The sequence below is a fragment of the Aliidiomarina quisquiliarum genome, assembly GCF_023922585.1.
Classification (GTDB): domain Bacteria; phylum Pseudomonadota; class Gammaproteobacteria; order Enterobacterales; family Alteromonadaceae; genus Aliidiomarina; species Aliidiomarina quisquiliarum.
This window is the reverse complement of the sequence record NZ_JAMFTN010000007.1, coordinates 1-57030: the sequence shown is the minus strand read 5'-3', so window position 1 is coordinate 57030 and position 57030 is coordinate 1. Positions and strand designations below refer to the sequence as shown.

The following is a 57030-nucleotide window of genomic DNA, read 5'->3' as shown; positions in this document are numbered from 1 at the left end:
CATCCCAAACGGAACGGCCTCCTATGTAGAGTTAGACAGCGCCCATGCTTAATGCTCGCAAGCGGCGCTCTAACTCTGAAATGGATTTTTGCGTGTAGCTCAACTGAATGGCGTTGCCTTTACGCTCGAAACGAGCCTTCAACTGCCGATAGTGCGCTATACGCATTTGTATCGTTTGATACGACATTGTTTACCCTCGCTTCTCTACTTAACCCGCGCAAATGGACTCGAAAATCCACTTGAGAAGATTAAGTAAAGAAGAAAGGCACACCGAGGCAGCAAGCTGCAAATACCCAAAGGGTAACTCGGTGTGTTTTTTTAGGCTGGTTGCTCGTTAAACAATTTAACGAGCAAGGTATCGTACCCGATACCAATGCGGTCTGCTGCATTGGCAGCGAAGACTGTAGCTGTGTACGAATCACAAGCTACAGCTGCACTAACAGCATTAGTTACTGCATTCGCAGCATTGTGGGCAGCCCATAGGGGCGCGTGGTCCTCCCCACAGGCTGCTACTACAGCGCTAAACGCTGTATCCATAGCAGCAAAAGCTGCTTCGTTAGCTGCCTGAATTACTTCAGGTGCTAACGCAAGTGGATTGTTTAGAAATTGAACAACCCGTTTGTATTGCTCAGATGAGCAATACGGCTTAATTAGGTTGACTACGTTTAACACGTAGTCGCAAACGGCAATCACCGTTTTGTTTTTGTCTAGCGTTCTACCCGCTAGATAAAAAACTTCTAGGCCATCGCCAAGTCTATTTAACTTAGCGATTTCTTCTTTTGTAATTTTCATGTGTAGCTCCTAAACCTCTCCGGTGAGGTGATTTTATTAAAAATAATAAACCCTCAACGGCCGGATTGGAGATACACTAACCCTAACGGGAAGTGAACTCCCCGTTGAGGGTAGAATTTTAAAAGTTATGCCGAAGCCATAAGCGGCTTATAGATACACCCTATAGGGTGTATGAATAAACCCCCTAATGGGATGTATCGACGTGGTTAGCCACTAACATCTTCGATACAAGACGCCTTTTTTCTTCTTGCAATCTATTGATTGCTTGGTGAAGTTAAGCCCCGCGAACAAAACAAGGGACTGACACAATGTGCCCCTTGTCGTTACGCTTTGTTTCGCTGTGGCCTGTTGCTGGTGAAACAACATCCGGGCGTGAGCCCTTCAGTGCTGCCAGAACCATGCCTGAAACAATGTAACGAACGCCCTGTTGAGCTTCAGGTAAACCCTGAACCTCACCAAAGCGTTGTTCGCAGACATCATCAACGATGTCCGTAAAGCTTGATGATACACGGGCGATATTCCCGGTAGCTTCAAACTTACGTCCATCATTCAAAATAATGTCGTGGGGAGTCAAATTGATATAATTCATATCAATTCTCTTGCTGCGTTATGCTCCAAATTTCATACATCGCTAACGATATACTTATATTGGGATTTTAGCAGCAAGCTCCATCTCTAATCCGGGCGAGAATTTAAACAATAAAACCCTCAGCGGCCGGATTGGAGATACACGAAACCCTTACGGGAAGTGAACTCCCCGTTGAGGGTAAAAGTTATGGCGAAATGCCGAAGTCAAAATTGACTGTCATACACGCTAGTTGGGTTACCAGGTGTATCGCTAGTTTTGTATTCCGCTTGCAAGCGGTCGAAGTTGATTAATCATCTTCATTTTAAAAATCGAAGACCAACAAGCATTGCTTGCCAGTAAATTTGAATTAACCCGTTTATGGGCTTTTGAGGTAAGTTTGCGCTTGGAGCGCCTTCTCAACGGCAGGGCCGGAGGAAAAAAGCCTAAGCTCTGGGATAAGAATATAAAACGAGCTTACAAAAATCAAGAGGGTTAACCTTCATTTAGGGTGGGATTTTCAGGTGTAAATCCCCCCTACCCTTTTCTCCGGTGCCTTAAACTATCAGCATTCAAACTGGAGGTTTTATGAGAATACCAAAAAACATCGCGCTCGCAACAGCGCTGGCCGCTCTGATTTCAGGCTGCTCTAGCGCACCAGTCGAGGAAAGACTTGCTCACGTGAAGATTGATTCGCAAGAGGCCCCTTCGTTTCGGGTTAGGCACATCTTTCATTTTGATTTTGACAGCTACACTATCTCTGAAAATGACTATGAGAGCCTAAAAGCGCATGCCAATTACATTTCCACGTCGAACAATAGAGCACTCATACAAGGCTCAGCAGATTCACTTGGCTTAAACGAATACAATTTCGAGCTCGGGCTAAAAAGAGCTGAGGCTTTAAAAAATGCTTTGGTAGATTTAGGTGTAAACCCTGATTTAATTAACGTAACCTCTGTCGGGCCATCCAGCCCAAACGTAAGCGCTCGTAGAGCTGTTATCACCTATTAGCCAAACAAATTGCGGTATCTTGAATGCGCGGTAATGTCAAAAGAATCATTACAACCATCAAGGTGTCGCAATGTCTCATCAATCTACCAGCAAAACCATCACTACATTAAAGGCAAGCAATGAAGACTTTGAGTGGTATCCAACCACTCAAGAAATGATTGCCATTATCAAAGCCGATATGGAAACAGATAACCTCGGCAGTCGGCCTAGTGTAATCGACGTTGGGGCAGGCGACGGTAGAGTGCTCGCCGCCCTTACCGATGGCGATAAATATGCCATCGAAAAGTCCAAGCCGCTGTTGAGTGCTATTAGGCATAACGTTTCTGTCATTGGAACAGACTTTCTTCAGCAGACCCTTATCGATAAATCCGCTGAAATTTTGTTTTGCAACCCTCCATATAAGGAGTTCACTACTTGGTGCGAAAAGATCATTCGAGAAGCAAATGTTTCAGCAAGCATCTACCTCGTGATCCCTCAGCGCTGGAAAGAAAGTGTGAGCATTAAGAATGCACTAGATGCTCGTAACGTCGATGCGACCGTTATTTTCGAAGGTGATTTTCTACAAGGTGACCGAGCAGCGCGGGCAAAAGTCCATATTGTGAAAATAGATATGGATCCATCCAGGCACTACGCCGGAAGAACCTGGCGTGAAATCACACAAAAGCCCAAAAGCGAGCGCCCACGAATTGCTAAAAAGGCTTTTGATGTTTGGTTTGATGAGCACTTTAAAATCTCTGCCACTAAAGACAAAGTGAGCGAATGGGCGCGTAAGGAAGCCGAGGAAGGGAATCTTAAAAGTAAAATAAAAAGCAGCGAAATTATTCAACACAAAGGCCTTATTGAAGGCTTGGTTGAGTTTTATAATCGTGATTTGAGTAAGCTTATGGGAACCTATCAAGCGCTATCTGATTTAGATAGCAACTTACTTAGTGAGCTTGATGTGAATGTAGACGGCGTTAAGAGTGCGTTACGCCAGCGAATCAAAGGGTTAAAGCAACTTTATTGGAGCGAGCTCTTTGAGCGCCTGACGAGCGTTACAGAGCGTTTAACGAGTGATAGTCGTAAATCCTTAGTAGATAAGCTGTTTGCGCAAACGTCTATCGACTTTTCTGTTGATAACGCGCACGCTCTCGCGCTTTGGGTTGTGAAAAATGCGAATCTATATCTTGAAGATCAATTAGTGCTCACATTTCAAAGAATGATTAATGCGGCAAACGTCATTAATTATGTCTCGAATCAGAAGACCTTTTCTGATGAGGACTGGTTTTACGGTCGGAAACCAAAAGATTTGTCTCACTTTAAACTTGATCACCGAGTTGTCTTATCTGGCATCGGAGCTTTAAAAACCAATTGGTTTGATGGTCGAATCGAGGGCCTAGCAACCAACGCCGAAAACTTCCTTAATGATCTAATGACAATCGCTAGCAATATAGGCTTTGCGACTGAGGGAATGCCACGAGCAAACAATTTCGTATGGGATAGCGGCGTCAAAAATGCTTTCCTATTTCGGGATTTAAACACCGGCAAAACCAACACACTGTTTGAGGTGAAAGCATTTAAGAACGGTAATCTACACATAAAGTTTAACCAAGGCTTCATTTGCGGCTTAAACTGTGAGTTTGGTCGTTTGAAGGGGTGGCTGAAGACGCGCGAGCAAGCGGCTGATGAGCTCAACATAGATATTGAAGATACGGCGCAATTTGGAGTCAACCTCCAACTGGCTGTTAACGATATAGTGCCTCGACTTGGCTTCGCCAAGAACGCGCCATAGCTTAAGATGAAACAAGCTGATACAATCTGTACCAGCTTGTTTCATTATGATTCATATCATATCAATTCAATCCATACCATTATGCATTATACTATTGTGTTTCATAATGACACATTTCATAACTTTACATTGCGACTTGTGATAATCTATAGCATAGCAATACAGTACATATCGCTATATACTGTCCTAATTCATATTAGGGTAAACTGAACTAATTCATAATGTTCCAGAGTGATATAAAACAGTCCATCAAGGAGGCATCAATGAGTGGCAACATCATCGTCGTTATGAATCAAAAAGGCGGAGTAGGTAAGTCTACCGTTGCAACTAATATCGCCGTTGAGTCAGCGTTAGCTGGATACAACGCTTGTATTATCGATGCAGACCCCAATCGAAAACAGGGTACAAAGTCGTGGATTCACAAGCGAGTTAATGGCAAATATGACTTCGCACAAATAGAATCTAGAGAATGCTACGGTGATATTTTTGACACAGTGCAAGCTCGAGCTAGAGAGCATGACATCGTAATTGTCGATTGTGGTGGGTTAGACTCGACAGAATCTGCAAGCGCTTGTGCGACTGCGCATCTAGCCTTGGTTCCTATTGAGTGCGATATTTTTGATGAGCAGGGTGAGTTACTAGGTTTTAGTTCTGACCCGATCAGTGAGATGGATAACATGTTAAGTCGCATGAAAGCAGGGAATCGCACACTAAAAACGGCAACTATTCTCAATAAATACCCAACTTCATCATTCGCTAAAAATGGAGTGTTGACACGGAAGTACCTAACTGAGCGCACAAAAAATCTACGTCCGTTAAAGCAAACGCTAAAACATTCAAACGAGTTTAGTAAAGCTGCAGCTTATGGGGCAGGTGTAAGTGAAATGGGGAGCTCACCGTCGGCCGGGCAAGTACAGCTTGTATTTAAAGAAATTGTCGAGCTATTAAACGAGGAGTAGGGGATATGAAAGAGCCTAAGCTACCTTTGAAAAAAGCTGAGCTGCCGAAGCGCACTAAAGCCGTTGAAAAAGTCATTAGCTCTGCCCAGGTGAACACTGGCCAAAGCAGGGCTAAACCAATCAAGCCAGCAAACAATTCGCAGGACAAGCATGATTGGTTACAACATGACCCCGATGAAAAACCAACTGTTGCTCGGGCGCACACAGTTAATTCCAGAAATCTTGCAATTCTGAAGCATCTTGCTTCTGAGCATGGGATTAGCGAGCGCAGTGCAGCTACAGCTATCGTAGCTCAAGGGCTGGCCCTTATGGAGCCTTTGATTTTGGAAGCTGAACGATTGGGAATGACGCCAAAAATAGACCTGCAAGCCGCAATGGGCTTAACAAAGAAGTCCAAGTAAGAAATTGGAGAGTAGGGCGCTAGTCAGTGCCCTGCTTCCCACATCAACCAAACTTCTATTATTGAAATTTCCAGACCAAACTTTAACGATCTCTGCACCCTTTAAACCTAACTTGCACGATCACTCTCTCAGAAGTTAGCCTAACTTATGCTAGTGATTAAGCACATCAAACCAAACCTATGCTAAAAAACCTAGCCGCTAACCTAACCTAGACGAGTTAAATCGTTCATTTTGACCTGACTTTAACGAGAAGTACGCAATTAAACCTAACTTTAACGATCCGTCATTGCTGCATTTTGTCTATACGGCTAACATGAATCCAATGAACAACAAATAGGCTGAAAACATGTCTGATTCGACTAACGAAGACACATACAACTTGCTTTACATTGACTCTGATTTTCTAGCAGAAAACGATGGCTCTAGTTACGTTGCAAGCACTATGCTATCGCGTATCTTTGTTCCGTCACAAAAGGTACCAAAGGAAATTTTACAGCGCTATAGAGATGAGGAAAGTGTGCAGCGACAACTTCTCGCTCAAGAGCCCATTGCTGACATTCGTATATCACCACCATATTGGTCCAAAGGCGCAAATAAGCGAGAGTTTGATACGTTATATGTGGAAATCTTTGGTGCCATTTGCCTTACTGGTGACCGGCATTGCTTGGACTGCATTATCGCGCATGGCGGCCTAATACATAATCCGACCGATAGACAGTTAACTCTCCGGCAGGCCGCTGAACTTTGTGGGTTAGACGTGGATTGGTCTCGCTATAATGACCAATCGCGCATTGATAAGCCTTTACTTAATTCCGGAGTCTACTTTCACGTTCAGGTAAGCACTTTACTCAAAGCTATGGGGTTAGCTCCCGTTAAGAAGAACCGCCAAGCTCTCCTGCCTAAGTTACAAAGGCTTGCTTTAATGCATTTGTTACTGTCATTTGAAAGTGAAGGTATAAAAATCCCAAATCGCGGCAGAATACTTACCTTGGTTGATAAAGAGTATCACTTGCTTTTGAATAAGAATTTAATTCGAAACCAAAATAGTTTATCTGACGATACTTTTACGGACCTCATTATATGCGTGAATGACTTCTATATTTCATCACTTTCAGAAGACGGCCAGATTAGCCGAGAACGCTTTCTGAACGAATACCCTTATCTTATCGGCCAGGGGCAATTCGAAGATTTTGCAAAGTACCTCGATAGCCATACTAGAAACTATCTACATGGAAAGTTTTTAAGTGACCTTATCTACAGCTATTACAATGAAAAGATCGACACATACGGGATGAATATTTATGAGAAAGTCGCTCTTATGATTGAGCAGTCACTTGTAAAAAAGAGTGAGCTGTTAACGCATTTTGAGTTGCTTCTTAAGCCTGATTTGAATCCTAAGAAAAGGATCAAAGGGCAGGATTATCGTTTGATGTGGCTTCCTAAGCTAGAGCGAAAATTATGAGTTCAATTTCTGTATCACTCCGAAATTACAATGAATTTGTGTCTGAGAACCCAATACCAGACTTTATACTAAAAGGCCTTCCAAGAAGAGGGTTAGGAATGCTGATAGCACCGCCGGACAGCGGGAAATCAAACCTATGCTTGGCGATGGCTTACGAAGTCAGTACAGGTATAAACGTCGTAGGCGTAACGCCTCCTGAACAGCCGCCTTCGAGGGTTTTATATTGGCCTGTAGAGGACGGTATTCATCAAGCGTTTGAACGCATACAGGCTCATTTAAGGCACCTTCCAGAAGATACACAGCAACAGATAGAACGAAATTTCTCCTTATACAAATCAATTGGACCTATTTTGAGCGCCAGCAGAAATGCGAATCAAGCTGAAATTATTGCTGCGCGACAATCACTCGATGACTTGATCGAGCATGCTAAAGAGTTTGACCTTCTAATTATTGATACCATACGAGAAGCGATTGGAACGGCGACGGAAGTAGAGGATGACGTGCGGATAAAGGAAGCTTTAAAAGAGTTAGCTCAAGAAGCTAATGTTGCAGTTTTGGCTACACACCATCCGACAAAAAATGTTATTCGAGGCCTGGAGGGTGTTTCCACGGCATCTGGGAGCGGTCTTTCATGCACCATTGCGTATGCCCGCTGTCATTTCTACCTAGAGGCTAAAAGCGACAAAAGAACAGGTGAAATAACACATACGCTAGTTCAGCCAAAAGCTAATTTCCTAGCAACAAGCCATAGAGTTAATCAACGACTGAATTGGTCAAATAGCGGTTTACTACATTCTCCGAACTCCAATTTCATTGGACAGAAAACAGAGCATGAATATTTAGAAGTCGATGTCGATACTTCTTATGAAAATGATTTAGAAGAATCCAACACTGTGCCAAGAGTGAAGCCAGCTGCGCCAAGGAAACAACCAAAGGTTATTGAGGCCACTGAGGACGTTTTAAGTATTGAGAGTAGAGTTCTAGCAGAAGAGGAGCGTAAAAAGCGCTCACCTATATCTGACGAGCTCGTTGAGAAATTCTTAAAGGCAAAAGGGAAGAATAGTGATCGTACAAGTTAGCCTAACTTTGACGAGCGATCGTGTAAGTTTCATTAAGAAACCCAACTGAAATCGTCTAGGTAATGTTAGTGAATCGTCAAAGTTAGGTTTAAAGTAGTCAAAGTTACCTATACCCAACGATCTGATCTTCAAAGATAGGTCAAATACAAGCGCTCTATGATCTTTATGATCTATATGAATAGATGAAGATACTACCGCGCACCCTTGAGGGTTGCTTGGTCTACCCAAAACCCTCGTCAGCCATAATGTGGCTAACGTGCGTTTTGGGTATCAATTTAATAACAGGTGTTCAATATTATTTAACATAATCCACATTATGCGAAGTAAGGTATTGATTTTACAGGGTTTTATATTTTAAAAGGATTCCCACCATTCGTCAAAACTATCAAACCCACCACACCCATTTGAACAGTGTGCTCGCCACGTTAATCTCATTTGTTCTTTATCAGCGGAATAATACTGAAGGCTGCTTGGTTCGATACCAGGGACTCTGACGCGATCGCTTTGCTTCACTAAAGCTCCAGCTTGAAAGAATATGTCGCATTGAGTCTCTACACGAGGTGCATTTACACAATTAAGCAATTTCACGCTCCGTTCGCTACTGTCTATTGAGCTTGCCCCATCGCAACCCGAGGCGCCGAAAAGAATAATAGTTAGCATTACCAGTTTGTATTTCATGATTTGATTCCTTGTTTCAAGCAAATAATAATGGTTGTGCACGTTGAATCATCACCTTTTCTGAGGTGCCGAAATTAGCACATCGCTCTGATGCTTTTTCTAAGGCTCTAGAAAGTAGGTCGAATCCAACAAAGTGTCGGTTATTTTTTAACGCAGCTTCAGCGGATGCGCCGCTACCAAAGAAACCATCAAAAACAATATCACCTTCATTGCTACTTTGCTGAATGAGTATATTTAAAAGTTCTACAGGCTTTTCCGTTGGGTATAGCTCATTACCGCGAAGACCTTTCACTCGAATAATATCCGAGATGGATGCGTTATTAAGTTGGCGATGCTTCCCTGGGCGCTCCACCTTCTCTAAAAACATGATCATTTCATGCTGGCATCGGTAGTGATACCCCATCCCGATAGATACTTTATCCCAGATGATACATTTCCAGAATTTAAAGCCAGCTTCTATTGCTTTGGGCTGTAAGGCGAACGCTGTTTCTTGGTCACAAAGCATATAAGCGTGACTTCCGGGCTTAAGGATTCGAAAACACTCGTTAAGATGCTCTTCCAAGTATTCGTTGCTTACCACAGGAAACCACGTATTGCTGCTTGCCGATGATTGACTGAGCCGTGTGGTTGTACCTTTGGCCCTGTGCTTTTCTAGGCTTTCGTATGCAGGATCGAACACAATGAGATCTACACTAGCAGACTCGACTGTTTTAATGAGCGTATTCGCGTCACCTTGTCGTAAATCGAAATTGGCCATAACTGCTCCTCAAATGAATAGAGCTTCCCATGCTTTTGCAGCCACGCAACTTAATTGGCTTCATTTTGAGCTGGAATTTTCATCCTAAACGAAGCGATATGCGCTTTTTTTCCAGTTAATATAGTCACACTAACCAATGGAGGCTCTATGTTCAGCTCGTTACTACTTAGTTTGGGATTATTCGGAAGTCAGCCTGTCGCGTTGCCAGTCCATGAAGCATTTCGCTCTTCAACAATGCAAGGCCGTGGTTACACTTTGGTGCGATTTGATATGCCCGAGCACGACTACTATTTATACCAAGACAGATTTACTGTCACCAACATTTCTGGACAGCCCTATCGTGTCCAATTTATGAGCCAAGCAGAGATGCACAAAGATGAATTTATCGGTGAAACTTTCATTTTTCGTGATCAAGCCTTTCTGAAAGTCTTTACCCACGAGCCCTTTTCAGTGTCTTTCCAAGGGTGCAAAGAAGCTACGCTATGTTATCCGCCGACAAAAATTGACGTAAATGGTGCTGGATGAACTTATCCACATTTTTTTGGGATAACTCTGTTGATAGGTTGAAGAGTTAAGCGCCTGCTTTGGGTATGAAGCATTGTCTAATTTTTGGCCAGCCAATAATCTTGCGTCATTTGGGAAATCAGTAAGCTGGCTTTATCTCAAACAGACGGAGAAAACCAATGCTTACTTACGAAGCGCGAGTAAAAAAAATAAAAACGGTTGAGGATATCGATACGCAATTGCGTTTAGCCAAAGCCTATTTAATGCGATTGAAGCGCGCAGCCAAGCAGCCTGAGTTAAGCCTTGCGGAGAAACTACAAGCACTTGAAAACGTTAAGCAGGCGGAGATTACCTTGAGAGCCTTCCGCCGCAATTGCTTTGATATTGAAGACGAGATTACTCGCCAAGATTCATTGAAAAATGAAAAGGAAGCCGCATGAGAATTTTTAACGTACTTCGATTTTTTGCATTTGTTGCGATTGGTTTGTTTATTGGCTCCGCTGTGACCTTCGCCTCACCGATGCAGACGTTTGACCAAACGAAATCGGCATTACTTCAGCATGTTTATTTTGACAATCAAAAAACTCTTTACTGCGGGTGTGATTTTCAGCGCAGAGGTCGAAACGGTGGTACTGTCGATCATGATTCGTGCGGTTACCAGCTTGATGGACGACGCGGTGATAGTGAAACCCGTGCTGCCCGGATTGAATTTGAGCATATCGTACCTATCAGCGTCATTACGCGAGGACGCCCTTGCGGGAATCGGTCTGAATGCTCGCGATCCGATGCGCAATATCGGCAAATAAAAGCCGACCCCTTCAATATTTCCCCTGCCATTGGCGAGGTGAATGCGCTTCGCTCTAATTACAGCTTCACCGAGCTTACGCATATCAGTTTCAGCGAAAGCTTTGGAGCCTGTGACTTTAAATTTGATGCCCGCCAGCGATTAGTGGAGCCAGCCGATAGTGTGAAAGGTTTTATTGCACGAACCTACATGTACGTCAGTTGGGCTTACGGAATGCCCCTAAACGAGCATGAGCAGCTTCTATTTGCGAAATGGCACCATGAGCACCCTGTTACCGATTGGGAGCTTACACGGCATAATAGAGTTGCTGCGCTACAGGGATGGAGCAACCCTTACGTGACCGGCGAGAAGTCATGGACCCATATCAAAACAGCGTTTACAGCTGCCACAGGTTTATACGGGGACGGCCGCTACAGTGTGACCCACTCTATCGACGCGAATAATACCGCATCCGACGACCCGGCGTTTGTCGGTAATAGAAACTCTGGAATTTACTTTCCAAGAGGGTGTCATTGGTATGATCGCATCAGCGGTGAAAATCGGGTACCTTTTGATAGTGCACAAGAAGCTGAGGCGGCAGGTTACCGCGCGGCAAGAAACTGTTAAGTTAATTTGCACAGTAGAAAAACGCGCCGACGGCGGATTTTGCTTAATCTTTCTGCACTATCTTAAAACCGTGTCGCATTAGCGACGGTTGCAGTGCTCGATAACAAAATAGCGGCAGCTAGCACTATTCCTGTTCCTAACCCTTTTTTGTAGCGTCAATAGCTTTTGTAGTTATATTGAAGGTCAACTCACAGAACGAAGGGCTTAACCATGAAAACATTAACGATTGAAATTGATAACGAGGCAAATATTCGCTTTACTGGTGAATTAATTGGGTGTGCTTCAAGCTCACCAAATCAGGCGATGGGTAGCTCATACAGCGGCAAAGTAGGTCGATGGACCGAACTGGAGCTCTATAAAACCGAAGGCGGTAAATTTATCTGCCGACAGATCGGGCGTACACAATGGCAAGGAGAGCGCGACCGATTTAGTGGAAAAGTTTGTGAATCGCTGGGTGAGGTGAAGGATTTTTTTGGATACCGCTGGCTCGCTAAAGAGCTGTACAAAAACACAGGTATTGATGCGTCAACAACTGTTGGCAAAGGCTATCAATCATTTTATTTAAGCCCTATAGAAATTGAAGCAGCGCGATATTACGTTACCTTTGGTTGCCCAAAACTTGTTGGCGTACCCGAGTTTAGCGAAATAAATTCAGATCTCGGCGAACCTGTCACATACGTTGACGGAACTGACTTCACTCAAGAGGAGTATGCAAAACTGGAGATGGGCGAAGATTCAGTTGAAAAGCTTAGTGAGCTCATAGCCAAATTGATTCAAGATGATAGTTATGACGGTGAAAGGCTTAAAAATATCTTATTTTAATGCTTTTCTATTACCGACGCCTACTATCTGCTAATTTGCTTATAGCTAGGGCTGAGTGCTTATGCTCACGCAAGTCGTAGCGCTCCGTTGTTGAGGGGGCAGAATGACCCATCAATGTTTGTACTTGTAACAGATCAACATCCAAGGAGAGAAGGGCGGTCGCAAAGCTTGCGCGAAAGTCATGAGGGCTGTATTGGTTGCCAAAACCTGCGGCTATAACCCGTCTTTCGACCATGAGGGCTACACCTCTAGGTGAGATTGGGCTGAGGTCTTTACCAAGAGGTTTGTCTTTGCTTCTTAGTAACTTTCCAGACTTAGAGAGAGCGCAAAATAAGGGGCCTATCTCTTCACCGCGCACTTCGTCTAAATACCTTAAAATTGCATCTTCAACCTCAGAATACATCGGCAAATGCCGCTCTAGTTGCCCCTTCCCAATAACTTTCAACATTTGATGTTGAAAGTTGACGGACTCAGGGAATGATAGCCCTGATACCTCTGAGCGTCTTAAACCACACCCGTACATGATTTGAAAAATTGCTACATCTCGAATGCCTGCTGGAGTTCCGTCGTCACACACTTTAATTATTTGCTTAAAGTCAGAAAGTGTAATGAAATTCTGTGATTTGTTTCGGCTTGGCTTTGGCGGGCTTAGCTGCTCACTTATTTCTGATAGCAATGACCGGGGAGCTCTTTTTTCTGGATCGATGTTCTGTAATCCGATGCTTTTTTTCAGTACACCACGAATTGCAGATAAATGAAGCAAGCCAGTGCGATGAGATTTTCCTTCGGACCCTTTGAATGTTCCGATGTAACGCTGAATATCGGTAAATGATATTTTGCTCCAAGGGATCTGTTTCGGTGTTGCGTTTTTATCGCCAGTTACACTTACAGCGAAAGACGTTAGCGCGGACACCATAGTGCGTAATGACGCTTCGGAGTGAAGCCCATCTAAATATGCATCAACTGGATCTATATAGTTACTCATCAATCAGCTCCATTAATACCTTTAATCAATGTTATAGGAACCAATTGAAAATTAAAAGAACGCAATGCGAAGTAGGGCTGCAACTTTAAAAACTACCCCACCATTCATCAAACTCATTAAACCCACCACACCCGCTTTGACAGGTCGCTCGCCAAGCTATCAGCATAGCGTCCTTTTTTGCACTAGCGTAGTCTAGGCTATTTAGTTTTATGCCGGGAACAAAAACTAAATCACCATGTTTGTTCTTTTCAAGCACATTAGGTTCAAATAATTTGCTGCACGAACTAAATATCCGAGGGTTAGCTGAGCATTCTATTAGCAGCTGCTTAATCTCCTGCGCTTCTTCATTGTAAATTTGGGCGTCGCAACCTGCTAGCGCAATGACAGCCGTAAGTGCGAGTGTAAGTTTTAATGCTTTCATCGTTGCATTCCTTTTTCTTTTTAAAATATCTTTTCGTATTAAACCACTAATACTTTATAGGGCAAGTCAGTATTTGACAATAAAGGGGTTGGTGCGCTCGCAAGGGCTGTGCAAATAAATAGCGGTAATTTAATCTTGGGTTATTGTAGTTGCACTGTATAGCTGCTTTTTCCAGAGAGATCAAAAACAATGCTTTTAGTGGCGACGTTATATCCGCGTGATAGGATAATATACAGTTAATTTATGCTGTATCAAATAAAGAGGTATGAATGTTAATTGTTATGTTGAAATTGCTGCTTCTGCCTTTCATGGCTGTTTTTGAAAGCTTGCTGATGGCTTTAGCTTTAGTCATGGGTTTGCTAAAGCTAAGGCCTAAGTTGGTACTCAAGATAATTAGATGGTCAGAAAAATTGCCCAGTTTTAACTGGTACTTATCGAAATAGGGAGTGTTGATATGAATAGCCAACCAAATTTTACTGATGAAATCAAAGCGCATTGGTGTGTGGTGCCAGGAAGTCTCTTTATTTTATTTAGCGCGTTGTCAGTGGCTTTATCGAGACTAGCATGGGCCTCATATCATAACTTGGGCTTTATAGAAGCAATCGGTCTTTTTTCCCCATGGTTTTCCTCATGGGTGGTTTTATTTGTTATTACGCTCTTTATTTCTGCACATGAGGGCGAGATAGACATGAAATCGAAAGAGCTTTACAGAGCTAGAATGCAGGCTATGTATGGTGACAAGAACTAAGCATAGCTCTTGAAAACCTCTATTTAAAAGCACTCATTATTTCCATTAATACCCATTAAAAGAAGCAATGTGTTTAACTGTAAAAACTAACGGTGTTTTGATTCAGATGTATCGTGTCCTTAGTTAATCTAGTTGAGGACGCGATATGAGTAATGCAGTTTTACAGTTGAAGTCACAGCGACGGAAAACCCTTTCTTTAGTTGCTGCTAAACCATGACGTGTGCAACGCCCTACTTCTCGGTGCGCCAGCATAGTTAGGGGCAAATGTTTGTAGTGTTTGGTTTTGACTTGTTTACATTGTTTTGCTGAATTTCAGGTAGGTACAAGATGAATTATTACACGATAGAGGTTAAAGCGGTTGACTCACCTTTTGTTATCGAGAGAACGCTAACTGGGAAAGAGCAAGCGCGCAGAGTGTTTAGAAGTATGTGCCAAAGCAAAAGTTCTCTTGCCAATTTAAATGCAAGCAAGGCAACTATCCGGTTGCTGGCAAGCTCGGGTATGGTGATGGATGAGCGCCTACTAGAAGCTTAATTGCACCTTGTGAGTGCGACTTGTTCCAACAAGTCGAGAGAGATAGGAGTTTACGTCATTGGTTTAGCAGGACGGGGATAGTTGTTTGCGGCAAGTACAGAGTTGTCGCCGCATCCATGCTGCTATGACATATTTATGGTTGCCGTTAAACACTCGCCATGAGTCGCCAAACCCGCCATTAATCGCTCAGAATGACAAACAATAAAGCCAAATCAACCCATGCAGAAGGCTAACTATGACAAGTTTATGGTGCTGACTATCACTTACAAGCCTTACAAAAAAGGGCGAAGCGTAGCAGGCGTTTATCTTTTTGTTGAAGAGAACTCACAGCTCAGCTTGTTATAGCAACCCAAGCAGTCCACTTTAAGTAGGCTTTTTGGCTGTAAATGCTAGCGCGTTTTGCTTTCTGTGGGATATTGGTGGTGATGTTTTCTATGTATGACCACCATGCTTTAGGGGGCTTTATGGATCATGTGATGTACCGCTCATATTGCTATATGAGTGATCCGACATTAACGCTTTGGTTATCTTGCGGGGAAAAAATATCCATTATCGAGTTGGAGTCTAGCGACCGCCCGTACAGAGACAAAATCTATATTGAATTAGGCGGTGTTAATATAAGCGCCTATGGCCCGTTAGATGCTGATGACCAAGGTTACTTGGAGAGTGAGTCAGGAATTGCTTTATCCCCGTCAGTTTGGCTGGAAATCAATATGGTCATAGAAGCGTTGTTTAAAGGCAACGCCAAGTTGAATGAAATTTTAAGCACAGTACCAAGAACAATCCCACTGATTCATGCTCCTATGAGGAAGCTATAAGCCGTCAAGACTTTGGTGTTAACGACCTTATAGCAGCGCAGATGTGCCAGTTATTGTGGCGCATGGTACCTCACGGTGCGCTTTCTTATCATGGTGTGTTGGTTGATCTGGCTTCAGGTGAACATACGCCTTTACCCATCAACCCTCTTAACTGGCAGCTAATGGGTTTTGACATGGATTTAGTTAATTTACCCCTGAAATTTGCAGTCAAAATGCCCTTTTTACTGCTCAGCTAAAAATATTGCTGCTTTCCAAAAAGCCGGATAATAGGTTGTGTATTCATCAACTCGGAGTAACACGCATGACTGACTATCGCCCTATCAAAATCGCTGATGTTGTGGCCTGCAACAAGACAAGTGAGATATTCAAAGTAATGGTAGTTCGAGACACAGAGTTAAGCGTTTATAACCATAACCATGAGCGACATACCTTGGCTCTCAACAATGTGCGACTTGCCACCGATCATGATCGGGTTTTGTTTTCTCAAAAACATCCCGACACCTGCCCTTTTTGCTTAACTAGCGGTATTGAAGGCGGCTTTATAGAAATTTCAGAAGGTAAAGCTCTTCAAGAAAGTTGGTGTGGCTCTTGTGGATATGAGTGGGTTTCTGAATACGGCTTAAGCGCAATCAGTAAATTGAATGAGGTAGCGTGATGCAGGTATTCCAAAACACCATTTCATATCTTAATTGCGCGAGGCGAGGTGATCGCATCGCACTTATGAAGTCGAAAAAAACTCCACATTGGCGACCTAGCTCTATATTAAGGTGCGCTGTAACATGCGGCCTATACCCTAGCGCCGGTGAGCAAGTTGTATTGAATTTTGAAGAGTTCAGTTCGTTAGTTATGGCAAAGTTTGTGTTAATAAACTTTAAAACACTGGAGAGCAGGCAGCACATTGATATGTGTCACCTAGCTTATGAAGCCTACGTTTTCCACCATAGCAATAAGACTGAAAGTAACCGGTTAGGGCTTATTAAGGATCTGCTTCACTGTGACAGTAAAGCTGTAGCTTTGAAGCTAAATGGGATCAAGTGAACATGGTTGACTGCAAGGTGAATGTGAGCGGTGACAATTAAGTGACCAATCAGGCTGCCAGTACCGCTGCGGGGCCACTAAGAACACCATTTCATATCTTAATTGCGCGAGACGAGGTGATCGCATCGCACTTATGGAGTCGAAAAAATCAAAAATCATACAGCCACTTTCCAAGCACAATGTGCTCACTGTTTTTGAGGTGGGCCCCCGGACAGTGAAGTGCAAATCCTGGCGACAACATAAAGCTAAAAGTTTACGTACCGCCCAGCTCCCTATTGCGGTGCTGAGTGAAGCTGAATATCAACAACTCCCGGAGGACTAATGGTTATCATTTTTCAGCAAAAACTTTCACGCACAAAACCCAATGGTGATATTGCAACATGGACAATTCGCGTGGAATCTCCTGACGTAACTCGCGGCGCGACCATTATCACCGAAGTTAAAAGCGGGAAGGATAAAGATGTCGTTGTGCGTAAAAAATCCATTTTAAGAGGCAAGCGGCTACGAAGCGCATCACCAATGCTTCCAGGGGATATGGCAATTCGAGAAGCCAATAGCCGAACGATCCAAAAAATTTCAGATGGATACGAGCACGTTGAAGAGTAATCGTTGAAAGGGGCTTTAAGTCCCCTTTTGTTTAGGCAAATAACTGGCGTTGGTGCAAAACCGTGTAACGATAAGTGCATATCAACGAAGGAGCATTGTTATGTCAATTACGATTGAGCTTGATGGTAAAGAACTAAACACGGTATCTGCGAGCGTTTGCCGACTGGCAATCTCTGGAGGCAAAGCCCATGAGATTTTTGGCTATGTTCGTCTTATTATTATTCCTCGCTCGGGCGGCGTATCTGCCTTTTTATCAGGCTCTAACGGCGCTCAAACCCTAACTCGACCTATCTGCGTGTCCGTTGATGCGCTTGAAGAAGAAAAAACGCTTCTCATGTCAGCCAGTAAGCTACAGCAAATCTCAACAGCCTATAAAGACAGCGATAAACCCGTGAAGCTTAAAATAGAGCCGTGTGGTTCCAAAGGCGTGTTTTCATCGGGGCGAAGCAAAATGAAAATGGAACTTGCTGATCCATCCACCTACCCTTCTCCGCCAAAAATTGATGGTGAGTTTGTGACAGTCACCTTACCGCTTGAAACATTTGTTTCTGAGCTTAGTAAAGCAAAGCACGCCGCTTCCATGAACTCACCTAGAGCATTTTGTAATGGTGTTAACCTATCCTTTGCTCAAGGCTCTATGTCCATTATAAGCACAGATGGGCATAGAATGTTTAAAAGCGTTATGGCTAATGTTGAGGTGGAAGGCTCTAGCCACCCCTCTGTGATTGTGCCAACTCATACACTCGATTACGTGTGTACGATTCAGGACGCTCCCGATTCCGTTCTTGTATTGAGACTGAATAAAAATATGGTTGAGTTTACCAGTGCCAACGCACAAGTACGCACGACGCTTATTGACTGTGAGTACCCTAACGTCAGCAATATCTTTGACTCCATAAAATCACCAATCGGTCTTGTCAATCGTGAAAGCCTTATGCGTGTTTTAAGTCGCATAAAACCGATCACTGATGATGTTGGCCGTCTTGATATGGACTTTGAGGATGGAGAGATTATCGTTAAGGCAGTGGACAGTACGGGGGCTATCATGGGTGAAGATGCACTTTCATTCCAATCCGGTGCCACAGCCAAAAAAATACGCCTTTCTTGTCGCTACCTCCTTGACGCACTCACGAATATTGACGGTGATGAAGTGACTTTGGGGTTCGATGAGCAAAAGAACTTTCTAACCCTGAATCCTCTCAATCGAAGCGATCAAACCGCAATCGTCATGCCAATGGCACGGTAAAACCCTACCCTCCAAAGAAGCCGCCTCGCATTTATATATAGTACCTTGAACTATGTATAATCGCATGGCGGTTTTTTATTTTAACTCCCAAAAAAATGGCGTGGTTTTACTCTTATGGGAACATGGAATTGTTCAAATCAATGGAGATAAATCATGCAACAAGCTCAAGTTAAAGCCAGTGAAAATTCAGACCTTATTCATCTTCATGCGAGCGATATCATTGCCCCCCCATTCGCTAATGCGAGAAGAAAACGCGACCCCCAATCTTACGAAGAATTAAAGAACTCTGTATCACAAAATGGCTTTGTCTCCGCGATTACCGTTCGACCTGCCCCTGAAAATGGCAAGTACGAGCTGATTGCAGGATTTGGACGCAAGCAAGTCGCAGAGGAGCTTGGTATTCCACTCCCCTGCATTGTTCGTCAAGTGAGTGATGAGCAGGCGTATGCCCTGCATATCTCGGAGAACCTTGATCGCGAAAACCTAAGTTTCATTGATGAAGTCTATGCCGCTAAAACATTCACCTCGTTTTACGCAGGTGATCGCGATAGCGCAGCAAAACGTCTTGGCTGGAGTCGTAAAAAGCTCTATGAGCGTCTTGAGCTATTGGCCTGTGACGAAAAGGTATTAAGCGCACTTGAAGCTGGCACAATCAAAGCAGGTCACGCACTGATTCTTGCGCCCTTTGAGCAAAGCGTTCAGGTGAGCACGTTAGAAAAAGTAATCACTGAAAATCTAAGTGTGAAAGATTTACGCGAAAGAGCGCGCCGAGTCCAACTGCCTTTGGCCAACGCAAAATTTAATACCGCTTCATGTAATGGCTGCCCGTTTAATAGCCAGCAGCAATCAGGGTTGTTTGATAGCCCTGACGATGGAGCGCTTTGTTCAAAACCCAAGTGTTACATTGAAAAAACTCAAGCTCATCTTGCTGATGTAGTTGCAGAGCAAGAGGAATCACATAGCCGCGTTATCTTTATGACTTCAAGCGTCAACCATGACCGAATTACCGTGAGTGCCGCTAACGTCGGTAAAGAGCAATTCGAGTCTGGCTGTATGGGGTGCGACTCTCGAGCGGCACTGGTTGATGACCGCCCAGGCTATGAGGGCCAAGTAACCCCATCACAGTGCTTGAATAAATCATGTTTCGATGAATGCGTGACGCTGCTTGAGAACGAAACGAAATCACCGGAGATTGAGCCAATATCGCCCAGTGAGGTAAGTGACGATTCGAGTGATTCACAAGCTGATAATCTGAAAGTTTCAGCCACAACTAGCACAACAAAGGTTCAGCAAAAAACACCTGATCGCGTTATTGACCATCATAAAAACGAAATTCGAGCGTTTGCCGCACAGCACGTTAGTGAGAACCAGTCTGTGCGCCTCGCAATCATGGCGCTTAGCGTAGAAGCATTATTTGGTCTTTCTAACATCAGCACCACAAGCAACCCCACTGCGCGGATTAAAGAGTTGTTGGCTCTCGATGATAAGGGAATCAAAGAAGCCATTTCTCATGCCCTCGATAACGGCATTCAATCTGCTACGACTGTAAAGGGCAACACGCCAATGTACGACTTTATGGCGCAAGTGCTGTCCTGCGTTGCTGGCGGTAATGAAGCTGCGGTTGAGCAGTGGAAGCCAACCAAAGAAGCGCTCGGTAATTACTACACACAGGGCATACAAAGCATTGTTAAGTCTTCCGGCGTAGAAACGTCGCTTCCCAAAGGAGTGATGCCAACGAAAAAAGGTGAGCTTATTAGCGCAATCCTTGCAGCGGAGTTTGATTGGTCTGGCTTTGCTCCTGCGCCTTTCAAGAAACTTTTGAAATAACACAATGAAAGCCGCCAGCGTAAAAACTGGCGGTAATCTCAAATCACGGTTCAATAGTCCTGTCATTACACACAACGAGGGAAATCGTATGTTAGAGCAAATTAAACAACTCATTGAGCGCGGAAACCTGAACGCGGTGAACTTGAAAATCAGCCTTGAGAATGGTGAGCCTGTTGTTCAAATGAGTGTCCAAACCGATGGGGTTCACGCCTCGGTGCTTAGTAAAGGCTCTCAGGACACAGAAGAGGCTCGTCAGGCGCTTTTAACGCTACGCGCCAACCTCGCTCGACCAATCATCTTTAAAGGCTCTGACTTTGACTCTGAGCTTGCTAAAGCGATTCCAGTGTTATGCGGAAGCTACGCAAAAGCACTTGAGAATGTTGATGCACTTTCCATCGCAGCAAAACTCGATAGCGCCAGCGAAAAAGCAGGAGCAGCGACGCAAAAAGCGCAAGCAAAACAACCTGCCAAAGCAAAAGCAAAAGAAACAAAGGCGACTAAAGCAAGTAAAGACGAACCCGCAGCGTCCTCTCAAGCCGATGCTAAAAAAGATGCCGTATCCGAAACCTCGCGTACTGTAGATACAAAGACAAACGACACTACCGCGCCAGCACCAACAAAAGATGCGGCGGCAATTAGTGGTCAGTTTGACTTCGATTCACTGTAAGGAGTAACTAAATGCAAAAGTTAAAAATGGTATTTAAAGTTGGCGCACGTCGCATCGAAGCACCTAATCAAGACGGATCGCTTGCGGAAAACCTACGCCTCTTAAAGCAGCAGTTCCCATTCTTTCGATGGACTGATGTACTTGAAGAAGATGGGCAGGTTCATGGGAATGAGTTGGTTTATCCTGTCGAGCTGCCCCCAGCAAAAACCAACGGTTAAGCCATGAGCCATATCACCTTTACTGAACAGGACGTGCGCGACTTTGTGAGTCGCGTCCGTCAAGCCACCAATTCAAGCAGGGAGCTTGTAAAATGCAATCAAATGCCGCTTATTCACAATCAGCAAGTACAGCAATTACATCGTTCTTTGAAAACATCGCTCCCCAAAGATCGGCAACTTTACCTTCATGCGCCACCCCTATAACTCATGTATTGAAAGGTGAAACCCTTACCTTTGATACCACTTCAACTCAAAAACTCAATCACGAAGCAAGCCTAAGAAACCACGCGCGAATCCAGTATGCGTCAGGAAGTTTTGTCTCAAAGTATGAGTCTCAGTTGGTGGCACTTGCAGAACGCAACCTGCTTGACCCCTGCCATTTTAATGCGCTCACGAACGCCCATACCCCTATCGACGCCATAAATGCACTTGGTGACGCATTAGACGAGCCAGCAGCCCGACTTGTTGATGCGGGGAATCGCACTGTGGACGAGGTTAAAAATATACTAAAACCACTAAACCTTTCAGTTCAAACGGCAAACACGCTATTCAATCACCCGCTTATGGATTTTTTGGTACAAGAGGGTGAGCATTATGAACGCAGCGACCCAACATGGAGCGTTTCAAATGGTGGCGAACTCGAAGCACTCCTTTGCCCTATCGGTGACTTGAAAAAAGCACTTCCAAAACACAATAAAGCATTATTTGCACCACTAAGTAAGGTACTCAACACGTTACTATGCACACTCTCAGGCTTTGGTCTTGCTATCCATTCAAGTGAGCTTGGTGAGGGCTTGATGTATGAGTCGCTAACGCCGAGTAGCTACGGTAAAACCATGCTCGATATGCTTCATGTGTATTTGTTTGAATGCCCCGAAGATGACCAAAAGCAAATTCTACTTCGCTCTATTTTAAGTGAGGTGAACGCCCAAGAAGAGCTTTGGATTATCGAGGATCTTTTCTATATGCACATCGACGGGGAGTATAGCGATATCGAAAGTATAATCGGCGCTGCCTTTGGTGAAGGTGGATATTCACTCCAATGTGCAATCCAAGAAACATTTAATCGCGCTTACGTTGGCATTCGATGGGGCGGTGGCGAGCTGTTCTCACCTACCGATGGTTGTGTCTTTACGCAAATGGCGCAAGCACTCAGTCAACTACCTAAAAGACACCCTTTGGTGAGCAATCTATATGCTCTTGTTCAAGTGTTATCGGACAATAAAGCCTTGCTAGAGTCCGACCTCAAAATGGAATACGACGAGGAGGTTATGATTCGTTGCAGTGGCTTTGTAGCGCCATGCAGTCAATATGAGTTTGAGAATCTAGGCGTGTACGAGATTATCAATGATCTATACCGATACGGTATGGAAACAGGCGAGCTAGGCGACCGTTTCTTATTTACACCAGAATCTTTTGAGTGTGCTAATGCCGCTGAAAGTTTTAAAGGCACTCTACTGGCAAATGCTGCCCTTATTTATGTCTGCCTTGTTGTGACAGATTACATCGAGCAAGCCGCCAAAAAAGTCGCGTAATCACCGCCCCTTGTTACAGTGTTTGTATTCCTATTTACAAGCAAGGGCATAGCGATGTTTTATTTACACGATCCAAGCAAAGAAAGGTTTAAGCGCGATATAAAACTTGAACCTCACTTCAAGCCCAAGTTGAAGTTTGCGATTGGATTTTTTGATACGGGCATTGGGTTTGCCTCAACCATTCATAGTGTCGAAAATGGTGCGCTTGGGATTGGCAAGCCAGTCTCATGTGGTGAAGTTATCAGTGCGCTGAACAACATCATGCAAGAAGAAGCCGAGCAAGGACTTTTGCGTGAGCGCACTGGAAAAGATCGCGTTGGCTGGACAGATAAACGGGTCATTTTCGAGAACGCCTCAATCGTTGCCTGGGTAGCGCCAGCAACGAAGCGAGCGATGTGGTTTCGCATCGGCAGTGATCGCCGCATTAAACTCAACCCCTATTGGCCTCGGTTACTTTTTATTGCTCACAAGAGCAGTATGCAGCTTCGTGTATATTGCGTAGCAAGAGCAAACGTCACCCCCGACACGCTGATTTATCATGCTCCGATTTGCAACGTCAATGCACAAGGTGTCATCTGTCAAGGCTCTGCAACTCGACCTGAATATAAGGGTATCACTACATCAGCCTTTCTCGATGAGTGTGAGGCGGTCATCTACGATTCAAACTTCACGCACGTTAATCACAATCAAACCTTCAACCATAAAGGACGAAACGGGGTTACGACCGAGGCGCATATCGCCCACTGGAAACGCATCGAAAAAGCACAGCGAAAGACAACAACAAAAGATCTAGTTCGCACCTCATGGCGAGCAAGTGATGTTCTATTAGGAGCTGCACAATGAACACAATGAAAGCCCCTCAGCATTTCCTTGAGCAATTTATGCGCGACGAACCACTTAGTGTTCATGTTGTAGGTGCTGGAGGAACAGGAAGCTGTTTTCTTCAAAAGCTGATTCAGCTACACAGCACGCTTGTTCGGCTCGGTGCTGCCGGATTAGATATAACCGTGTTCGATGATGATACTGTTTCCGAAACCAATATCGGACGACAAGCCTTTTACTCTATGGATGTCGGGCTTCCCAAAGCAAAAGTGCTTATTGAGCGATACAATGCGTTTACAGGAGTTGACTGGTCATACTCTATAGAGAGGTACTGTCCAACTCGTAATCAAGCAGTCATGCCCGATGTATTGGTAACGTGTGTAGATAATCCGCAAACCCGCGTACAAATCGGACAATACTTTAAGGATAAAGATTTTTTCAAAACGCTTCTTTGGCTCGATGGTGGTAACGATAAAGATAGTGGGCAGGTTGTCATGGGTATGTACCCTAAAAAGGGCTGTGATGATGACCAACGAGTACCCTCTATATACGATCTATTCACCGAGTCGCTTGAAAGCAATGAATACGAGCCAACTGACTCATGCTCGCACGAAGAAGCGATTAACAAACAAGACTTTGGTATTAACGACCAAATTGCCACCCAAATGATTCAAATCCTTTGGCGCTTGATTCGACACGGCGAGGCTGAATATCACGGTGTCTTTATTGATCTTAAATCAGGAGAGCATAACCCCCTACCCTTAAACCCGCTTAACTGGCAAATGCTTGGATATGTCGCCTGAATGTTTCAGGCGATATTCTCAACTCCATCAACACGCAAATGCCAAAAAAATGGTGTAAATCCAGCTTCGTGAGATAGTGGTTTCGTTCAACACAGCCACTTGAGGAATCACCATGAACAAAGAGAGCATTATTTCTTTAGCTGAAGCAATCGCTATGCCGTGCTATCGGTTAAGCCAACTCTCTCAAGCGATTACGCTTCGCTCTGTAATGGAAAAGCTTTGCATTGCTTCGCTTGAAGTAAATGCAGAAGAGAGCTTTGATGACAACAGCTATTACACCGACTACCGTTTTGGTTCGGGAGTGTTTATAGATGAGCCTGGCGTTGAAAAAGCCGGAGGTGTCACCGCTATCGTCGATGTTATTGAGAGTATGTTTAATATCGAGGTAAATCTTACATCAGATAATCCTGAAGGGCTCGATGACTTCTTTTCAACGTGGGAGTTTTTAGAGGTTTTAGATGAGCTGGTTTCCGCTGAAGACATTTATCTATTTAATCAGCGTGAGTCTGATGTGCAACTGGCGCAAATCACGCGAGATATCGATGAGTGTATCGCTCGCGATATACCGGCTCTTGAAAATGCCTTTGCTGAACTTAAAGTTGTCTAATATGCTCTTTAATCAAGCAGTCCGAGCAGGAGAAGCGCTACACATTGATGTAGCCTCTCTCCCTCGCATTACAATAAAGAACGCACCTGTAATGGATATACTTCGTGTATATCCACAGCTAGAGCCTGTTGTTGCTGCGCTTTCCAATGTTATTCCTGTTCAGCGAAAGTATCTAGGGTTAAGCGTATGGAGTCAGGTTTTTGAGCCAATGGACACCACATGCTCTGATGACGGCTGGCATTTAGATGGGCGCATGAACCCTGATTCACCGGATTACTATGGTCTTATCTGCTTTGGTGCTGATGGGTTTCGGACGATGTTTTACAAAGGCGTTGTTTCAGCAGAATTACCCGATACCCTACCGACCACTCCTGAATCACGGCGAGCTTATTTTCAAAAGGCTTTAGCACACGACTTGAGTGATGAGTCGTTTGGTTTTGAAATTCCCAATGCAACACCTGTGGGCTATTCAACCTTCGATTTTCACAAAGGACGGGTAGCTCCCCAAGGCGGAACACGTTTATTTGTTCGGTTAGCGGCTAGTGACTTTATTCGCCCTAAAAGAATCCGTTTGTAACTTTCACAGAGGAATTGATATGAGCTTTATCGAGATACCTTTTGCCCCGTCAAAAACGATCTTTTCAGCCGGTAATACCGTGTACTGGCAAGATGTCTGCGAGCTGGTTGGCCATGAACACTCATCAGGTTTGTTTACCGTGGTGACGCCACCAGATCCCGATGACTTTGATTCTTTCGATGAGGTGATGACTGATGGAATTTACGTATTATCAAATGGCGTTTCAACGGTCGAAGCCTACCACCATGAACTACGTCAGCCAATAATAGACGAACCTTGCAACGCTTAACACTCGCGCTTCCTTTCATGGGAGGGCGGTTTCCTCTCTCTTCTACTCTACATGAACATTGACAAAGCCTTTGTGCTTAAAGATATTACGCTTTACTACATTTCCATCTTTGTCTGTATTTTCTTCGCTCACTCGCTCCGAAAAGGCGTATAGCGGGGTAACATGGTTCTCTCTCAAAGCGCTTTCCAGAAAAGACATGAAGAACGGCGCTCCACCTATCATTGCCTGGAGGAAAATCGGATCATTGTCGTCCTCACCTAGCTCGTTGTGAATAACAAGCTGGGCGATGTCATGAGCGCGATCTTGAAGCTCTTTATTCGTTGGTATGTCAGTAAAGGTTAAGAGGGCTTTTAGATGTTTCAGCGAATTGCCCCTTAAGTCCACGACGCCTGCTTCCTTTTGCTCAGGCGTTGCTGGGTGCTGTGTTAAATTTAAAATCATTGTTGTGCCTTTTTTTGGAAGAGAGCCGCTATATTAACCCGATTTTTAACTTCACTTGTCATGCACAAGCTTGTGTGAGCTTATTTTTGTATTTTCTTGCGTCATCCATATTCCGTGAGATCGTAATTCACATCAAAACTCAACGACTACGGAGCTTCACATGGGATTTTTCTCAAAACTTACTGCCGACACCAATGAAAGCATTCCAAGCAGTGCTGTCGCTCAACACAAGCCTGTCTATTTGATACAGCCAAACGGAAAGCCACCTGTCCGCGAAGATAGCTATGAGGGCTTTGGTGTTATCGGTGGTGTCAATTGGTTTGTCTGGCTTGCAAAAGAGAATGCTGAAAAGCTTAATCTCGACTTGGATGCTCTGAGTGATGATGATTTGTTTCACATCGGCATTGGAATTGATTGTGGGTATGTTAAGAAGGATAGAAAAACAGACGAATACTGGGTTATTTTTCATCGTCACGAGCAAGCCATGGGGAGCGTTGATGTTAATGTTTTCAGAGGCACTTATTCTGATGTTATTCCTGAGTTGGGTGCGAGCGCAAATGAGCTCGTTGAATCTGGTCGATTCATTAGTGTTCCCATTGCTGAGGTTACCCCTGATCTTTTCAGTATCAAGCTAAGCCACAACCCTGATGCCATCTATGAAGACTTACCCGCATCGAAAGACTGCCCTTTTCAAGGGTTCTTCTATCCCGATGAGATGGTTCTCTTTGAGAATTTTACGGTTGATGAAAAATACCTCTGAGAGCAACTGATTGCCTCTGTTGACTGACCTGCCGTTGTGCAGGTCTTTTTTTGCTGATTTGCTTTTCATTTGAAACTTTCAGTAGGGAATCCAGCTTTCATATTGTCCTATCAACCCCAGGACGCCAAAAAAGATGCGTCGATTAAAAGGCGTGAGACATTGGTTCCAGTCTTCGGACTTACCCTTTCATTTATTAGGAGCGCAACTTATGACGGCTTTTGAAGCAACTCTCTTTATCAATCACAGCAGCGGCAAAACTGGCTCATGGCAGATTATCGTCGAAGCACTACCGAACGGTCATGCCCAACTCACCACCCATGCGTGCAAAGTGGTCGGCGGTACTCCGGTAATCAACACCCGTACTGTGACCGAGGGTAAAAACATCGGTCGAAGCAACGAAACCACCCCGCTTGAGCAAGCTATCAGTGAAGCTAAATCAAAAGTCGGGAAAAAGATTGATAAAGGGTATAGCTACGAGCAACCTGAAGCTGGAACTGTTGCCACGAATGGCTTAGGTCTAGCTAAACCTATGCTGGCGTATGAGTTCTCTAAGGTCGGTCGCATTAACTACCCCGCATTCGCCCAGCCTAAACTCGATGGGAACCGTTGCCTCGCAGCGCGAGTGGGTAATGAAATTTTGCTCTGGAGCCGTGGAGGCAAGTTCTTTGACTTACCGCACATTAAAGCAGCCCTTGAGGATGTTTTAACAGAAGAAGGCATTATTCTTGATGGGGAGCTTTATATTCACGGGCAAGTATTACAAACAATCAATGCCCTTATTAAAAAGCCGCATCGCGAAACCACTCAGATTCAGTATCACGTTTATGATTTGGTGTTAGATCAAAACTACCAAGAGCGCTTATGCCGACTTGAAACGCTCATTAATGACAGCAATGAGCATATTGTTTTGTGCGAAACGCATATCGCAAATAGCGAAGATGAATTGATGGAGCTTCATGCTCGCTGGGTGGGCGCAGGTTACGAAGGCACGATTGTTCGTGATGGAAACTCGCCCTACCAAAACAAGCGCTCAAAATCGCTGGTGAAGGTAAAAGACTTTCAGGACGATGAATTTGAGGTGCTGTCCGTGTTAAAAGGAACACCGCGAACCCTTAAGTGCGGAACGGTACTTCAGTGCGCTATTTACGAATGCTGTGCAGGTAACGGAAGTAAATTCCGTGTAACCGCCCCCGGTGATATGCACCAAAAGCATGAGGCGTTTTTAAAAGCGGATACCGCTGTCGGTCGTCCTTTGACGGTGAAATATTTCAATAAAACAAAAGATGGGGTTCCCTTCCTGCCTGTGGCTATTAGCTTACGTCCTAGCGGGTATTAATGCGATTCACGGGGAGCTTCGGCTCCCCAATTCATCATTGAAAGTTTCAGTCATTCAAAATAAGTCTCCACATAGCACTGTTCATGCTTAATTTCTGGCGGTAATTCAACTTCGTGAAATGATAGAACTATATCAACTACGGAGAGCAACCTATGAACCAACCTACCATTCAACCCAAAGAGCATAATGCTGGCGTTGCACTTTCCACTGCGCATATCAGCAACGAAGATGCTGCCGATCTACCTTATTTCGCTACAGCACCTTCTCACTTCTTTTCGCGTGAATACGGTTACTTCTTCATTGTGCCGGAAGATAATGCTCTGTTCATCGATCTCTTTTCAGGAAAAGTCGGTGAAAGCGTTTATGCCCTTTTGCAGTGGGCGCGGTCACAAGGCTTTCGCTACGTCGAGCTAGACCAAGATGCGCCTATTGAGCCTTTTTTGATTAATTATCAGCAAGATTGAAAGTTAAACGCAGGAAAAATAACTATGAATGATTTTGTATGGCCAAGCGATGTAGATCGTGCAGAGAACGAAGAGCTGAATCGTGTCTGCGAGTATCTTGAAGAAGTACTTGATGAACATGAAACGCTAACAGGCAAGTTTCAACGCCTTAATGACGTGTGGCGAGCTGATGGGTGTGGCTCCAATAGCTGCATGATGAAACCGCCTGAAAGTGTTGGGAATAACGGTGGTTGTCGATGTTACGAAAACAGATCGCTGATGATGAGCGTAACGCAACGCGTAAATGCGATTCTCAATCAGTAAGGGAGCTACCAATTAACTTGCGGGAAGCTATTTCTGCGAGATGATGTTCATGCAACCAAATTGACCAAGGACTGCCAGATGAGTATCACCAAAACCCAAGCCGCTTTTATTTACATGGGTGACAATCAAGATCACACCATTGCAAGTGCGAACGTCATTCGAGCGAAGCACGGATTCTTTTACGCAGATGCCATTCACTGCTTAAACGGTGATTGGTCAACCGGTGCTTTCATGGATAAAAAAGGCCGCTCTGCCCCAGCGCTCTACTTAACCCGTAAAGAAGCGTTAGACGCCCACGAAGAAGCGCTAAAAGATTTTAATGATACGGAAGAGCGCGATGCAGATGACGCCTATGAGGGCGAGGTTGTTGCGGTAAAGTGGCATAGTGATGACCGCCTTGAATTTTTTCACCTGAACGAAAATGGAATCCCCTACCCTGAATCAGTTGGGTTTACGTGTGCTCGTCGAGCAATGGGCGAATAGGTATTGCTCTGCTTGCGATTTTCCGCTGAACATTTCAAACGCAGTACGTTACATGAGGAAATATTTTATGACCGTTAATTCATTACCATCAAATTTTCATCGCGCATTGAAAGCTTTCGGATTGCGCACCCCTGACTCACTCGGGCCCGATCACTTTGTGTTGAATCGCATTCCGTTGACGGACGTTTTTGGCAACCCAGAAAAGCATATCGCCTTCCCGATTGCACTCAACGAGCCGGTTGGCGATGAGCGAGAGATTGCCATTCTCGATTTGGAAACAACTGGGTTTAACCCTGAAGTAGACGAAGCGATTGAAGTAGGTATTATCCGTGCATCGTACAGCCCTTCCGCTGGTCGATTAACAAGCATTTTGGGGTCGCTAAGCGCGCTAGAGCAACCGGCACGACCTCTGGAAAGCATTATTACCGAAGTCACAGGATTAACCGATGATATTTTGAAAGGGCAAACATTCCCTACAAGCAATGTATCTGAAATTTTAAGCGGTATTGAGTTTATCGTGGCGCATAATGCCGCGTTCGACAAAGCTTTTTTCGAAAATCGGTTCCCGCAGCTAAGAGGGCTGAAATGGGTGTGCTCTTGCAAAGGTGATATTGACTGGAAATCACTTGGCTACCCATCTTCGAGCTTGCCTAAAATCGCTTCGCATCAGCACTTCTTTTATGATGCGCATCGAGCCACCATTGACTGCATGGCTGTTATTTGGGTCTTGTTTGTGGAGCCTAAAGCTTTTGAGCAGATGCTTGATAATGCTCAAAAGGAATCTTTCAAAATTCAGGCGTTTGGTGCGCCATTTGAGGTGAAAGATCAACTCAAAGCCAACGGCTTTAAGTGGGACGGTGATGCGCGTGTTTGGTGGGCGCTCGTTAAAGGTTTAGATAAACTGAATGAAGTCAGTGAGATTTTGTCTTCGCTTTACCCAAACGGTGGCCATATTGCTCATGTAGAGCAGCTTTAAACCTTGTTAATCCATCTTGCCTACCAGAGTGATACTTCGGTGTCGCTCTGATTTTTTTCCTTCCCTAGCAATAACCTGATAACCCGCTGTGCATCGAGAGGTTGCACAGCGGGCGATGACGGCGTGTTAAGCTCTAAAACCATTGACCAACTCATGCAGTTGTTCAGACACACGCTGTGAGCTGCGAATGCTTTCTGCACTGTCTTGTGTGCGCTCTAAACTGCGATTAGCCAGCTCAGAAATCTCCGCAACCTGGCGGTTCACTTCTTGCGACACCATGGCTTGCTCTTCAACCGCAGTGGCCATTTGCTCAGACATAGCAGAAATCTTACTGACCGCTTCTACAATACCCAGCAACATGCTTTCTGACTCAACCACACGCTGTAAACCCAGCTCTGCATCAGCAGCGCCTTCTTCAGCTACCAGCACCGAGGTCGCCGCTTGCGCGCTGAGGCTCTCAACAATGTGACCAATATTCTTAGCTGAGTCACGCGTATTGGAGGCCAGCAAACCCACTTCATCAGCCACCACCGAGAAGCCACGACCATGCTCACCGGCACGTGCCGCTTCAATTGCAGCGTTGAGGGCTAATAAGTTGGTTTGATCCGAAATGGTCTCAATGGAAGCGGCTGCAAGCGCAATCGCATCGGTTTGTTGCGCCAGTTGTTTAACTGCCTGACCAATATCCGACACTGTGCCGCGCAATTGCTCGATTGAGGTACGAGTAATATGCGCAATTTCCACACCTTGGTTGGCCAAGTCACTGGAGTGATCAGCCTGCCCTGCGGTTTTCTGTACGTTTTCCGAAATCTCATGAATGGCCAACGACATTTCTTGCATCGCTTTAGCAACCAGTTCAGTTTGTTGCGTTTGGTTGATAATCTCGCCACGCGCTGTTTCAGTCAACGCTAAGCCGCGACGTGATTCTTCAGTCACATGGCGCGATGCATCTTCAATACGCGTCAGTACGGTATCTAAGTGCGCACGCAAGCTCATCACACCCACCGTAATATTACCGGCCATACCGCATTGATTGGTGTAGGTGGTGACAGCCAATGGGTGCATAAAAACACCTTTTAGCTCGTGATTGATCGCATTTAAATCCTGTTTATGCTGATAATTCAATACAGCACCAAAGACCACTAAAGCTGCAGCCAGCCACAGCGCACTGATCATGGGTGACAGGCTGTAGCCTAAAATCGCCGCTGGAATCAATAAAGCTACAGCCAGTAATACTTGCTTGATCGAACGAGGTATTTGTACTTGAAAACTTTTATTGCGAATGCGTGCATAGGCCTTTTCTGCGCGCTCCACATCAATGCGTTCAGGGCATGAACGCACCGACTCATATCCCACGACTTGGCCATTTTCTGTGATCGGCGTGACATAAGCACTGACCCAATAAAAATCACCATTTTTACAGCGGTTTTTTACCATCCCCATCCATGGACGCCCTGCTTTAAGGTGCTGCCACATCACCTCAAAGGCTTCTTTAGGCATATCGGGATGGCGTACAATATTGTGGTGCTGGCCCACCAACTCCTCACGAGAAAAACCACTGATCTTTTCAAAACCATCATTACAGTGGGTAATAACGCCCTGCAAATCAGTCCCCGAAATGAGTTTTACATCGGGTGAGAATACTTGTTCACGCTGAGTTACAGATCGATTACTTTTCATAACAGTCGCCTTCAATATATGTGCACAAAAAAAATTATTACTTCTCTATGGCCTGTTGACGTTTCGTCACAAGCTATTGAATTATAAGTGCAAACTCGTATCTTTGAAGATCTCACCCAACATCGATACGAGTTTGCTATGCCCCGACTGATGCTCAGTGATGAACACTGGTCGAAGCTGAAAGTAATTCTGCTTCACAATGACATCTATAACAAGCGTGACTTGCGAATGACCGATGTCAATGGCCATTAACACTCAGTGAAAGGCAATGCTGATATGGACTGGGGGCTTTATCGTTACCGACACTTGGTGGAGAACATCTTCGCTCGGCTAAAGCATTACCGGGCAGTGGCTTCACGCTATGACAAACTCAAGCGAAATTATGAAAGTGTGGTAGCCATGGCATGTGCATTCCTTTGGCTACCCATGTGAAACGTCAACAGGCCCTAGACTTCCAATTTTCTTGCGCTAAATCAGATTCAAGAGATGATACTCCGACATACAGTGATTGTTGGAGAAAAATCATGAATACAGCGCATCAAAACGACTCCACTGCACGCATTTTGGTTCCAGACAACATGGATGCGGAAATGCCGATAGCAAAAGGCTCAGGGATTGTGGCGGTTAGCATGGATGAAGACATGGATGTGGTGTACTACGAAGGCAATATCTATGGCGCTTCAAATTTACCTTGTAGCGCGTAAAGCCTCGCCCAATACGGGCGGGGATATAAGCGCATCGGCGTAAGCCGATTTGTTGTCAACTACATCAACCTGTATATAATAACAGTATGCACACCAAAACCCTGAAACTTCGCATTAAAGACAAACACCGTACCGTGCTTAATCACCAAGCTCGGCAGGTGAACTTTGTCTGGAATTACATCAACGAACTCAGTTCGCGGAGTATCAGGGAGCGAGGTGTGTTTTTGTCCAACTTCGACATCCAAAAATACACCAATGGCGCATCGAAAGCGTTGGGTTTGCACAGTCAAACGGTTCAGTGTCTATCCAAAGAGTACGTCACCCGCCGCAATCAATTTAAAAAGCGCCAGCTATCATGGCGTAAGTCCGGTGGCACCCGGCGTTCATTAGGCTGGGTCCCGGTCAACACTGGAGCGGCCAAATTCAAAAACGGACAGGTCTTTTTTAACGGCCAATACTATAGTGTCTGGGATAGCTATGGCTTGTCCCAATACCAATTTAGAACCGCATCCTTTACGGAAGATGCACGGGGCCGCTGGTACTTTAATGTGGTGGTCAGTGTTGACGTTAAACCTTCAACGGGTACCGCATTGGTCGGTATCGACTTGGGTTGTAAAGAGGCGGCTACCGCATCCAATGGGGAGCAGCTGGCCAATGGCGAATACCGCAAGCTGCAACAGCAGATGGGCATTGCTCAGCGGGCCAGAAAGAAACACCGGGTGAAGGCGATACACGCCAAAATCGCCAACCGGCGAAAAGATAACATCCACAAATTTACGCGCAAGCTGGTTAATAACAGCGCGGCTATCTTTGTGGGTAACGTTAAGCCCCTGGCATTGGTGAAAACCAAGATGGCTAAATCCGTATTGGATGCCGGCTGGGGTAGCATCAAGACAATATTGGAATACAAGTGCGCTCACGCAGGTATTGTCTTTGAAGAAATCAACGAAGCGTTTTCAACCCAGACCTGCTCGTGCNATAGTTTAGATAATGATCGTGACATCAATGCTGCATTGAACATTGCCGCGGCGGGGCATCGCCGTCTAGCTGTAGGAATCCTCGCCCGTGGCCGCGAAGCGGCTTAGGGCGGGGAGGATGTCAAATGACTTGGAAACGCGCATTGTTGTTGCCGCAGGTCGCGCCTTGCAACGCGCGCCCACCATAGCACTTGCCGCATTAAAAAAGACCGCTATTCAAAGTCGGATGCGGGAAGTGGGCTATGTCCAGATGAATACAAAGGGTCGAATGAGTGTGACCATCACGGATAAGGCGCTCTACGACCAATGGGAAGCGAAGTATTCACCAAGTGAATAATTTGCAAGTTTTAGCGCAAAGCCCGAATGCCTAAACTTCCAAAATAGTTGCGGCAAATAAGACTCATGCGATGATGACTATATACAAAATCAACAACAGGAACGGCTATGCAAAACGTTGATGAACAATGGAGCGAAATTAAGTCATTTCTCGATGATATTCGAGCGTCAGGCTTAATCAATCCACTAGGCGCTGCCCCAAGTCTTATGGCCGACTTTGGGTTGACGCGAAAAGAAGCAGGTCATGCCGTCCAAAAATGGATGCGCAGTTTTGATAACTCCCCTGCGAATGGGGTTCAAATTTAAGAGCGGGTGATCCCCGCTAGGGGGTCACATGACTACTACCACTCAACGCTTTCGTGTTCGCCTTCGGCGCGCTGCACGACTCGCTGCTCAGCTTACTGAGCTGTTTGATTTTCTAGGTTTCACTTTTCTAGCTCAACTTGCTCGGGCTGTGTTCCTAGCTGCTCTGGTTGCTCTGCTTCTTGTAGACCTGCTAGTGCGTACCACTTTGCACCTCACCGTTTTAACCTTTCGGTTTCTAGGTGCGCGACTGGCTCGCCTTGCTCGGGCTGTGGTTGCACTTAGCCTAGCATTGGCACTTTCAGGCATATTGCTCTGCGGGTTTGAAATGGATGCAAACATCAAACCGAGTGTTTATAGAGCGCACGTATGGCTTTAAGTCCAAAAAAGATGCGTCAGTTCCGTTTCGTGAGATAGTGGTTTTATCAAAAGAAACGGAGTTGACCATGCATATTCCAAGCTATGAAGAACGATTGAAGCGCGTATCAGATAGAGCCTCTTTGATTAAGGAGCTTCACGAAGCTCAAATTGCAGAGCTTCGAGCAAAGAAAGCCATATATCAAGGCGTTCCTGCTCAATTTAGAGGGCTTCCGGTAAATGTCGCAGGGAACTTCAACCCTCATGGTAAGCGTGTTTACCGCCAAGCCCATGAGGTCGTTAGGAAACTAACCATCAACTTCAATCGCCTATGCGCATCAATGAAAAAAGGCCTATCTGTTTCCTGATTCGCACCTTGTTCTTATGGAGAGTAATTATGAAAAGCACAGTGATGAATAGCGATTCCTATATTCGACAGTCCGGCTTAGTATGCCCTTGTTGCGGTTTCAGCGATGGAGTTTCTGCTGAATATTTTGAATCGCAAGGCTTAACTGGTGATCAACGGGTTGACTGCTCTCGGTGCGAATCGACATGGTTCGATGAGTACCGCTTGACAGGATATCGAGATTTACAACAAGGAAACCATCTCAAGCTAGAGATATGCGTGCCCTATGTTGTTGAGCATTTTAAACAAACCAAAGCGCTGCCTGAAACTTACGAGCAAAATGGGGTGAAATTTTCACGCGAGATATTAGTCGGTGCGCTGCCTTGTGTGGTGTCTAAAGTGTTGCGTTGGCTCTCATCTGATGATGATTCAGATATTGACTTTATGGTGCTTTCAGCCGAAAAAGGTGAACGTCGAATGTGTTTTTGCCACCGTGATGAAGCCGTATATTTCAATGAGTGCATCCAAGATGAGTGGATTAACAGCGTATGTTTCGACGCTCTATTGCCAATGCTTCGAGACGATCATCGCTTTTGTGATGTCCTTAACTATTTTGATGAGGTCATTTAAAAGAGGTGTGTAATGTCAGATTCCATTATGATTGCGCTTATCGAGTCCACAGGGAGTACTTTAGCCGTTTTGATACCTTCCCTAGCGGCACTCTATCTAAGTCGACGCTGGTTTCATGTAAAGCGTCTTGAGGACAGCTACGAGTCTGCACTTCGAGACATTCAATACCTGCTCACCGTAGAGTCTGTTCATTGTGAGCTACACAAAGAAAATCATGGTCAATCTTGGCGGTTAAAAGCGCGGCATATCGCCAATAACCAAGGCGTGTTCTGGAGTCAACGAAACACATACAGCTTGACGCAGAAACACCTCGATAAGCTTGAATATCGAAAAAAATCGTCACGGCGATTGCGGCGTTTTGCGCTGAAAGATTAAGAGGGAAACGGCTGCTAAATTACTTGTGCCAACTTAGACTCATGAGAGCCTGCTCCTATCGATAACCTGATTGAGCGCTACCTGGACTACGCGATGGGGCGCGGTCGCGACTACTGGGAGCAAGGGTATCCGTATGATATTCTGGTGCATGACAAATACATTTCGCGCGCGTTAAACCCAAGAGAAGGTATCGCTTGCTTAGGTTTCAATGAGCACTATGTTTCAACTCATACAGCAGCTTCAAATGGTGGATTGCCCGTGGAACTTGTGTACCAATACGCTGATTTGATTTTCACGCCAAGCTGTCTTGATAAACCCCAAAAGGTAGCTAACCAAAGATAATGATTATCGAGGCTTTCTTTTCGCTTCTTGTGGCGGCAGCCGGACTTTGGTTGCCGCTTCTGTTGTTAGTGAAAACTCAAACAATAATGCTTCAGAGGGTCAGCGCGAAGGTGTGGATGCCCTTTGCGATTATCGGTGTCCCTATTCATGAGCTTAGTCATTTTTTTGCCTGCAAGCTCTTTGGTCACAAGGTCATACGACTTGAACTTTTCAAGCCAGATAAATCAGGAACTCTAGGCTTTGTAGAGCACAGTTACGTGCCATCGGTGCGATCCTGGTTTGCGAATATGCTCATCGGTATCGCCCCTTTCGTTGGCGGTGCAGTTTTCATTTACTGTGTAACCTACCTTCTCGCATCGGAGCTGCTTTATCGTCGCCCTCTTGTGGATACTCAATTGGAATCTATTGTCGTTCTAGGCTGGTCGGTATGGTCTGAAACTTTTAGTGCTATTCAAACGCTGCATTGGGGTCGTCCGTGGTCTTGGTTGTGGCTGTATCTATGCGTGGCCACTGCGATGTTTATGGTTCCAAGTGCTCCAGACTTCCAAGGGGCAGCTAAAGGGATTGTTGCTTTAGTTACGCTACTACTACTTTTCGTTCTCCTTTCACCGGAGAAAACACTTAGCGCGATTGCCCAGGTATCCGTTTCCTTTTATGCCCTTTACCCACTTTGGATAGCAGCCCTTGTATTGTTTCTTGCACTTATTGCGCTGTCGCTGTTCCCCGCTCTAAGCCGCCAGTCAAAAAACTAGCGCTAATCGCTATTCATGAGAGCCTACCATTAATAGCAACTTATTGATGGTGATGATGATGCAGCAATGTGCCGAACAGTCTTTCCAAGAGCCGACGTATTCTCGTTGGTTTGAAAGTGCGCAACCCGCTTATCGAGAGGAAGGTGGTGAATTAACGTCTAACTTCCTCACGGACAACGATGAGCTAGTTGAGGGCATCTTCTTTGGTGTGCCCAATGATGTATACCATGCGCTACCTGCATTATCGTCCAGCAAGCTGAAAGACTTTGCGAAGCAGGCTACGCGGTATGCGAAAACCGAGATTCATAACATCGACCGGCGTGTAACCACTGCGCAGCAGAAAACATTTGATGCAGGCACTATCGCGCACGCCATTTCATTAGAGCCTGTTCGGTTCTTTAATGAATATTTCAGATTACCTGTGCCCGCAGATTACCCAGATGCACTCAATACCTGTGAGCAAATCAATCAGGCGTTATGCGAAGCGGGTCTTCCTATGACAGAAGGCAAAGAAGGCAAGCGCGCGCGGCTACTTCGCCATGATCCAAGTTTGACTGTTTCACCCTCTGCCTCAACGCGTGACTTAGATGCGCTGTTGGTTCAAAACGGGCTGTCCAAAACAGAGAGCAAGCTCGATAAAGCCATTCGGTTGAGTCAGCACGATAGTAGCATTGAGGTCTTTGAGCTCATCTTAGAGCAAGAAAAACAAAAGCAAGGTACGCCAGCGCAAGTGACGACTGAAGACGGTGAAGTGACGCTTTATGGCGGAAAAGCACCCGTCCATGGACAGATGTGGGACGATGCCATGCGAATCGTTCAAGTGATCCGCAACCACCCCAAAGCAGCGGAAGCGTTATCCCACGGGTTTGCCGAGGTCACCATGATTGCTAAGTGCTCATTAACTGGTTTGTGGGTCAAAGCAAAATTCGATTGGCTGAGCGTATTTGATACCGCAGCTGATGTGAAGACAACGCTATCCACATTACCAGGGAAGTTCGAGCGACAAGTAAAGGAACTGAAATACGACATCCAAGACGCGTTCTATTGCTATGTAGCCGAGTTATTGGGTGTAAACATCAAACGCTTCACATTCGTCGCTGTGGAGTACGTAAACGCCATTAACTGCCAACCGTTCGCCTTGCGTAGAAACAAGCGTGAGAAGGCGCGTGAGGCGCTTATTGATAGCCTAGAGGCATTAAAGCGTAGATTAGATAACAACAACTGGTTAAACGACTTTGAAGAGCCCGTGTTACTCGAAATCTAAAATAATCGCGCTGTTTGCTTCTAATGGTTAAATAGTCATATAACGAACACACGGAGATTGCTATGAATCAGCAACAACCAGAGCCAATTAACTTAAAACAGGTCTTTGAAGATAAAGATCTACCAAACGCTATTCTTGATGCCTACCGCAAAGGGAATCCGAGTAAATCCTATACCTTGGAAATGTGCCAGCGAGCGGTACTCGAATGTTATCGTGCCTGCGCGATTGAAGCGCGTCGCGCTCGTTCATTTGGCATGGTCGGTTTGTATGATGTAGAGCCTCTAGCGCTTCGTGGGGCATTGTTTGACATCGCTGCTGAAGGGTTGAGCTTATTGCCACAATCTCGGCATTTCTTCTTTAGCGTTTATCTTCCTGATTACGCAACGATGCCGGTACTTCAGGTGGTGCTGAAAAAACGAGGCATTCAACATCTCATCTTTGGACGGGATTCTTGTGAAGACTTTACACTTCAATTGGTCCACAAGGGAGATACCTTTGTATGGAAAGGTCAGTCTATTGAGCCTATTTATGAATCAAACCCTGATAATATGCGCAACCCGCTTGTCTGTGCATGGTGTATGTATAAGGAAAATGGCAAAAAAGCCCGCTACTACTTACTCGACGCAGAGCCAGTTGAAATCAAAGCGATTGAGCGACGAGAAGCCGATCCATCGATGAATAATCCATGGGTGCGTTTTCCGCGCATTACCAAAGAAGCTGAAATTTTGCGGATGTTTTTTAATGTCCTCAATCCAATTCATAACTTCACGATTGATTCATCGTCAGAAGATCCGCGTATTACTGCGGATGCCGCTAATAGCGACACTCAAGCACTTATTGATTAACGAATAGGAGTTCACATGACTAACCATAAAGTTGTTGCCAAAGAGCTCGTTCGTCGCTTCTCTAACACGGGAGCAAAAACACTTCACCATTGGGTGCGTCAGCAATACGGTCGCGTTGTATCAAAAGGCGAAGGGCACACTACGCTCGATAACGTATCGACCAAAAGCGTATTCAATGAAATTGAGCGTCATTTAAACTGCTTCTCCTCCATTAAACCGGCAGACTTTATTCGCTGGTTCTCTATGGTGCCTGCATTTGATGCTTTTGGGCGAACCCAAGCCTCCATAGATGCGCTCCCACAGCTCTACCAGGATGTGTTACTCAGCGCCAATCCAGAATTAACGTTTGATGCCGTCGTGCTGCGCGGTAACGACTTGATTGATGCGCCAGCTACAAATGCGCCGATGCATTATCAAACTACTACGCAAAACTATCACGCAGACGTTCGTGGTGCCGCCTTGTCAATGACCGACGGAAAGCGTACCGCAACTTTGGTGATTCCTGAGCATGAAGTAAAGCAAATCATTGAAGTCCACAAGCGCACTAAATTTCGTTGTGACCCGCTGGACACCAGCGAATGGAACAATACTTTAATTGCTGCATGCTACCGGCGTATTTTTCATTTCGCCGAAGCCGGACAGTGGGTTCGCAATATTGACCCCGCTATGATGCAGTCATTAGACCTTCTCGAAACTGAGCTCTATGCGATTTTTAATCAGCACTCTTTTACACAAGACGTGAAAGATGACTTTTCAGGGCGACTGGTAGCGACCGTGGCAGAACAGTTTAAGCCAAGCGCTGACGACCACAAAGCATTACTTGCTTCAGCGAATCGTGTCCGTAATGCGTTGAATCTTCCAGATGAAGGGTGCGATGCAATCGTGCTGGCGCTTGAATCCGACTTCCTTGCAAAAGAGGCAGAGAAAAAGAAGCAAGCAGAAAAAATTGCTGCTCCTCGAAATGTAGTAAGCTTTGGTGTTGTGAATACAGAAAACAGTACACGCGCCGAAGATGACTTCAGCGACACTGAGTGGGGAACGTTTTAACGTGGTAACAGCATATCCTGATCAAGCAATCCGAAAAGCCCGCCTCGTGTGCAACGACGGGCAGTTCAAAGATGTACTTATTTCATGCTTAAAAGGTCAGGATGGGCGTTACACCGTGGAAGGAATTGAAATAGGCGTCGGCCGCTCACGTGCAGTTGCTCTTGCTGTAGCTGCAAAAGCTGAGCGTTTGCTTTGCGAAGCGCGTGCTCACGAGCATCTTGAGCGTATGCTCGGGTTAATTGAAACCTATGGCTATGATTGCATTAAAGATGAAACCTTTGAGGTTCAATCGTCGTCCGAACTATTTCAATCTATTAAGCCGCTGGAAACATTGCGCATTAATGAATTTTTTGAGCAGCACTTACAAAGCAACACCTGGAGCATCCTTCCTATTTTAGCTGGTATCCGTGTATTTTTACTTGTCGATGAGGATGTGTCTCTTTATGACGCTAGACAGCTAAAGCGCCTACCTGAACTAAACGACAATGAAAAATCGACACTTATGGATGCGTTTGGAAATAACAGCTCTAGCCGCACCGTTCTTGAGGCCTTTTACTGCCAGGGGGATTTGAAAATTACAGATGCCATTCGACTACTTGGGCATGATTTGACTGCGATGAGTTACACTGCGCGAATGGCCAAGCTTCATCTCGCGCTCCGTAACGTACGGCTATCTCCTAAGCTTTCGATTGTGGAGCCTATCAAAAACGCTGAAAGTGCCGTTCGTGTATTAATGGCAACACAAGGGCTTCTAAAGCCCGTGCTATTAGCAAAAGGGTCTGATCGTGATGTGATTGTAGATAAATACCCTGCAATCGAAGTAGATGTTTCACAAGTGAAGAATGGCGTGAGCCAATTGAGCGCTTATGGAGTTGAAGGTGTGAGCGGGCAGCAAATTAATATGCCCGTTGCCTCATTACCCGCTTACGTAAACACATATATGGCGCTAGGGTTACGACTTCATTCTCCGCGAATACCGGTTTTAGTGTGACTGTCCTCGCCCTGCCTTGGGCGAGGCGCCCCTAGAAGTGATATTCAAAACCAAACGTAACAAACTCTGCCCCGCTGTAATCAAACCCATTCGTTGTGAAATAGTTTTGCTTGTAATGATACTCAAGACGCCAGGTAAAATTTCGATTGATAGCGTAAGTGATTCCGGCGCTGTGCATTAAATTGGTATTTGTAAAGTTTTGCGCCTCCTGCTTCACGGTAGCCCTTTGCCAGCCGGTACCTACAGCAAAGTCTAGACGTGAAGACATTGGTAAGAAATAACGAACACGAACACCGTAGCCACTAATCGATGACTTCAACCCGATCATTTCATAGTCACTCATACCCTCTTCAAGAACACGGCCAGACTCCGGTATCCTTTCGATGATATCCGGATCGGTAAAGTAACCGGCTTCTAAGCTCACGCGAGGTGTAACAACCCAACCAAGGCTAACACCTCCACCCATTCCGCTACTGCCTATACGAACGTTTGACTCCTCGCCCACCTGGTACCCATCAAACGCATCACCTTCGATAGACAATCGACTGCTAATATCTAGCGATAAATAAAAAGGCGTGTCATTGGCAAAAGATGGACTCGACATCAGAGCTAGTATTACCGCTGAAACTTTCAAGTAGATTCTCTTCATCAATTATTCGGCAAGGATACCGCGACTGAATTCTTTGAATCAGTCGTCGGAGGAATTGCCGCTCCATAGTTAAAATTATAACCATCGCTGCGCTGGAGTATCCGACAATGCTTGTGGGATACCCCCTGCACAACACCTGATTTGGTTTGAACATTGAACGAACCGCTGCTACGCACCGCAACCCGTCCCACATACACACCTTGTTCTTCGATAACGGCTCCATCAGTTGCCTGATGGGGTCTGGTCAACTTGGGCCTTTACAAGCCCCGACTTAATTCGCATGGAAAATAAGTCGTGGGTCGTTGACTCTATTTCTTCCTCGGGGATTTGTGCTGGGCCATTTAACAACGCCTCATTCTCTCACGGGTAAATACATGAGAATCCTCATTTTGAGGGCTGAATTGGGATCAAAATCATTCCTGCAGATGTGCCGGAAGCACATCAAAATCCTGCTCACCAAACACTTCTTTTAAAAAGCCGGAGCCTTTTTCTTGCCGGTACGTCAACATTAACTGATGCTCTGCACGGGTCATCGCCACATAAAGCAAACGTCGCTCCTCACCAATCCGATGGTAAAACTCATCCTTATCTATCTCCATGCCATCCTTATCAACAGGCGGTGAGGGTTCGATACATTCTGTTGTGTAAGAGATCTTCGAAGGGACCGTCATCGACTCAACCCGGTGAATCAAGACACGCTTAAACTCAAGACCTTTTGAGTTATTCATCGTCGTTAGTACAACTTCATTAGTTCGCGACGAAAGGTTGGTTTCCTTCTTACTTGTATTTCTTGCCCTGTCACTTAATTTTTGCGCTTTAGTTGCAGAGGTGCCGTCCGTGCCGTGAAAAACCGATAATACAAACCCCCATAGCTTCTTCGCCGAATTTTTAAAATTCTCTAAGCGCTCTCCATTCATGCTTTGGTTTTTAATTTCCGCCGCGCAAACCATTTCAAATATCTGATTCAAAGCTTCCTTTTCCTTGATATCGTTGTGCAAGACCGACAAGCAAAGATGATGAAGCGACATGGTTAGACTGTTCCAACTTGTATCGTTTCCTGCTGTTGCGCATGCGGTAAACGCTACATTTCGTGTTTGCGCCATGATCTCCGAAATAGTGGTCGAGCTTTCTCCTGCCCAAGCAAGAAAGCTGCCCAAGATAGATGCGTTCTTTTTGATAAATACGACGTAAATCGCCATCACAAACGCATTCACCAACTCATTATCCCAAATGCTTTTGCCACCCAAGCGAATTAAGGGCGCTCCGAGCATCGAAAGTTGTTTTTCTATTTCATCAAGCATGAGATTTGAGCGTGCAAGAATCGTCCACTCTCCTGGACTTTTGAGAACTACATCAATTGCCCGCAGATAACTTAAATCCGCAGTTTTACTGGCCACGCGAATTGCATCAATGGAATCCAAAAACGGTTTCGGGTTAATGTTGCGCTCATTTTGGTAGATAACGAGGCGTTCTATCGCTTCGTTAATGCATTCGTTGCCAATCGGCATAAAGTCAACGATGCCTCCGGGGTTAAGCTTTGACTTCATCTGCTTAGGCACCCGCTCTTCATTGTGCTCAATCAACGTATTTGATGCTTTTAAGACTTCAGGTGGGCAACGAAAGCAATCATCCAAAATGGTCGGTACCACTTCAAAGTCAATCATCATTTCAGCAATGTTTTCGTATCCCGCACTTTGGCGCCAGCTGTATACGCTTTGATCATCATCACCTACCACTGTGATAATGGAGCCATTTTTACCATGAAGGCGAAGCCACTCGTATTGCAGGGAATCTGTGTCTTGAAACTCGTCCACAATGATGTGTGAAAACGGGTAACAGCGTATTTTATCTTCTTTAATCGCGCTAACAAGTTCGCGAACAAGGCCGTCCAAGTCAATCGCTCGGGCGCTGGCCAGTGCTTTATTGTAAGCTCGTATGACTTGCTGAATATCAGCGTCTAGCTCACTGATATCAAGCATCTTCGAGGCATCGTTAATTTGAGCCTCAGCTTCTCGCTTATCTTTGAACTCGGTAATCCTAAGCTCGCGAAATGCATTTTGCATAAAGGGCTTAGCTTGCGTACCAAAGCAAAGTCGCCTCCCTCCTATCACCCCTTTTTTGAAATCCTCGCTGCCTTCTCTGGAGTGCTTAATCATGATTGAAGCGAAGGTGCTTACCACGCATTTTTGCTTCACAACGTCTTTTCCCAGCCGTTTTTCTAATCTTGCCAGCATTTCTTTTGCTGCCGCATTAGTAAACGTGACGAGAAGCACGGACGCAGAAGACTCATTTTCAATAATGTTTTCTACAAGCCCTATAACCGTATGCGTCTTTCCAGATCCCGGTCCCGCACAGACCAGTTTATGTTCGTTGTAATTCTCAATACAGTTTCGTTGGGCGTCGGTGTAACTCATTCTTCATTCCTTTCATACAGCATGGAGATAGCTTACCTGCCTTTTTAATCTGTATTGCCCGATTTACAGTGAGAAATCACACCCTAAATACTTTTTCTGGCGCTGATTCGATGTTGTGGCACACTATAATGGAATTGATTTAGAGGGATTGAACATGCGTTTATTAATTTCATTAGTGCTTACTTTAGGATTAGCTGGCTGTGCGTCTACACAGGAAGAGCCTGTTTCACCATTTCAGGAGTTTATAGACTCTGGGATAAAGGAAGCCCCTACGCTTGAGCACAACGACGAGGTTTATGAGTGGGATGAGACGAAGAGCTTCGCACTTAATGTAACTATGATTGCAGGTGGCCATGACAGCTTATCGGATGCGAAGCTTCCTGAAGACGCGCAACGAGAAGTTACATCAGGCGGTCGCCTAGCTGGATTCTTGGTAGATGCTTGGGCAGGAACCTTAACTCAAGCTATTGCATTTGATTCATTAACGCGCCAGCGCCGAGACTCATACCGCTTTGACCCTTATGCGATTGTTTTTGTAGATGCTGATGTTTACAACAATGAATTGAAAGGCTCGGAAGACGGTGGCTTTAATCATGTGTTTGGCATTATCAAAGACGAACTAACAGAAAGCATTCGCTCAAACTACAATGATAATTCTGTAGCTGCTTTGCGTTGGAATAAAGCCTCAAGTATGAATTGGGAGCCGCGATTTAACTTAAGATGGAATCCAGATACAGACTTCGTTGTTACGTTTGATGGGGCGGCTTGTGAAGAAAGCACAGAGAAAAACGCACTAAACATGCGAGACGGTGATTCTGGAAGATTCTCTGAACCATTTACTATGGAAGGTATAGCGCCATGGGAAGATTGCAATATTTACGGAGAAGTAAACCCATTAGGTTATACAGTGCTCAATGGTGAGCGTGAGGTCTATGCGTTTAAAGTCACTCTTAGTAATAATTATTTTACACCAAAATTTGCAGAGTCAACGAGTCTAACATGGGTGATAAGCACGTACTGGAAAGACGGGTTTCATACAATAAGAGCCCCGTTCCCCTTTGTCACTTACGATAAAAAGGGCTGGTTGTTTACCAAATCTAATGACACGATTGAAGTCAAGTAACGTTGATGTGTCAGGTAAAACAAAGGCGCTTAAAAAGCGCCTTTGTTTTAATGCCTAACCCCCACCAGCTGGGTAGTTACAAACCGCCGGTCGTGGATATTTGGAGCAATCCAGCGTTTCGCGCATTTCACTATCAATGTCTCGAGTGTCACCATCTGAAATATTTCTAAACCGATCTTTCGTTCGCTTTGAAACAGCCTCCCGCGCATCGCTATTCATTGTTCTGCCAGCTCCGGTAAGCGACTCTTCAGATGGATCATTCAAAATATAACCGCTTTCAAACATGAGCGGTATCCACTCGCTTTCTAGGTCAATTAGATCCCAGTCTAATTGGGAAAGTTCGGCAAGCGTCAACCCTCTACAGGCTTCTCCACTCCCCAAAGGGCGGTCAAGTTGTTCTGCAGCCTGCTCCATAATGATTCGAGCGAGAATGCTATTGAAGCAGCAATAACGATAGTTCTTGCGAACACAGCCAGTTACAACAAGGTTTAACCTGCAGCTGCCAGAGCCAAGGTAGACGCACTGCTTTTGCATTCTGGCGCCAGCCACCTCACTCTCGTCTTCATCACATTGAAAAGCTATATCCATAAAAAGCTTTGCCATAGTGTAATAGCTGTATGCGGTCATTAGCCCTTGTGCGAAGTTTCCGACATTTTGCATTCCTTCACTCCATTGGGGCGGGTCTGAAACAACAGTCGTTATTCCATCTTGGCCAAGTTCAGTCGCAAATATAGCATGCGTAACACCGCTTGGGAGGTTTTCAGCCATCCATTTCATAGTGGCATCTTGAAGGGCTTGCATACCCTTATCTATAATATTGCCTTCTGCAGTAGCACTCGTTGCATTCCCTGCCAACGATTCGGCTCCACTTGTGAAAGAGCTTGTGACTTTACTCCACGCTGTACCGGCTCCGCTTGCGATTTTGTCATAAGCGCCTTTTACGGGGGTTGCTGCCCAAGATGCAGTGTTTCTCACTGCATCAAACTGGGCGACTTGACGTGCGGCAACAATATAATCCTTTATTCCGACCGCAGTTGGGTCATCGCAACAATCTGGACCGCCAAGCTTAACTGCTCCAGCTAATCCTACTGCCCGAGCGCAAGACCCGAATGTTCCTGTGAAAACCTCGCAATCTCCTGTATCGCCGTCTTCTCCGATGCAGTTGTTGTCCACGCTCATTTCATGGAGTATCGAGGCTTGAGTAGCAGCCTTCACAAAGTCGTTATTGCTTTCATTGGCTGTATCATCGCAATCTCCACCGGCGCACGGAATCATAGCGTCACAGCTGGTACTTTCAGTTGTAACGGTGCGCGTACCACCTACACCTGTAGAGCATTCGTATCGGACGTTTTTTATTCTGCAGTGACCATTTTCATCTACAAACCCATCTGCGCATTCACTTTCACGTCGTGTGCAATTCTCTTCTTTGTAGAGAGCGCATGAGTCAACAAGTGCTGTATGCTCTTCTGGAAACTCAGATAAATCGTCATCGTGGCGCCCAAACCAGTCATACCAAGACTCGCAAATTTCACCATCTTCACCATAGGGATTAATGCATATATCCTCACCGTTAAATGGCTCGCAGGCATACCCATCCAAATTAACCTTCCATGTGGCGCGACCGTTATCACCTGGGAATAATGGAGGTATTAAATCAACAATTGTGTCGCTGTACCCTCCGCTTGATTCATCGAGCACTTCGTAGCTATCAAATGAACAGACGCCCCTGTACTCACCTGGATAACCGCTTTCACCACCGGCATTTTTAATCTCATTGCTTAGGCGGTCGAAACAGCCATTTGGTAACTGCGTGATAGTTTCAATGATTCGGTATGGGCTACCCCCTTCAGCACCACTTTCTGATTCTTCAATAGTCGACTCATCTTTAATGGTGGAAGGGCGCATTGAAAGCGTCATGGCACTCATCATTAGTGGGGTTATATTATCCGGTTTAACTTCTTCCCATCCTGCATCACGGCATCCAAATATGGCGTTTTCAGTACCTTCTGGACAAGGATCATATCTAGGTGCCCCTTCTTTATTGTCGCGTATTACCGTCCAGCTTTCACCTTGCCCTTCTTCTGTGTAGCACAGCCAGCAGCTATGAGTAAAAACCTGGCTACCATGGATTCCGCAAAATGAGGTTTCTTCAGGTTCACAATACACAACATTCGGGTTTTTACGCCGTTCAACTACAACTGTGCGGGTTATTTCACAAAAGTCATAGTTGTTCCTGTCGACTTCCTGACAAATGAAATCATCTTTAAGCGTTCCCGTTGCCCCGATAGTTTTTGTATTAGTAGTCACTTGGCAACCACTAAAGAAGCTACTTGGGTCATTCTGGAAGTCATCGAGGAATGTACGTGTACCCTCAAGAAAACTCTCGTCAATTTGATTCTCCAAAGCTCTTTCTTGCGTACCCAAAAGGGTTCGATAGGCTAATGCGTCAGAAGTTAGAGAGTCTTGGTTTCGGAGTTGACTTATGTTGGTAGAGCCTCTGCTGTATAGCTGCTCTTCGTTTTGGTATGAATCTTTTATACCTTCGAAGCGTTCGTGATCTTCGTGGTTCACTTCTTGGCTGAAAATATCAGCTTGGCTTAAACCAGAACTTCTTGTAGCGCCCCCATCTGTCGCCTCAAATGAATATTCTCCAGCCGCGCCTCGAACAAACCTAAGTGTTCCATTCTCTCGATATTCAAGGTTTATCCCACCTTCATCGTTAAGTGACGGCATACCCGCTGTAGAGCTGCTTCTAAGCGCCCATCGCCGTGATAGCTGCTGCATTTCCTCTTGGCTGTACTTGCTTTCATATCCGCTGTAATCGAGCTGTGTATTGTCTGGCTCTGACATAAGATAGCGATTAAGCAATGACTGCGTTCTTGAGTCATTGTCATTGCTTGTTTCCAAACTCAGTTTATCTAAATCCCTGAAATTTCTTTCCGGATTATCCAGATCGTATTTTTTACTTAGCTCATCTAACAGCGGTGTTTCGCTCTTAGATTCGGATTCAGGCTCAGGCTCTTCAGCTATCACAGCAAGAGGTATCATGAGAGCAATAAAAAGCGCTGAGAGTTTCAGGTTAAAATGAGTCACGGTTTTACCTTATGCAGCAATCTGTGTAATTCCATACCAAATAAACAAAGGCTGTATCTTTTCCTGGGGGCAATCTTCCACCTGCAGCGGTGCACCATCGCAACGTCGACATTCCCATTGGATGGCAGCACTTACCGTACCTCGATAAACTTTCTAGGAAGCTCCCACCCTGCTCTGCCTCTTTGTCTACAACGTCTTCTTCATTCTCCGAGTCCTCTTCATTAAGCTCGTCAAATACAGAAATCCCACCGTTGGTTGCTTGAGGCACCGGGTAAATCATGGAAAACTTATACTGCGAACGAGGTATCATCGGAGCGTATACACGCTCACACATCGCTCTATTCCCCATGGTTTTACGCGCAAGCCCTTTGCGGTGCAAAGAAGCTAATGTTCGCTGTGTCAACAAACTGCTTCCAGCTATGGGGTCCGGCATCGGGTAGATATTTCCGGTGAAAGGGTACAAAGAGCCATCACAACCAGCGCACCCCCAAGATGCTTCTTGCTGCGCGTCTGCTGTCGTCGTAATACAATCAGCTGTACACCATGCTAATGCGGCCGGAGAGCCAAATAGAACCGCTTCAGGATTGAGTAAAAGCGCTAACATATCGTCGTTCCATGTAGGATCGAGTTCAGACAGGTAAAGCAAATCAAAGTCTGTTAAATCGTCGTTCATACACTCAGGCAGAACCAGCATCTCTAGCATGGCCATGAGGGGGTAAGAAAAATAATGGTACTGCATAAAGCCACTTTCTTGACCCGGTGAGGATCTGTCCTGTAAACCTTGTCCATAATGTGTGTTTTGCAGATTTACCCCACCTAAAGCAGGACTACAGTACGGCTCTTGAACAACCTCGTTGATACGTGTAGGGCTCCAGTATGACGCTTTAACACCGACTTGCGGAATGCCTAGACTATCCGGGCAAGAACAGATTGCAGAGCCACTAGAGCCGTCAGGACGCGAAGAATTTATGCCTGCCAAATCAAACCCATCGATAAAGCATGACCAGCAGACTTGATTGAAAATGCCAGAAAACACATTTGCCGAGGGACACGTTGTACCCGAAGGGCTTGGCGTTTCATTTGCCGCCACTCCCCATGACAACAAAAGAACCCCCAGTGCGAAGCAGGATTTAATGAAATGCATTAGCGACGCTCCTGCAGTGCATTAAATTGTTCTACCAGCCAACTCCACGCGATATCTATATAACCGTATACCGCGAACATTGTGTCAGGATATCGAAATGCTAGAAAAACACCGATGGCGATAAAAAATAGTGCTGTGAATAATTTCATAAATCGGGCTCTCCTAACTCAAATTGTTCGACGCGTAATACAAAACGCTCAAGGTCCGTTGTGATAACAGTAGGTAATGCGCGAATATCAAATCGAGTTACCATTTCCTTTTGGAGCATGTAAATTTCACGCTCGAATTGATCGCGTAGTGATTGCAAGTGATTCCAGCCTTCCTCTCTATTTATTTTTGAGGTGATGAGCATGACCCGGCCTTGAAAGCTGTTTTCACTTAGGTATTTTTCAACAAAAGCAACCTGATCTTCTTGCGTCGCATCGAAAGTGATATAGGTATTGTGCATTGGTGCATTTCGTAGTGGATTTACGACCGTTCCAGCCTTTGCAAGCACCTCACCACGGGGATTGGTGATGTCCTGATTTACCCTCACTGTGGGGTCTATAAACCAGCGTTCATTCTCTGTTGATTGTGGCAAGTCTTGGAAAGACTGACGGTGCCAGAATTGAGCAACTGCTTGTTCCTTTTTCTGCTCCATATCTAATGCGTTGTAGCGCTCTTCAATTTCATCTAAAAGATTGCGCTCAGAAACATCTACCGTAGGCCCATGTTCGCCAAGATGTTCGCTTTCAACTCCATGGCGCTGCTCAATCCATTCGAAGCCTGTAATGCCAGCGGCTAATGTTGTCACCCCATCATTTGAGTAGGCGATTGTGGGGGCTTTTGAAATGTTAAAATACTCAAATCCGTAAGGGTTAAATCGAATATTCGGTATGTTTTCCATGCCTTCAATGACTTGATGAACCGCAGCCATCATGTCATCTATCGTTCTGGCTCCAGGCTTTAACCCGTTGAAAAACACTGCGGCATTTTGACGTGATGCTGATTGGATAGCTGCACGAAGGTTACTCTCGCCCATTGCAAACGAAACGTACATCTGACGCTGCTCAAGTGTATTTAGGTTGTCCGATTGCCCATACTCCGTCGGCTCCACAAACGCAGCTGCCTGCTCCTCGGTTGCAAATCCATATCGAGCCATTGCTGCACTCATGTCGAGCATACTCTGCGTGCTAAGTGCTTCTGCATTTTCCTGATGTCTATTTTCTCTTCGGCTTGGCGGCTTGATGTCATCGAGCATTCCTGATTCGATGAGTTGGCGAGCTCGCTCCTCTGAAATGCGTTGAATTTCTCGTGCTATTTCTTCATTGGATTGCTCTTGTGATTGAGCGTCTACGATAAACGCAGTCATGCTCAATAGGATGGCTAACTTAATAAATTGCATACGAGGCTCCTTGTATATCCTCTACTCGTGCCGGGCCCCAAAAGCGAGAGTCGAAACTTGATTCAGTTTCGCCAATAACAAACATTTCGCCTTCCATTAAATGCCACTTGCGCTCAACCTGATCTTGCCAATCAAGCGAAGCCATGACGCGTCTTGCGTTTAAGGGGTAATATTTGCTGACACCATCTGCTCGCATGACCGTCACGCCGTCTAAATCAACATGAACAACATCGCCTGCTTTTGCCGCTAAAATTTTCACCCATATTTCACCAACGGATTCAGGCATAAAATCAAGAGGGATGTTTTGAGTGAATGCTACCAACTGGTCATACTCTAAGTCGGTATCGCTATGATCGATTAGAAAAGCGCGAGCATGAAGGCAAGTGGCTGAGGCGCCACCCTTTCCAAGCGTGTAGTTATTGCTTCCCGATATGAAAAATACTGCAAACCCGATAACTAATACGGACTTAAGTGTGATGTTTAAGTGCTGTAAAAAAAATGACGCCATTTCAACCTCTCGATCTAATGGCGTCATTATCACTCACACACAGAACTCGTTTTTTTCATTTAGGGGGGTAATTTCTGCCCTAAATGCAACTACCAACTGACAGCATGCTCCGCATAATCTCCCGAATCATCATACGCTCTGAAAGTCACGCTTAGCGTTTCATGATTCGTTTTAGAGAAAGAAAGCGTCGGACGGTTTTGCGAACTGGTACCGTCCAGCCATTCCCACTCGTAGCGAACAATACGGCCATCATCATCCGTACAGTTTGTTTCCACGCGAAAAGCCGTCGAAGTTTCTGTCACTAAAGGGACGCAAACAGGCGGCTGATTCGGGCTCAGTGTTACCATTTCTGTTACCGTTGCTATTTGCCCTAATCTCGTATGAATCTCCGCTTTTAACTCAAACGTGCCCGCCTCTTCTAAATCAACGTAACCTGTCGAGCGGGGCTCTCCTATCTGCTCCCCATTAAGGAACCAGACAATATGATTTACGCGATCATCCGGGTGGGTGCGCTCAACAGATACCCTCCCCACAGCTCTTAATGGAGGACGCATGTGGGTTTCTGAGAAGCGCACATCTAGTTTGGGCTCCATTTCAGCAGGTTCAAGAACCTCTACATACTCATAAGCCACAGATTCGCCACCGCGTGAATCTCGGAGAATACCTTTCACCTCATACACACCAGGCTCAGTAAAATCTACGTTAATGTAGCGACCACCAGAGTTCGTACGCGTTATCGTTGCGCCTTCTGGAAGCTCCCAGTCATACTCAATATCAACCAATGGAGCGAAAATCAGAGGGTGCGAAATACCCAAACGCAAGTTCACCGGGGCTATTTGATGGGAGCTTCGGATTTCAACACTTATCTCTGGTGTCGTATAAGACCATGGACGCGTTCTAACTGTTCTCTCTGAATATGTTTTTTCCTTCAGACCCACCATCCACGCTCTCACTAAGAACTCAGCTGAATTGTCATCGTTAATGTCGTTTTCAGTGATTTCGTATTCATGACCGTTTTCATAAATGTTGCCGTCGCTATCTACCCACTCGACAGCAAGCGGCATATCTAAGCTCGTTATTGCGTGTCTCACTCGAGCATTCATGTCAATGACAGTCCCAGCTTCAACCAAACTTGGAAGCGAAGCTGCAATACTAACCGGGGATAGTCTTCTGACTTGTATGCTCCGAACCGCTTCAACTTCGGCTGAACGTTGCAAATCTCGTCCGTCTGCGGTGTGGGAAATAAACTTAGCATACAGACGAGTCGGCTCAGTAAGCTCCAGTTCAATTTCAGGCTCGCCTTCTATCCATTCCTCGCGATCAAATGACCAAAAGAAACGACCATCCTCTGCGTTTAGGGCACTTCTAACGCCAGTAATAGCAAACGTTTGAGGCAACCCTCGATAAACAGCGGTCGGCCCATCAATTGTAATTCTTGGGGTATGGTAAGCGATCACACGAACTTCTTCGGATTGTGACTCCAAACCAGTTAATCTATTGCGCACCCGAACACGAACAAGATAATCGGCTGCTTCTTCATGGTTTCGACTGAAGCTGTGGTTAGTTACAGACTCGTCAATCGTCCATGTTTCACCATCATCCTCGCTATATTCCCATATATACTCTTCAATAAGTCTTGCTTCATGAAGTGTCTTGGTCTGGTAGGAAAGCTTGGCCGTCATTGGTATAGGGCCTTCAAGTGTGCGGGAGTTAATCTCCCCTTCAATCGCGGCACCCGAAAATAAGTAAAAATTAAATCTTCTGGACACGAGTTCGCTATCAACCCCTTCAGCATCTGGCTCGTCTAACGTTGCAATCGCATATAAGGTGTTGTTTCCAAGATCTAGCCCCTCTGAAAGAGGCACCTCAAAAGAAACAAATCCATTCTCAAGAGGTTTGCTTTCCGTAATGGGTTCAAATTCATTCATGCCGATTTGCTTTGCTATATGAATTTTGTAATTTCCTATTAACGCTGGATCGGTTACCCACTCGCGACCAAATGGTTTCTCTAAACTCGCATTCAAATGCAGTGACTCTAAAGTGTTTCCTTCATCTTTATCAGATGACAAGATAAATCGAGTCGCGTCATTCGGCATAAATATGAACGGTTCACGGCGTTCCACGCTCATTTCTGGCGCGTATCGATACCATGCTTTAATAATAATTTCATTGCTCGTGAAAATCTCATGGGGGTGTGTTTGGAGCGCATTCAATCTGATTGTGCCCTCTACGTAATCTCTACCTGAAGAGATAGACCTTGCAATATAGGGCTCTTGCTCACGGTAAGAGACTTCATACTCAACTACTCCGCGAGTAAAGCCAATTCTCGCCCTTCCAAGCTCCCTTGTGCCTTCTGAAAGGAGAATAACTCCTTCATCGTTCAGCAATCTGCCTTCTATCCCTAGATCGATGGGCTGAGGATCAAGGAGCGTGGTTGATTGAGAAGGCGCATGAAGTTTCAGTTCATGCCCTAAGTGATTAACATAAACTACAGATGCTCCAAAGTTCACGCTTGGCATATCGACATGGACGGAGCCATAAAGATAAAATTTGCGTGAGCTGAATATCGATGCCATTCCTTCTGGAACACTTTCCCATTCTACATAACATGAATAGTTCGAAGCAGTTGTGGCTTCTAGTGCAATCTCTCTGGAGGACACGAAATTGCACTTAGCTCCTTTGATTTGATTGACCCCAATGTGGACAGGCTCTACTTTTCGATAAAGGCTGTCCGGGACCGAACCTACCTCGAATTGCGCAGGGGCATAATTCATCGTTACATTTCGCTCGGTACTTGCACCGTTCGCATTCTGTGCCAATGCCGTAATCAGGTAGGATTCCCCGGGGGTTAGTTGTTCTATTTCATTCTGAGCGATATGAACAATTTGAGGGTCGTCAGGGTGACTCTCAAACTGTACTGGCTGACCGTCGATACTTACATCAACTATGGCAGAGCCATCTTCCCATCCACCATATGCGACAATCGCCATATCGGAACCAAAATAAAGTTCAGCTGCATCATTCACTGTTGAGACTCTTGTGAAAAACTCCAGCTGCGGCGGATGCCTAGAGATAGTGAATTCTTCAAGCTCCCCAGTAAACGAACCAACCCCGTACAAGTTTTCAGGATTGAAATTCGGAGTGTAGCGCCCATCGCCGATCTCTGAGAGGTCATATATAAATGCTACCTCCCCATCCATGTAAAGAATGTTTGAGATCTCCACGTTTTGATTGGTGGCTCGCGAAAAATATGGGATGTTAAAGAATCTACTGCGCCCCATTACACTCTTGAAATTGCTGGGCCCGGAATTACTCGCAGCAATTAAAGATAAGCTTTTATCTCGTGGTAGCCACCATGGGTTGTTTTCATCACTTTGTGACACAGTGTAAACGATGGCCGCTTGATTAAAATCTAAATCAAACGTATTCGATGCGGTGTCCACTACAATGCCTTCATAATCCAGTGAATCATTAACATAGAATTTATAAAACTCAGGCGGACGATAATCATAAGAAACAATTAGCTGTTCTAGATTGTCAGCAAAGTACGGTATCTCACTGTCTAATTTAAGATCATAAACAAGCTGGCCGCTTTGACCTATACCCGCGATTTCCTCTCTATCAAAAGAAAGCCGACAGCTGGTTCTTCCAGTATTTATGGTGCAACTTTTATCTCTGAAAGTCACACTCTGCCTGTAGTCTTGAGGTTCTACAAAAATTTCCACAACTTTCATAGCGGCTTTAGGAGAGCCTATAAATTGATCTAATCCTCTGAGTGTTTCAGTTTGCCAATCGATTCTTATATCTGTGTAAACGGGTCGTTCTGGTGCCGCTACAGTGAGTTCATAAACACCCTCCCACACAATTACTTTCTGCTCATTTGAGCCAGAATAAACAGATACTTGGTAAGGAATATCAATAGCCCCGTCTACAGGGAAAACGCCGGCAATTTTTGTTCCCTGATTTTCTATCCCATTAATTTCACTCGTCCATTCAAAGTGGCATCGCCAGTTGGTGGTATCTAATGAGCCAGCGGCAAGCGCCTTGTCACTCACAAATTCACAAATTGATGATTCGTTTTCCACGTTTAAATTATACCGGAATACCCCAGCTAAAATTTCATCATGCTCATGACTTAAAATTGGCTGAATAGGAACAACATTTAAGGTTCCTTGATACGAGACACTTACCTGGGCACTGACACCTGCAGTGGCCAGTAAAAATGTAAGGACAATGACAATATATTTTAATTTCATTTGTATTGATCCTTATAAGTGTGGAATTACAGTTTCGCGAAAACAGCGTTCATTACTAAGATCCAGAGCGAAGCCATCTGGACATTCTCGCGTTGCAGATTCAATTGAGAGTCGGTCACATGTGCTTTGTGAGCCATTAAACTCATAATTCGAGGGGCACTCTAACTCCAAAGCTGATTCTTTGTAATAATCACAAGATGGGGGGCGGTTAGTCCAGTTAGAGCCTGCGGGGCAGATATAGTAAACCTCTTGCGCGTCGATATGCTCACAATTACCGTTACTAGAATTTAGAACGTAGTTCGAAGGACAGCTACCTACGTTGTAGTCCGGAGAATTAATGAAGCAATGGCTAGTTGAATGCTCCGATCGTCCTGATCCACAGTAATAATGAACATCTTCAGTAAGCTCCCGATGGCAATATCCATTATTGTGATTATCCCAACCATTTGAGCAAGACCAGCCATTACTTTGGGTTAGCAGCCGTGAACACTGATCTCCCGATAGCGAGTACGACGGGCTGGCTGAAGGACACGACCAGGTATTGGCTTGCGCTACTAAACGCGAGCACGACGAACCATCCCGTGTCCAGCCACTTGGGCATGACCAGTCATTACTTTGGGTCAGCAGCCGTGAACACTGATCTCCCGATAGTGAGTACGACGGACTCGCTGAAGGACACGACCAGGTATTGGCTTGCGCTACTAAACGCGAGCACGACGAACCATCCCGTGTCCAGCCACTCGGGCATGACCAGCCATTACTTTGGGTTAGCAGCCGCGAGCACTGACTGCCCT

63 protein-coding genes and 1 pseudogene are annotated in these 57030 nt (G+C 45.2%); 47 read left to right on the top strand and 17 right to left on the bottom strand.

Annotated features, from left to right (window positions below; all coding sequences use genetic code 11):
- Positions 1-31: 31 nt before the first annotated feature.
- From M1L23_RS00670 to M1L23_RS00660, 3 genes are all read right to left on the bottom strand, one after another.
- Positions 32-187, bottom strand: a complete 156-nt coding sequence (locus tag M1L23_RS00670; protein ID WP_252625022.1) for a hypothetical protein — start codon at positions 185-187, stop codon at positions 32-34.
- Positions 188-318: 131 nt separating this feature from the next.
- On the bottom strand, positions 319-792 hold the full coding sequence (locus M1L23_RS00665) for a hypothetical protein (protein WP_252625020.1): 474 nt from the start codon (positions 790-792) through the stop codon (positions 319-321).
- A 274-nt stretch (positions 793-1066) separates the two neighbouring features.
- Positions 1067-1381: a hypothetical protein gene (locus M1L23_RS00660; RefSeq protein WP_252625018.1), complete on the bottom strand. Its 315-nt coding sequence runs from the start codon at positions 1379-1381 to the stop codon at positions 1067-1069.
- Between the two features lie 564 nt (positions 1382-1945).
- Here M1L23_RS00660 and M1L23_RS00655 point away from each other — a divergent pair.
- From M1L23_RS00655 to M1L23_RS00630, 6 genes are all read left to right on the top strand, one after another.
- Positions 1946-2368 (top strand): OmpA family protein, encoded by a 423-nt coding sequence (locus M1L23_RS00655; RefSeq protein ID WP_252625017.1) that lies wholly within the window; start codon positions 1946-1948, stop codon positions 2366-2368.
- Positions 2369-2438: 70 nt separating this feature from the next.
- On the top strand, positions 2439-4139 hold the full coding sequence (locus M1L23_RS00650; protein ID WP_252625015.1) for a class I SAM-dependent methyltransferase: 1701 nt from the start codon (positions 2439-2441) through the stop codon (positions 4137-4139).
- A gap of 263 nt (positions 4140-4402) precedes the next feature.
- Entirely contained in the window at positions 4403-5098 is a 696-nt protein-coding gene (locus tag M1L23_RS00645; RefSeq protein WP_252625014.1) for an AAA family ATPase, read from the top strand.
- A 5-nt stretch (positions 5099-5103) separates the two neighbouring features.
- Positions 5104-5499 carry a hypothetical protein gene (locus M1L23_RS00640; protein WP_252625012.1) on the top strand — a complete coding sequence of 132 codons (396 nt, stop codon included), beginning with the start codon at positions 5104-5106 and terminating at the stop codon, positions 5497-5499.
- A gap of 346 nt (positions 5500-5845) precedes the next feature.
- A complete protein-coding gene (locus M1L23_RS00635; RefSeq protein ID WP_252625010.1) occupies positions 5846-6961 on the top strand; it encodes a hypothetical protein in 1116 nt (371 codons plus the stop codon).
- Positions 6958-8040 carry an AAA family ATPase gene (locus tag M1L23_RS00630; protein WP_252625008.1) on the top strand — a complete coding sequence of 361 codons (1083 nt, stop codon included), beginning with the start codon at positions 6958-6960 and terminating at the stop codon, positions 8038-8040. The genes M1L23_RS00635 and M1L23_RS00630 overlap by 4 nt, the downstream gene beginning before the upstream one ends.
- A 354-nt stretch (positions 8041-8394) precedes the next feature.
- On the opposite strand, the gene M1L23_RS00625 is transcribed toward M1L23_RS00630, so the two are convergent.
- On the bottom strand, positions 8395-8718 hold the full coding sequence (locus M1L23_RS00625) for a hypothetical protein (RefSeq protein ID WP_252625007.1): 324 nt from the start codon (positions 8716-8718) through the stop codon (positions 8395-8397).
- Between the two features lie 16 nt (positions 8719-8734).
- On the bottom strand, positions 8735-9475 hold the full coding sequence (locus tag M1L23_RS00620) for a DNA-methyltransferase (RefSeq protein WP_252625005.1): 741 nt from the start codon (positions 9473-9475) through the stop codon (positions 8735-8737).
- A 147-nt stretch (positions 9476-9622) separates the two neighbouring features.
- On the opposite strand from M1L23_RS00620, the gene M1L23_RS00615 reads away from it, so the two are divergent.
- From M1L23_RS00615 to M1L23_RS00600, 4 genes are all read left to right on the top strand, one after another.
- Entirely contained in the window at positions 9623-10000 is a 378-nt protein-coding gene (locus M1L23_RS00615; RefSeq protein ID WP_252625004.1) for a protein-disulfide reductase DsbD domain-containing protein, read from the top strand.
- A 158-nt stretch (positions 10001-10158) separates the two neighbouring features.
- Positions 10159-10419, top strand: coding sequence for a hypothetical protein (locus tag M1L23_RS00610; protein ID WP_252625002.1), 261 nt, complete (start codon positions 10159-10161; stop codon positions 10417-10419).
- The gene (locus tag M1L23_RS00605; protein WP_252625000.1) at positions 10416-11390 is read left to right on the top strand and encodes an endonuclease; all 975 of its coding nucleotides are present in this window, start codon (positions 10416-10418) and stop codon (positions 11388-11390) included. Before M1L23_RS00610 ends, M1L23_RS00605 begins: the two co-directional genes overlap by 4 nt.
- 210 nt (positions 11391-11600) lie before the next feature.
- The gene (locus tag M1L23_RS00600) at positions 11601-12212 is read left to right on the top strand and encodes a hypothetical protein (RefSeq protein WP_252624998.1); all 612 of its coding nucleotides are present in this window, start codon (positions 11601-11603) and stop codon (positions 12210-12212) included.
- 10 nt (positions 12213-12222) lie between these two features.
- Here the strand turns inward: M1L23_RS00600 and M1L23_RS00595 are convergent, their stop codons facing one another.
- Positions 12223-13197, bottom strand: coding sequence for a tyrosine-type recombinase/integrase (locus tag M1L23_RS00595; RefSeq protein WP_252624996.1), 975 nt, complete (start codon positions 13195-13197; stop codon positions 12223-12225).
- 85 nt (positions 13198-13282) lie between these two features.
- On the bottom strand, positions 13283-13618 hold the full coding sequence (locus M1L23_RS00590; RefSeq protein WP_252624994.1) for a hypothetical protein: 336 nt from the start codon (positions 13616-13618) through the stop codon (positions 13283-13285).
- 454 nt (positions 13619-14072) lie between these two features.
- Between M1L23_RS00590 and M1L23_RS00585 the strand changes: the two genes are divergently transcribed.
- The 15 genes from M1L23_RS00585 to M1L23_RS00515 all read left to right on the top strand — a co-directional run bounded on the left by M1L23_RS00585 (position 14073) and on the right by M1L23_RS00515 (position 25953).
- Entirely contained in the window at positions 14073-14366 is a 294-nt protein-coding gene (locus M1L23_RS00585; protein ID WP_252624989.1) for a hypothetical protein, read from the top strand.
- A gap of 327 nt (positions 14367-14693) precedes the next feature.
- The gene (locus M1L23_RS00580; protein WP_252624987.1) at positions 14694-14900 is read left to right on the top strand and encodes a hypothetical protein; all 207 of its coding nucleotides are present in this window, start codon (positions 14694-14696) and stop codon (positions 14898-14900) included.
- A gap of 434 nt (positions 14901-15334) precedes the next feature.
- Positions 15335-15718: a hypothetical protein gene (locus M1L23_RS00575; protein ID WP_252624986.1), complete on the top strand. Its 384-nt coding sequence runs from the start codon at positions 15335-15337 to the stop codon at positions 15716-15718.
- A gap of 301 nt (positions 15719-16019) precedes the next feature.
- Positions 16020-16373, top strand: coding sequence for a hypothetical protein (locus M1L23_RS00570; protein ID WP_252624985.1), 354 nt, complete (start codon positions 16020-16022; stop codon positions 16371-16373).
- 704 nt (positions 16374-17077) lie between these two features.
- Positions 17078-17362, top strand: coding sequence for a hypothetical protein (locus M1L23_RS00565; protein WP_252624984.1), 285 nt, complete (start codon positions 17078-17080; stop codon positions 17360-17362).
- 100 nt (positions 17363-17462) lie between these two features.
- Positions 17463-18608 carry a DNA polymerase III subunit beta gene (locus M1L23_RS00560; protein ID WP_252624983.1) on the top strand — a complete coding sequence of 382 codons (1146 nt, stop codon included), beginning with the start codon at positions 17463-17465 and terminating at the stop codon, positions 18606-18608.
- A 153-nt stretch (positions 18609-18761) separates the two neighbouring features.
- Positions 18762-20435 (top strand): PRTRC system ParB family protein, encoded by a 1674-nt coding sequence (locus M1L23_RS00555; RefSeq protein ID WP_252624982.1) that lies wholly within the window; start codon positions 18762-18764, stop codon positions 20433-20435.
- An 88-nt stretch (positions 20436-20523) separates the two neighbouring features.
- A complete protein-coding gene (locus M1L23_RS00550; protein WP_252624981.1) occupies positions 20524-21102 on the top strand; it encodes a hypothetical protein in 579 nt (192 codons plus the stop codon).
- An 11-nt stretch (positions 21103-21113) separates the two neighbouring features.
- A complete protein-coding gene (locus M1L23_RS00545) occupies positions 21114-21320 on the top strand; it encodes a hypothetical protein (protein WP_252624980.1) in 207 nt (68 codons plus the stop codon).
- A 92-nt stretch (positions 21321-21412) separates the two neighbouring features.
- Positions 21413-22855 carry a hypothetical protein gene (locus M1L23_RS00540; RefSeq protein WP_252624979.1) on the top strand — a complete coding sequence of 481 codons (1443 nt, stop codon included), beginning with the start codon at positions 21413-21415 and terminating at the stop codon, positions 22853-22855.
- A gap of 54 nt (positions 22856-22909) precedes the next feature.
- Positions 22910-23698, top strand: coding sequence for a hypothetical protein (locus tag M1L23_RS00535; RefSeq protein ID WP_252624978.1), 789 nt, complete (start codon positions 22910-22912; stop codon positions 23696-23698).
- Positions 23695-24480 (top strand): PRTRC system ThiF family protein, encoded by a 786-nt coding sequence (locus M1L23_RS00530; RefSeq protein WP_252624977.1) that lies wholly within the window; start codon positions 23695-23697, stop codon positions 24478-24480. The genes M1L23_RS00535 and M1L23_RS00530 overlap by 4 nt, the downstream gene beginning before the upstream one ends.
- A 112-nt stretch (positions 24481-24592) precedes the next feature.
- Complete coding sequence (locus M1L23_RS00525; RefSeq protein ID WP_252624976.1) at positions 24593-25087, top strand: hypothetical protein; 495 nt, start codon at positions 24593-24595, stop codon at positions 25085-25087.
- A 91-nt stretch (positions 25088-25178) separates the two neighbouring features.
- Complete coding sequence (locus tag M1L23_RS00520) at positions 25179-25664, top strand: hypothetical protein (protein ID WP_252624975.1); 486 nt, start codon at positions 25179-25181, stop codon at positions 25662-25664.
- Positions 25665-25683: 19 nt separating this feature from the next.
- A complete protein-coding gene (locus M1L23_RS00515) occupies positions 25684-25953 on the top strand; it encodes a hypothetical protein (RefSeq protein WP_252624974.1) in 270 nt (89 codons plus the stop codon).
- 42 nt (positions 25954-25995) lie between these two features.
- Here M1L23_RS00515 and M1L23_RS00510 read toward each other — a convergent pair whose 3' ends face one another.
- Positions 25996-26394 (bottom strand): hypothetical protein, encoded by a 399-nt coding sequence (locus M1L23_RS00510; protein WP_252624973.1) that lies wholly within the window; start codon positions 26392-26394, stop codon positions 25996-25998.
- 160 nt (positions 26395-26554) lie between these two features.
- On the opposite strand from M1L23_RS00510, the gene M1L23_RS00505 reads away from it, so the two are divergent.
- The 6 genes from M1L23_RS00505 to M1L23_RS00480 all read left to right on the top strand — a co-directional run bounded on the left by M1L23_RS00505 (position 26555) and on the right by M1L23_RS00480 (position 30716).
- Positions 26555-27154 (top strand): hypothetical protein, encoded by a 600-nt coding sequence (locus tag M1L23_RS00505; protein ID WP_252624972.1) that lies wholly within the window; start codon positions 26555-26557, stop codon positions 27152-27154.
- Between the two features lie 208 nt (positions 27155-27362).
- Complete coding sequence (locus M1L23_RS00500; RefSeq protein ID WP_252624971.1) at positions 27363-28490, top strand: ATP-dependent DNA ligase; 1128 nt, start codon at positions 27363-27365, stop codon at positions 28488-28490.
- A gap of 152 nt (positions 28491-28642) precedes the next feature.
- Positions 28643-28954: a DUF5983 family protein gene (locus tag M1L23_RS00495; protein WP_252624970.1), complete on the top strand. Its 312-nt coding sequence runs from the start codon at positions 28643-28645 to the stop codon at positions 28952-28954.
- Positions 28955-28978: 24 nt separating this feature from the next.
- Positions 28979-29257, top strand: coding sequence for a hypothetical protein (locus M1L23_RS00490; protein ID WP_252624969.1), 279 nt, complete (start codon positions 28979-28981; stop codon positions 29255-29257).
- Positions 29258-29335: 78 nt separating this feature from the next.
- Complete coding sequence (locus tag M1L23_RS00485) at positions 29336-29740, top strand: hypothetical protein (protein ID WP_252624968.1); 405 nt, start codon at positions 29336-29338, stop codon at positions 29738-29740.
- 67 nt (positions 29741-29807) lie between these two features.
- A complete protein-coding gene (locus M1L23_RS00480; RefSeq protein WP_252624967.1) occupies positions 29808-30716 on the top strand; it encodes an exonuclease domain-containing protein in 909 nt (302 codons plus the stop codon).
- Between the two features lie 126 nt (positions 30717-30842).
- On the opposite strand, the gene M1L23_RS00475 is transcribed toward M1L23_RS00480, so the two are convergent.
- Positions 30843-32396, bottom strand: coding sequence for a methyl-accepting chemotaxis protein (locus tag M1L23_RS00475; RefSeq protein WP_252624966.1), 1554 nt, complete (start codon positions 32394-32396; stop codon positions 30843-30845).
- 264 nt (positions 32397-32660) lie between these two features.
- On the opposite strand from M1L23_RS00475, the pseudogene M1L23_RS00470 reads away from it, so the two are divergent.
- The 15 genes and pseudogenes from M1L23_RS00470 to M1L23_RS00400 form a co-directional block, all read left to right on the top strand.
- Positions 32661-32828: pseudogene (locus M1L23_RS00470) on the top strand (IS5/IS1182 family transposase); the annotation flags it as partial.
- Between the two features lie 92 nt (positions 32829-32920).
- The gene (locus M1L23_RS00465) at positions 32921-33100 is read left to right on the top strand and encodes a hypothetical protein (protein WP_252624965.1); all 180 of its coding nucleotides are present in this window, start codon (positions 32921-32923) and stop codon (positions 33098-33100) included.
- An 86-nt stretch (positions 33101-33186) separates the two neighbouring features.
- Complete coding sequence (locus M1L23_RS00460) at positions 33187-34185, top strand: RNA-guided endonuclease InsQ/TnpB family protein (RefSeq protein ID WP_252624964.1); 999 nt, start codon at positions 33187-33189, stop codon at positions 34183-34185.
- A 10-nt stretch (positions 34186-34195) separates the two neighbouring features.
- Entirely contained in the window at positions 34196-34414 is a 219-nt protein-coding gene (locus M1L23_RS00455) for a hypothetical protein (protein WP_252624963.1), read from the top strand.
- Positions 34415-34521: 107 nt separating this feature from the next.
- Positions 34522-34719, top strand: a complete 198-nt coding sequence (locus M1L23_RS00450) for a hypothetical protein (protein ID WP_252624962.1) — start codon at positions 34522-34524, stop codon at positions 34717-34719.
- A gap of 28 nt (positions 34720-34747) precedes the next feature.
- Entirely contained in the window at positions 34748-35095 is a 348-nt protein-coding gene (locus M1L23_RS00445; protein WP_252624961.1) for a hypothetical protein, read from the top strand.
- 67 nt (positions 35096-35162) lie between these two features.
- The gene (locus M1L23_RS00440) at positions 35163-35441 is read left to right on the top strand and encodes a hypothetical protein (RefSeq protein WP_252624960.1); all 279 of its coding nucleotides are present in this window, start codon (positions 35163-35165) and stop codon (positions 35439-35441) included.
- Positions 35442-35470: 29 nt separating this feature from the next.
- Entirely contained in the window at positions 35471-36049 is a 579-nt protein-coding gene (locus tag M1L23_RS00435; RefSeq protein WP_252624959.1) for a hypothetical protein, read from the top strand.
- Between the two features lie 12 nt (positions 36050-36061).
- The gene (locus tag M1L23_RS00430; protein WP_252624958.1) at positions 36062-36424 is read left to right on the top strand and encodes a hypothetical protein; all 363 of its coding nucleotides are present in this window, start codon (positions 36062-36064) and stop codon (positions 36422-36424) included.
- 93 nt (positions 36425-36517) lie between these two features.
- Complete coding sequence (locus tag M1L23_RS00425; RefSeq protein ID WP_252624957.1) at positions 36518-36766, top strand: hypothetical protein; 249 nt, start codon at positions 36518-36520, stop codon at positions 36764-36766.
- Positions 36766-37518, top strand: a complete 753-nt coding sequence (locus M1L23_RS00420) for a M50 family metallopeptidase (protein WP_252624956.1) — start codon at positions 36766-36768, stop codon at positions 37516-37518. Before M1L23_RS00425 ends, M1L23_RS00420 begins: the two co-directional genes overlap by 1 nt.
- A gap of 46 nt (positions 37519-37564) precedes the next feature.
- On the top strand, positions 37565-38782 hold the full coding sequence (locus M1L23_RS00415; RefSeq protein ID WP_252624955.1) for a PD-(D/E)XK nuclease-like domain-containing protein: 1218 nt from the start codon (positions 37565-37567) through the stop codon (positions 38780-38782).
- 62 nt (positions 38783-38844) lie between these two features.
- Complete coding sequence (locus M1L23_RS00410) at positions 38845-39627, top strand: recombinase RecT (protein WP_252624954.1); 783 nt, start codon at positions 38845-38847, stop codon at positions 39625-39627.
- A gap of 15 nt (positions 39628-39642) precedes the next feature.
- Complete coding sequence (locus M1L23_RS00405) at positions 39643-40674, top strand: hypothetical protein (RefSeq protein ID WP_252624953.1); 1032 nt, start codon at positions 39643-39645, stop codon at positions 40672-40674.
- A gap of 1 nt (position 40675) precedes the next feature.
- Positions 40676-41665 (top strand): hypothetical protein, encoded by a 990-nt coding sequence (locus tag M1L23_RS00400; RefSeq protein WP_252624952.1) that lies wholly within the window; start codon positions 40676-40678, stop codon positions 41663-41665.
- A 31-nt stretch (positions 41666-41696) separates the two neighbouring features.
- On the opposite strand, the gene M1L23_RS00395 is transcribed toward M1L23_RS00400, so the two are convergent.
- Both M1L23_RS00395 and M1L23_RS00390 read right to left on the bottom strand, forming a co-directional pair.
- Complete coding sequence (locus M1L23_RS00395; protein ID WP_252624951.1) at positions 41697-42299, bottom strand: outer membrane protein; 603 nt, start codon at positions 42297-42299, stop codon at positions 41697-41699.
- A gap of 428 nt (positions 42300-42727) precedes the next feature.
- Positions 42728-44728, bottom strand: coding sequence for a UvrD-helicase domain-containing protein (locus M1L23_RS00390; protein ID WP_252624950.1), 2001 nt, complete (start codon positions 44726-44728; stop codon positions 42728-42730).
- Positions 44729-44882: 154 nt separating this feature from the next.
- On the opposite strand from M1L23_RS00390, the gene M1L23_RS00385 reads away from it, so the two are divergent.
- Positions 44883-45851 (top strand): hypothetical protein, encoded by a 969-nt coding sequence (locus M1L23_RS00385; protein WP_252624949.1) that lies wholly within the window; start codon positions 44883-44885, stop codon positions 45849-45851.
- Positions 45852-45905: 54 nt separating this feature from the next.
- On the opposite strand, the gene traN is transcribed toward M1L23_RS00385, so the two are convergent.
- The 6 genes from traN to M1L23_RS00355 all read right to left on the bottom strand — a co-directional run bounded on the left by traN (position 45906) and on the right by M1L23_RS00355 (position 56236).
- Positions 45906-48944: a conjugal transfer protein TraN gene (gene traN, locus M1L23_RS14980; RefSeq protein ID WP_252624948.1), complete on the bottom strand. Its 3039-nt coding sequence runs from the start codon at positions 48942-48944 to the stop codon at positions 45906-45908.
- 4 nt (positions 48945-48948) lie between these two features.
- Positions 48949-50088 carry a TraU family protein gene (locus M1L23_RS00375; protein WP_252624947.1) on the bottom strand — a complete coding sequence of 380 codons (1140 nt, stop codon included), beginning with the start codon at positions 50086-50088 and terminating at the stop codon, positions 48949-48951.
- Entirely contained in the window at positions 50088-50237 is a 150-nt protein-coding gene (locus M1L23_RS00370; protein WP_252624946.1) for a hypothetical protein, read from the bottom strand. Before M1L23_RS00370 ends, M1L23_RS00375 begins: the two co-directional genes overlap by 1 nt.
- Positions 50234-51472, bottom strand: a complete 1239-nt coding sequence (locus M1L23_RS00365; protein ID WP_252624945.1) for a TrbC family F-type conjugative pilus assembly protein — start codon at positions 51470-51472, stop codon at positions 50234-50236. The genes M1L23_RS00370 and M1L23_RS00365 overlap by 4 nt, the downstream gene beginning before the upstream one ends.
- Positions 51459-52007 carry a S26 family signal peptidase gene (locus M1L23_RS00360; RefSeq protein ID WP_252624944.1) on the bottom strand — a complete coding sequence of 183 codons (549 nt, stop codon included), beginning with the start codon at positions 52005-52007 and terminating at the stop codon, positions 51459-51461. The genes M1L23_RS00365 and M1L23_RS00360 overlap by 14 nt, the downstream gene beginning before the upstream one ends.
- A 62-nt stretch (positions 52008-52069) precedes the next feature.
- The gene (locus M1L23_RS00355) at positions 52070-56236 is read right to left on the bottom strand and encodes a hypothetical protein (protein ID WP_252624943.1); all 4167 of its coding nucleotides are present in this window, start codon (positions 56234-56236) and stop codon (positions 52070-52072) included.
- Between the last annotated feature and the right edge of the window lie 794 nt (positions 56237-57030).

Coding starts and splice junctions, on each gene's coding strand:
- M1L23_RS00615 (WP_252625004.1), top strand. CDS start 9,623: ATGTTCAGCTCGTTACTACTTAGTTTGGGATTATTCGGAAGTCAGCCT.
- M1L23_RS00595 (WP_252624996.1), bottom strand. CDS start 13,197: ATGAGTAACTATATAGATCCAGTTGATGCATATTTAGATGGGCTTCAC.
- M1L23_RS00625 (WP_252625007.1), bottom strand. CDS start 8,718: ATGAAATACAAACTGGTAATGCTAACTATTATTCTTTTCGGCGCCTCG.
- M1L23_RS00390 (WP_252624950.1), bottom strand. CDS start 44,728: ATGAGTTACACCGACGCCCAACGAAACTGTATTGAGAATTACAACGAA.
- M1L23_RS00370 (WP_252624946.1), bottom strand. CDS start 50,237: ATGAAATTATTCACAGCACTATTTTTTATCGCCATCGGTGTTTTTCTA.
- M1L23_RS00630 (WP_252625008.1), top strand. CDS start 6,958: ATGAGTTCAATTTCTGTATCACTCCGAAATTACAATGAATTTGTGTCT.
- M1L23_RS00550 (WP_252624981.1), top strand. CDS start 20,524: ATGTTAGAGCAAATTAAACAACTCATTGAGCGCGGAAACCTGAACGCG.
- M1L23_RS00520 (WP_252624975.1), top strand. CDS start 25,179: ATGGATATACTTCGTGTATATCCACAGCTAGAGCCTGTTGTTGCTGCG.
- M1L23_RS00465 (WP_252624965.1), top strand. CDS start 32,921: ATGAATACAGCGCATCAAAACGACTCCACTGCACGCATTTTGGTTCCA.
- M1L23_RS00485 (WP_252624968.1), top strand. CDS start 29,336: ATGAGTATCACCAAAACCCAAGCCGCTTTTATTTACATGGGTGACAAT.
- M1L23_RS00560 (WP_252624983.1), top strand. CDS start 17,463: ATGTCAATTACGATTGAGCTTGATGGTAAAGAACTAAACACGGTATCT.
- M1L23_RS00515 (WP_252624974.1), top strand. CDS start 25,684: ATGAGCTTTATCGAGATACCTTTTGCCCCGTCAAAAACGATCTTTTCA.
- M1L23_RS00435 (WP_252624959.1), top strand. CDS start 35,471: ATGAAAAGCACAGTGATGAATAGCGATTCCTATATTCGACAGTCCGGC.
- M1L23_RS00365 (WP_252624945.1), bottom strand. CDS start 51,472: ATGCAATTTATTAAGTTAGCCATCCTATTGAGCATGACTGCGTTTATC.
- M1L23_RS00535 (WP_252624978.1), top strand. CDS start 22,910: ATGTTTTATTTACACGATCCAAGCAAAGAAAGGTTTAAGCGCGATATA.
- M1L23_RS00540 (WP_252624979.1), top strand. CDS start 21,413: ATGCAATCAAATGCCGCTTATTCACAATCAGCAAGTACAGCAATTACA.
- M1L23_RS00525 (WP_252624976.1), top strand. CDS start 24,593: ATGAACAAAGAGAGCATTATTTCTTTAGCTGAAGCAATCGCTATGCCG.
- M1L23_RS00640 (WP_252625012.1), top strand. CDS start 5,104: ATGAAAGAGCCTAAGCTACCTTTGAAAAAAGCTGAGCTGCCGAAGCGC.
- M1L23_RS00475 (WP_252624966.1), bottom strand. CDS start 32,396: ATGAAAAGTAATCGATCTGTAACTCAGCGTGAACAAGTATTCTCACCC.
- M1L23_RS00580 (WP_252624987.1), top strand. CDS start 14,694: ATGAATTATTACACGATAGAGGTTAAAGCGGTTGACTCACCTTTTGTT.
- M1L23_RS00360 (WP_252624944.1), bottom strand. CDS start 52,007: ATGACGCCATTAGATCGAGAGGTTGAAATGGCGTCATTTTTTTTACAG.
- M1L23_RS00585 (WP_252624989.1), top strand. CDS start 14,073: ATGAATAGCCAACCAAATTTTACTGATGAAATCAAAGCGCATTGGTGT.
- M1L23_RS00440 (WP_252624960.1), top strand. CDS start 35,163: ATGCATATTCCAAGCTATGAAGAACGATTGAAGCGCGTATCAGATAGA.
- M1L23_RS00455 (WP_252624963.1), top strand. CDS start 34,196: ATGTCAAATGACTTGGAAACGCGCATTGTTGTTGCCGCAGGTCGCGCC.
- M1L23_RS00410 (WP_252624954.1), top strand. CDS start 38,845: ATGAATCAGCAACAACCAGAGCCAATTAACTTAAAACAGGTCTTTGAA.
- M1L23_RS00670 (WP_252625022.1), bottom strand. CDS start 187: ATGTCGTATCAAACGATACAAATGCGTATAGCGCACTATCGGCAGTTG.
- M1L23_RS00570 (WP_252624985.1), top strand. CDS start 16,020: ATGACTGACTATCGCCCTATCAAAATCGCTGATGTTGTGGCCTGCAAC.
- M1L23_RS00530 (WP_252624977.1), top strand. CDS start 23,695: ATGAACACAATGAAAGCCCCTCAGCATTTCCTTGAGCAATTTATGCGC.
- M1L23_RS00445 (WP_252624961.1), top strand. CDS start 34,748: ATGACTACTACCACTCAACGCTTTCGTGTTCGCCTTCGGCGCGCTGCA.
- M1L23_RS00415 (WP_252624955.1), top strand. CDS start 37,565: ATGGTGATGATGATGCAGCAATGTGCCGAACAGTCTTTCCAAGAGCCG.
- M1L23_RS00620 (WP_252625005.1), bottom strand. CDS start 9,475: ATGGCCAATTTCGATTTACGACAAGGTGACGCGAATACGCTCATTAAA.
- M1L23_RS00490 (WP_252624969.1), top strand. CDS start 28,979: ATGAATGATTTTGTATGGCCAAGCGATGTAGATCGTGCAGAGAACGAA.
- M1L23_RS00600 (WP_252624998.1), top strand. CDS start 11,601: ATGAAAACATTAACGATTGAAATTGATAACGAGGCAAATATTCGCTTT.
- M1L23_RS00650 (WP_252625015.1), top strand. CDS start 2,439: ATGTCTCATCAATCTACCAGCAAAACCATCACTACATTAAAGGCAAGC.
- M1L23_RS00510 (WP_252624973.1), bottom strand. CDS start 26,394: ATGATTTTAAATTTAACACAGCACCCAGCAACGCCTGAGCAAAAGGAA.
- M1L23_RS00420 (WP_252624956.1), top strand. CDS start 36,766: ATGATTATCGAGGCTTTCTTTTCGCTTCTTGTGGCGGCAGCCGGACTT.
- M1L23_RS00655 (WP_252625017.1), top strand. CDS start 1,946: ATGAGAATACCAAAAAACATCGCGCTCGCAACAGCGCTGGCCGCTCTG.
- M1L23_RS00425 (WP_252624957.1), top strand. CDS start 36,518: ATGGGGCGCGGTCGCGACTACTGGGAGCAAGGGTATCCGTATGATATT.
- M1L23_RS00610 (WP_252625002.1), top strand. CDS start 10,159: ATGCTTACTTACGAAGCGCGAGTAAAAAAAATAAAAACGGTTGAGGAT.
- M1L23_RS00505 (WP_252624972.1), top strand. CDS start 26,555: ATGGGATTTTTCTCAAAACTTACTGCCGACACCAATGAAAGCATTCCA.
- M1L23_RS00375 (WP_252624947.1), bottom strand. CDS start 50,088: ATGCATTTCATTAAATCCTGCTTCGCACTGGGGGTTCTTTTGTTGTCA.
- M1L23_RS00545 (WP_252624980.1), top strand. CDS start 21,114: ATGCAAAAGTTAAAAATGGTATTTAAAGTTGGCGCACGTCGCATCGAA.
- M1L23_RS00635 (WP_252625010.1), top strand. CDS start 5,846: ATGTCTGATTCGACTAACGAAGACACATACAACTTGCTTTACATTGAC.
- M1L23_RS00590 (WP_252624994.1), bottom strand. CDS start 13,618: ATGAAAGCATTAAAACTTACACTCGCACTTACGGCTGTCATTGCGCTA.
- M1L23_RS00575 (WP_252624986.1), top strand. CDS start 15,335: ATGTATGACCACCATGCTTTAGGGGGCTTTATGGATCATGTGATGTAC.
- M1L23_RS00385 (WP_252624949.1), top strand. CDS start 44,883: ATGCGTTTATTAATTTCATTAGTGCTTACTTTAGGATTAGCTGGCTGT.
- M1L23_RS00355 (WP_252624943.1), bottom strand. CDS start 56,236: ATGAAATTAAAATATATTGTCATTGTCCTTACATTTTTACTGGCCACT.
- M1L23_RS00555 (WP_252624982.1), top strand. CDS start 18,762: ATGCAACAAGCTCAAGTTAAAGCCAGTGAAAATTCAGACCTTATTCAT.
- M1L23_RS00565 (WP_252624984.1), top strand. CDS start 17,078: ATGGTTATCATTTTTCAGCAAAAACTTTCACGCACAAAACCCAATGGT.
- M1L23_RS00405 (WP_252624953.1), top strand. CDS start 39,643: ATGACTAACCATAAAGTTGTTGCCAAAGAGCTCGTTCGTCGCTTCTCT.
- M1L23_RS00500 (WP_252624971.1), top strand. CDS start 27,363: ATGACGGCTTTTGAAGCAACTCTCTTTATCAATCACAGCAGCGGCAAA.
- M1L23_RS00480 (WP_252624967.1), top strand. CDS start 29,808: ATGACCGTTAATTCATTACCATCAAATTTTCATCGCGCATTGAAAGCT.
- M1L23_RS00430 (WP_252624958.1), top strand. CDS start 36,062: ATGTCAGATTCCATTATGATTGCGCTTATCGAGTCCACAGGGAGTACT.
- M1L23_RS00645 (WP_252625014.1), top strand. CDS start 4,403: ATGAGTGGCAACATCATCGTCGTTATGAATCAAAAAGGCGGAGTAGGT.
- M1L23_RS00605 (WP_252625000.1), top strand. CDS start 10,416: ATGAGAATTTTTAACGTACTTCGATTTTTTGCATTTGTTGCGATTGGT.
- M1L23_RS00660 (WP_252625018.1), bottom strand. CDS start 1,381: ATGAATTATATCAATTTGACTCCCCACGACATTATTTTGAATGATGGA.
- M1L23_RS00450 (WP_252624962.1), top strand. CDS start 34,522: ATGCAAAACGTTGATGAACAATGGAGCGAAATTAAGTCATTTCTCGAT.
- M1L23_RS00495 (WP_252624970.1), top strand. CDS start 28,643: ATGAACCAACCTACCATTCAACCCAAAGAGCATAATGCTGGCGTTGCA.
- M1L23_RS00665 (WP_252625020.1), bottom strand. CDS start 792: ATGAAAATTACAAAAGAAGAAATCGCTAAGTTAAATAGACTTGGCGAT.